Consider the following 45,237-nt stretch of genomic DNA (forward strand, 5'->3'; position numbering starts at 1 on the left):
GTCCTCGGACCGGCGGTCGCCTTAGGTCAAGAGGTGCTGCGTGTTGACGCCGGCCACTGCGGGCGGACACCCCCCGGCACGTCCCCTTCCCGCCGGGGGCGACTGCGGGCCCACGGGGCTTCGCTTCTCGACGCCGGTCCAGGCATTCCAGCCCGTCCGGCGTTTGAGGACGAGGCCCGTTCAGGGCCGAAGCGGGGGTCTGGGGGCCGCAGGCCCCCAGGGACGGGAAGGGTAGGGGCGGCGGGGGCGAGGAGATGCGGCCCCTGCGTCACGCCGTGGCCGCTCCCGCTGCCGGTGGTGTGGGGGCCAGCTGGTGGGCCAGCCAGGTCGGTACGCCGCCCAGGAGGCGGAACAGCCGGCGGGCCTCCTCGCGGAGCCGCGAGGCCTCCGGCTCGGTCTCCGCATCGGCGAGGGACGCCAGCGCGGGCGCCGTGCCCACCAGGTAGCCCAACTCCTCGCGGATGCGGAGGGATTCGGCGAAGCCGTGCCGGGCCTCCGCCAACTCGCCGTCCCGGAGGGCGAGTCCGGCCAAGTGACGCCACGTGAAGGAGAGGAGGAGGGGATCGGGGTGCGCCGTCGCCCCCGCGTGTGCCCGGCGGTAAGCCGCCCGCGCCGCCTGGGGCGAGCGCGCGAGGTTCTCCGCCAGGAGCCCTCGGCGAAAGTCGAGCAAGGCCCTGCCCGCCGCCCCCGGAGGGATCAGTGCCGCTGCCCGGCCGAGGGCGGCCCGCGCCTCGTCGGCCCGGTCGCGCACTCCGTGCAGTGTCGACGCGTAGGCAAGTTGCCCGCGTTCACAAGCGGCCGCGCCCCGTTCGTCGTCACCGTGCGCGAGCGCCTCGGCCGTGCGCAGCGCGTCCTCGGCCTCTTCCCAGCCCTGCTCGGTGTAGAGACAGCGCTCCACCAGCAGCGACGCCCGCTGGAGCGCGGTCTGAGCGGTCACCGGCTGTAGCAGGGCCGCCGCGTCCGCCCAGCAAGCGCGTGAGCGCAGCCGCCATACCGCGGTCTGGAGTGGATCGTCACCGGCAGTCGTTCCGTTACCAGACATGGCGGTATGCGCCACCTCGCCCTCCCCGAGCACGCCATCGAGCTGTTGAGTGGTGGCGGCATCTCAGCACGAATTCGCGCGCTCGGCCAAGAGGGTGGGTGAAGGATTTCACAAAGTCGTGGGACAGCGGCGGCACTTGGTGCCATCCGTGCGGCGGCTCGCGTGGGCCCGCGCGAGGTCAACTCATCCGCAATGCCAAGAAGAAATCCAGCTTGTCCTCCAGGCGGGAGAGGTCCCGGCTCGTCAACTGCTCGATCCGCCCCACTCGGTAGCGCAGTGTGTTGACGTGCAGGTGGAGGCGGGTCGCGCAGCGCGTCCAGGAGCCGTCGCAGTCGAGGAACGCTTCCAGGGTGGGGATCAGTTCGGCGCGGTGGCGGCGGTCGTAGTCGCGCAGGGGGTCCAGCAGGCGGGCCGTGAAGGCTCGGCGTACGTCGTCCGGCACGAAGGGGAGCAGGAGGACGTGGGAGGCCAGTTCCTGGTGGCCTGCCGCGCAGACCCGGCCCGTGCGGGCCGCCGCCACCCGGCGGGCGTGCCGGGCCTCCTCCAGGGCGCCGCGCAGGCCCTCCGCCGAGTGCACCGCCGCGCTCACGCCGAGGGTGACCCGGCCGTCGCCGTCCAGGCCCGCCGACAGCGCGTCCCGGATCGAGTCGAGGAGGGCGTCCGCGTGTATCCCCGCCTCGGACCCGTCGTGCTCCGAGGAGACCGCGGGGAGGGGGACGAGCGCGATGGCCTCGTCGCCGGTGTGGGCCACGGCGATGCGGTCGGAGGGTTCCGGGCCGGTCGCGAGCGGGTCGACCAGGATCTCCTCCAGGAGGGACTGGGCGATCGGGCCGGGCTCGGTGTCCTGGCCCTCCCACTCGACGCGGGCCACCACCACCTGCCAGTGCGGGGCCGCGCCCAGGCCGGGCAGGAGGACCGGTGCCGCCACCCGCAGGCGCGCGGCGATCTCGGCGGGCGCCGCGCCCGTCTGGACCAGCTCCAGGACCTCCTGGGCGAGGCGGCGGCGGACCGTGCGGGCCGCGTCCCTGCGGTCCCGTTCCACCGCGATCAGCTGTGTGACGCCCTGGAGCAGGTCGAGCCGCTCCTCGGGCCAGTCGCTAGCGTCCGCCTCCACGGCCAGCAGCCAGTCCGACAGCACCGTCTCGCGCACGTCCCGCGAGGCCCGCGGGGAGCGGCCGCTGCTGCGGATCGGGAAGAGGGAGTACGGCGTGCTGCCTATGGCCATGCGGTGGGGGCCGCGACGGCCGGTGCGGGCGGCCGACAGGTGCTCCGCCGCCAGCTTCGCGCACATGTCCGCGGGCAGCGCCGGGCCGCCCACCTTCGAGCCCGCGATGAGCCGCCCCGTCGGTGACAGCACCCACGCCCGCAGGTCCAGGTCCGAGCCGAGGAGGTCGAGGACGACGTCCGGGCCGCCGCCCGCCGGGCCCGACGTCATCATCCGGCGGTGGCGGTCGACGACGGCCGCGAGGTCCCCGGCCCGCTCGCCGCTGACCTGCCGTACGACATGCTCGGTGATCGTCGCGAACGCCACCGACTCGTGCACCGCGAAGAGGGGCAGACGGTGCCGGGTGCAGGCCAGCACCAGGTCGTCGGGGATGTCGCCCAGCTCGGCCTCGCCGGCCGCCAGGGCCGCCACACCGGCCTGCGCCAGGATGCGCACGAAAGGCTCGGAGTCCGCGGCGTCCCTGCGCCAGGCCAGCCCCGTGAGGACCAGCTCACCGCCCGAGAGATAGCGGCTGGGGTCCCTGAGGTCGGTGGTCATCACACCGCGCACGGTGCGATCCAGCTCTTCCTCGCCGCCGAGCAGCTTGAGGCCCAGCGCGTCGGTGTCCAGCAGTGCGCGCAGCCGCATTCTCGTCGCCGCCGTTCTTTGTCTCGAAATCTACGATGGATCCAGAAGGGTCGTGTGGTGAGCGGCCCGTCCGGCGGGCCGGTGCGTGATGACCGACATCCGCCGAGCTGTGTTCCGGCTGTGTCCCTGGTCACAAGGGCTGTGTCTCACGTTTCCACGGAAAAACCAGGAGGTTACTGGTGACCTCCGTTCATACGAATCTACAAGATGCCCGCCCTGGCCAGCCAACTCCTTCATGGTTTCCGTGACTGACCCCGGTGGAGCACGGCGCTGTGTACTGACGTCAATGCGCGTTAACAGCACATGAACGAGCCGGGACTGCCGCACCTGATCTGGCTCAAACCGTACGACCCACGAGACGAAGAAGAGAGCCGGTCATGGACTTCCTTCGCCCCGCCAGCTGGGAGGAGGCGCTCGCCGCAAAGGCCGAGCACCCCACCGCTGTGCCGATTGCGGGTGGCACCGATGTGATGGTCGAGATCAACTTCGACCACCGCCGGCCCGAGTACCTCCTCGACCTGAACCGCATCGGCGACCTCTACGAGTGGGAGGTCGGCGAGGACAGCGTGCGGCTCGGCGCCTCCGTCCCGTACACCCACATCATGGAGAACCTGCGCGCCGAGCTGCCGGGCCTCGCCCTCGCCTCGCACACGGTCGCCTCCCCGCAGATCCGCAACCGCGGTGGCGTCGGCGGCAACCTCGGCACCGCCTCCCCGGCCGGCGACGCCCACCCCGCCCTGCTCGCGGCAGGCGCCGAGGTCGAGGTCGAGTCGGTGCGCGGCAGCCGCCGTATCCCGATCGACGAGTTCTACACCGGCGTGAAGCGCAACGCGCTCGCCGCCGACGAGCTCATCAGGGCCGTACACATCAAGAAGGCCGACGGACCGCAGCAGTACTCGAAGGTCGGCACGCGCAACGCCATGGTCATCGCCGTGTGCGCGTTCGGGCTCGCGCTGCACCCGGAGACGCGGACCGTGCGGACCGGGATCGGCTCGGCCGCGCCCACGCCCGTGCGGGCCAAGGCCGCCGAGGAGTTCCTGAACGCGGCGCTCGAAGAGGGCGGCTTCTGGGACAACGGCAAGATCATCACCCCGTCGGTCGCCAAGCAGTTCGCGGAGCTGTGCTCCGGCGCCTGCAACCCGATCGACGACGTCCGGGGCACCGCGAGCTACCGCCGCCACGCGGTCGGCATCATGGCCCGCCGCACGCTGACCTGGACCTGGGAGTCGTATCGCGGCACCGCCGCCCACACGGAGGGAGTCGCCTGATGCGCGTCAACTTCACTGTCAATGGACGTCCGCAGGAAGCCGACGACGTGTGGGAGGGCGAGTCCCTGCTGTACGTGCTGCGCGAGCGGCTCGGTCTGCCGGGGTCGAAGAACGCCTGTGAGCAGGGGGAGTGCGGGTCCTGCACGGTCCGGCTGGATGGTGTGCCGGTGTGTTCGTGCCTGGTCGCCGCCGGGCAGGTCGAGGGCCGTGAGGTCGTGACCGTCGAAGGGCTGGCCGACTTCGCCAAGCAGCGTGCCGAGCACGGTGGTTGCGCGACCGGTGCCTGTGGTGCGGACGGGAAGGCCGGTACGTCGCTGCAGGACTCTCAGCAGTGGGCCGCCAAGGGGCAGGACTCGCAGACCGGCGAGGGCACCGAACTCTCCCCGATCCAGCAGGCGTTCATCGACGCCGGCGCCGTCCAGTGCGGCTTCTGCACACCGGGTCTGCTGGTCGCCGCCGACGAGATGCTCGAGCGCAACCCGAACCCGACCGACGCGGACATCCGCGAGGCCCTGTCGGGCAACCTGTGCCGCTGCACCGGTTACGAGAAGATCATGGACGCGGTCCGCCTCGCGGCCGCCCGGCAGGGAGAGGCGGTCTGAGCGACATGCCAACGAATGGCGCTCCCACGAAGATCACCCAGGGGTCCCAGACCAAGGGCGGCATCGGTGAGTCCACGCTCCGCCCGGACGGCACCCTCAAGGTCACCGGCGAGTTCGCGTACTCGTCCGACATGTGGCACGAGGACATGCTCTGGGGGCAGATCCTGCGCTCCACCGTCGCGCACGCCGAGATCGTGTCCATCGACACGAGCGAGGCCCTCGCCATGGCCGGCGTCTACGCCGTCATGACGTACGACGACCTGCCGACCGACGTGAAGAACTACGGCCTGGAGATCCAGGACACCCCGGTCCTCGCGCACGGCAAGGTACGCCACCACGGTGAGCCGGTGGCGATCGTCGCCGCCGACCACCCGGAGACCGCGCGTCGTGCCGCGGCGAAGATCAAGGTCGAGTACCGCGAGCTGCCCGTCATCACCGACGAGGCCTCCGCGACCGCCCCTGACGCGATCCTCGTCCACGAGGGCCGCGACGACCACCACAGCGGCCATGTCCCGCACCCGAACATCGTCCACCGCCAGCCGATCTTCCGCGGTGACGCGGCCGAGGCGGCGAAGCGGGCCGACGTCATCGTCAAGGGCGAGTACACCTTCGGCATGCAGGACCAGGCCTTCCTCGGCCCGGAGTCCGGCCTCGCCGTGCCGGACGAGGACGGCGGCGTCCACCTCTACATCGCCACCCAGTGGCTGCACAGCGACCTGAAGCAGATCGCCCCGGTGCTCGGCCTGCCCGAGAGCAAGGTCCGGATGACGCTGTCCGGCGTCGGCGGTGCCTTCGGTGGCCGCGAGGACCTGTCGATGCAGATCCACGCCTGCCTGCTGGCGATGCGGACGGGCAAGCCGGTCAAGATCGTTTACAACCGGTTCGAGTCCTTCTTCGGGCACGTCCACCGTCACCCCGCCAAGCTCCACTACGAGCACGGCGCCACGAAGGACGGCAAGCTCACCCACGTCAAGTGCCGGATCGTGCTGGACGGCGGCGCGTACGCCTCCGCGTCCCCCGCGGTCGTCGGCAACGCCTCCTCGCTCAGCATCGGCCCGTACGTCGTCGAGGACGTCGACATCGAGGCCATCGCCCTCTACACCAACAACCCGCCCTGCGGCGCCATGCGCGGCTTCGGCGCGGTCCAGGCGTGCTTCGCCTACGAGGCGCAGATGGACAAGGTGGCCAAGCAGCTCGGCATGGACCCGATCGAGTTCCGGCAGCTGAACGCCATGGAGCAGGGGACCATCATGCCGACCGGGCAGCCGGTCGACTCCCCGGCTCCCGTCGCCGAACTCCTGCGCCGCGTCAAGGCGATGCCGATGCCGCCGGAGCGCCAGTGGGAGTCCAGCGAGGGCGCGGACGTACGGCAGCTGCCCGGCGGTCTGTCCAACACCACGCACGGTGAAGGCGTCGTACGCGGTGTCGGCTACGCGGTCGGCATCAAGAACGTCGGCTTCTCCGAGGGCTTCGACGACTACTCCACCGCCAAGGTGCGCATGGAGGTCGTCGGCGGCGAGCCCGTCGCGACCGTGCACACCGCGATGGCGGAGGTCGGCCAGGGCGGTGTCACCGTCCACGCGCAGATCGCCCGTACCGAGCTGGGCGTCGCGCAGGTGACGATCCACCCGGCGGACACGCAGGTGGGCAGCGCCGGTTCGACGTCCGCGTCGCGGCAGACGTACGTCACCGGCGGCGCCGTCAAGAACTCCTGCGAGCTGGTCCGCGAGAAGGTCCTGGAGATCGGGCGCCGCAAGTTCGGCTCCTACCACCCGGCTTGGGCGACGGCGGAGCTGCTGCTGGAAGGCGGCAAGGTCGTCACCGACGGCGGCGAAGTGCTCGCCGACCTCACGGACGTCCTGGAAGGCGAGGTCGTCGAGGTCGAGGAGGAGTGGCGGCACCGGCCGACCGAGGCCTTCGACCTGCGCACCGGCCAGGGCAATGGCCACGTCCAGTACTCCTTCGCCGCGCACCGCGCCGTCGTCGAGGTCGACACCGAGCTCGGCCTGGTGAAGGTCATCGAGCTGGCCTGCGCCCAGGACGTCGGCAAGGCGCTCAACCCGCTGTCCGTCCTCGGCCAGATCCAGGGCGGAACCCTCCAGGGCATGGGCATCGCGGTGATGGAGGAGATCATCGTCGATCCCAAGACCGCGAAGGTCAGGAACCCGTCCTTCACGGACTACCTGCTCCCGACCATCCTCGACACGCCGACCATCCCCGTCGACGTGCTCGAACTCGCCGACGACCACGCCCCGTACGGGCTGCGGGGCATCGGCGAGGCTCCCACCCTGTCGTCGACCCCGGCCGTCCTCGCGGCGATCCGGAATGCGACGGGCCTGGAGTTGAACCGGACGCCGGTACGGCCCGAACACCTCACGGGCACCGCGTAGGGCAAGTCTCTCCGGGCGGCGCAGGGAACGTCACACACTCCGCCGCGCCGCCCGGAGTACCCGGACCGCCGCACCGCTCGCGGCAGTTCGGAAAGCAGCAGCACCAGCAAGTAGAGATCCTGTTCGTTCGTCTCGGGCCGTCCCCCGGGTCGTGCGGCCGAAGCACCTTCCCAAATCCCGCAATCCCCAGAAGCAACACGCGGGTGCCCCTTTGAACCTTGGGAGTAGGCCCACATGACCCAGCAGTCACTGGAGCCGGCGACCGCAGCCGAAGACGCGGGAGAAGGCACCCGCGTCCCGGCCGGCAGGTCCTGGCTCGACCGGTACTTTCACATAACGAAGAGAGAATCCACGATCGCGCGCGAGGTGCGCGGCGGCGTCACCACCTTCATGGCGATGGCGTACATCCTCCTGCTCAACCCGCTGATCCTGTCCGGCAAGGACGCGGCGGGGGACACCCTCGCGCAGAAGGCCCTGATCACCGCGACCGCGTTCGCGGCGGCCTTCACCACGCTGCTGATGGGCTTCTTCGGCAAGGTGCCGCTGGCCCTCGCCGCCGGCCTCTCCGTCTCCGGCGTCCTCGCCTCACAGGTCGCCCCGCAGATGACCTGGCCGCAGGCCATGGGCATGTGCGTGATGTACGGCGTGGTCATCATGCTGCTGGTCGTCACCGGCCTGCGCGAGATGATCATGAACGCGATCCCGCTCGCGCTGAAGCACGCGATCACCATGGGCATCGGCCTGTTCGTCGCCCTGATCGGCTTCTACAAGGCCGGTTTCGTGCACCAGGGCGAGGCGACCCCGGTCACCCTCGGCCCGGCCGGTGAACTGGCCGGCTGGCCCGTCCTGCTCTTCGCCGTCACGCTGCTCGCGATCTTCATGCTCCAGGCGCGCGGCGTCCCCGGCGCCATTCTGATCGGCATCGTCGGCGGCACCGTACTCGCCGTCGCCCTCAACGCGCTCGACGTCATCGACCCCAAGCAGTGGGCCAGCGGCGCTCCCGAACTGCACGGCAGCGCGGTGTCCATGCCCGACTTCTCGATCTTCGGCAACGTCGAGTTCGGCGGCTGGGGCGAGGTCGGCGCGATGACGGTCGGCATGATCGTGTTCACCCTGGTGCTCGCCGGGTTCTTCGACGCGATGGCGACGATCATCGGCGTCGGCACCGAAGCCAAACTGGCCGACGACAAGGGCCGGATGCCGGGCCTGTCCAAGGCGCTGTTCATCGACGGCGCGGGCGGCGCGATCGGCGGCGTGTCCGGGGCGTCGGGCCAGACGGTGTTCGTCGAGTCGGCGACGGGCGTGGGCGAGGGTGCCCGTACGGGCCTGTCCTCGGTCGTCACCGGTCTGTTCTTCGCGGCCTGTCTCTTCTTCACCCCGCTGACGGCGATCGTGCCGGGCGAGGTCGCGGCTGCGGCCCTGGTGGTCATCGGCGCCATGATGATGATGAACGCGCGGCACGTGGACTGGTCCGACCGGGCCACCGCGATCCCGGTGTTCCTCACGGTCGTGATCATGCCGTTCACGTACTCGATCACGGCCGGTGTCGCCGCCGGTGTCATCTCGTACGTCGCCATCAAGGTCGCGCAGGGCAAGGCTCGGGAGATCGGGGCGTTCATGTGGGCCCTGACAGGCATCTTCCTGGTCTATTTCGCCCTCAATCCCATTGAGAGCTGGATGGGCGTGCACTAGCCGGCTCCGGCTCCCGCCTTTCGGGAAACGCCCTTCACACAACCGCTGTTAAGGAGACCGACAGATGCTGGACATCGCCGAAGAGCTGCACCGGTGGGTCGAGCAGGGACGTGACTTCGCCGTGGCCACCGTGGTGGCGGTCGGCGGCAGCGCACCCCGGCAACCCGGTGCCGCGCTCGCGGTGGACGCCGACGGCACGGCCATCGGCTCGGTCTCCGGCGGCTGTGTGGAGGGCGCGGTGTACGAGCTGTGCCAACAGGCGCTGGAGGACGGCGAGACCGTCCTGGAACGCTTCGGCTACAGCGACGAGGACGCCTTCGCCGTCGGCCTGACCTGCGGAGGCATCATCGACATCCTCGTCACGCCGGTTCGGGCCGGTGATCCGGCCCGCCCGGTCCTCGCGGCCGCGCTGCGGGCGGCCGCGGGCGGCGAGGCGGCGGCGGTGGCACGGATCGTGTCGGGGCCGAGCGAGCTTGCGGGCCGGGCGCTGCTGGTCCGCCCCGACAGCTCCTGCGAGGGCGGCTTCGGCGCCCACCCCGAACTGGACCGCACGGTCGCGGCGGAGGCGGCCGCGTTCCTGGACGCGGGCCGCACCGGCACCCTGGAGATCGGCGAGCAGGGCTCGCGCTGCGGAGCCCCGCTGACGGTGCTGGTCGAGTCCTCGGTGCCGCCGCCCCGGATGATCGTCTTCGGCGCGATCGACTTCGCGTCGGCGCTGGTGCGGATCGGCAAGTTCCTGAACTACCACGTGACGGTGTGCGACGCCCGACCCGTGTTCGCGACGAAGGCCCGCTTCCCGGAGGCCGACGAGATCGTCGTGGAGTGGCCGCACAAGTACCTGGAGCGGACGTCCGTGGACGCCCGTACCGTCCTGTGCGTCCTGACCCACGACGCCAAGTTCGACGTACCGCTGCTGCAGCTGGCGTTGCGCCTCCCGGTGGCGTACGTCGGCGCGATGGGCTCCCGCCGCACCCACCTGGACCGCAATGAGCGGCTGCGCGAAGTCGGCGTCACCGAGCTGGAGTTGGCGCGGCTGCGGTCTCCCATCGGGCTGGACCTCGGCGCCCGCACCCCCGAGGAGACGGCCCTGTCGATCGCCTCGGAGATCGTCGCGAGCCGGCGTGGGGGGAGCGGGGTCTCACTGACCGGCGCGCACACGCCGATCCATCACGACGCGGCGTCCCCGTCCACGCCGGCCGCGCGGATCGGGTCGGTGGCCTGAGCCCGGGGTACCGGCTGGTCGGGCCAGGTGAACGCGTAGGCCGGGTCGCCGCCCCGGCCGATCCTGACGTGGCGCAGGAGCTCGCGGACGATCCCCGCGTTGCCCTGGGCCCACCCGGGCTCCGGTTCGAGATCGCTCGGGGTGTTGCGGTACTCGACGTTGGACCAGCGCGCGCCGTCGGCGTCCCGGACGGAGTGGGCGGCGATGTCCGCGACGAGCACCCGGGCGAAGTCGGGGGAGTCGCCCTGCTCGGCGATCCGGTCGCAGGCCAGCGCCAGCACACCCGCTGTGCCGCAGCAGCGGGCGTTGTTGTCCCAGAAGCCGGGGCGCAGCCGCTCGGGCAGCCCGGAGTGGGTCACGGTGTGCCAGCAGCGCTCGGCCAGGGCGGCCCAGGCGGGGTCGGCGGTGAGGTCCCGCAGCAGCCGGAAGACATGGGCGTCGCCGGCCGGTCCGTGGCACCAGCCGTAGCTGTGGCGCTCGATCAGGTCGGGGCGGCGCTGCGGATCGGAGTGCGGCGCGAGGAAACCGTCCGGACCGTCCTCGTCGCGGGCCACGACGTCCGCGACTGCGGCCTGCCCCAGCTCGACGAAGTCCGTGCGGCCGGTCGCCGACCCCACGGCGGCCAACGCGTACGCGATCCCGAGCGTGCCGTGCGACATGTGATGCAGCCGCTCCGCCACACCCAGCCGCCACTCCCAGGTGACGCCGGACGCGGTCGTCTCCGCCGTCCGCGCGTACGGCTCCAGCGCGAGTACGGCCAGATCGGCGTCCCCGGCTGCCAGCGCGCCCAGCCCGATGCCCGCGTTGCCGCCCATCAGCTCGAACAGGTCACCCCAGCGCGTCCCGTCGAACCGTGACCGCACGCCGTCCAGAGCCCGACCTGCGGCCGAGTCGGCGTCTGCGTAACCGAGTTCACGATGGACGGTCCGCAGTACCAGCGCGATCCCGGTGCGACCGAAGTAGAGCGAGTCGTCCGGGTACTCGTCGACCACGTCCACGAGCGAGCGGGCCGCCCGCAGCGCCCGGTCGGCATACGTGTCGTCCCCGAAGTGCCGCCACGCCTCCAGCAGCACCGGCACGACTCCGGCCGTACCGTTGTAGAACATCGGGTCGACATCGTCGTCCGAGTCCCTGACGGGCCACCCGAGCCCCCCGCCGCCCGTGTCCCGCGCACCCGAGAGCATCCACCGCAGCCCGTCCACCGCCAGTTCCTCAACCTCGTCCGGTGTCATGCCGGTTGCCCCTGTCTGCGTCATGCGGCCCACTGCGGCACGGTCGCTGTGCAGGGCTCAGGAGCGCAGCACGAAACACCGCACCCCGCCCGCATCGAGGTCGTACCACTCACCCCGACCCCACCCCTCCGTCACCGCCGCAACGTCCTGCGCCGTCACCCCGATGTACTGCCGCTCCAGCGGCAGCCGGCCCGCCAGCGGCGTCGTCACCACCCACGTCCCGCCCGGTGCCAGCAGCCCCCGCACCCGTTGTGCGATCGCCCTCTTGTCCGTCATGAAGGCGAGGACCAGCCGCATCGTCACGAGGTCGAAGCCGGCCCGGGGCAGACGCGCCGCGACCTCGGTGGCGTCCTCGAAGTCGAGGCGGCGCACGCGCAGGCGGGGCTCCAGATCCGCGTACCGGTCGCGGGCCGCCGCCACCGCCGCGTCCGCCCAGTCGACGGCGAGCGTGTCGTAGCCGAGGCCCGCGAGTGCGGCGGCATAGGTGCCGAGCCCGCAGCCGACGTCCAGGGCCCGGGCGCCGGTGCGTGGCCGTACCGCCTCGCCGAGCAGCCGCAGTTCCCGCTCCTTGACGCCCCGAAAGCCACGTCCCCGCGCGAAGTGCTCCTCCCAGCGGGCCCGCGCGACCCGGGTCATGCCCGCCTCAGCAGCCGGTTCACCGCACGCCCGAACACATACCGCGCCGCCCGCTCCAGTACGCCGTCGAACATCCCCGGCAGCAGGCGCACCCGCAGCTCCTCGCGCCACACCACCCGGGCCCGTCCGCCCGGCCCCGGCCGTACCTCGATCTCGGCCCATCCCGTCACCACCCTGCCCCGCTTCTCCAGCCGGCACAGACCAGGGGTGTCCGCATCCGGCGGCTCCCACACCGTGACCTCCATCGGATCGTCGAAGGCGAGCGGGCCGATTCCCGAGCGGGCCACGAAACGGGAACCCACGTGGGTCGGCGGGGGCGTGGTGACCGTGACGCGGGTCAGCGGGACCACTTCGCCGTGCCGGGGCCACTCCGTCAGGCGGCGCCACGCCTCGTCGTGAGGGAGCGGAACCGTGCGTTCGAGGAGGAAGGTGACCACGGAGCGATCTTAGGGAATCGGAGCTGGTCGTCGGCGTGCTCGTACACGGGTCATGCAGTTGGCCCAGCGGGCTGTCGGCGAGCAGACGTACGCAGGGTCAAGTCGCCTTCCGGCGCGGTGCTCGCGCCCTACCCTTCCTGCCAAGGGCGGGCAGCCCGCCCGCCTCCCGGGGGAGTTGGTCGTCATGCCGCTGAAGACCTACGGCGTACTGATCGCACGAGCCGTCGACACCCGGCGCGAGGGCGCCGACGACACACCGCACTACCAGATCCACCTCACCGACGAGCACGGCACGAACTATCGCGCCGCCGTCAACGTCCTGTCCCAGCAGCGGCCCTCCGAGCTGCTGTACTTCGTCAGCGAGGACTTCCGGCACCCGGTCACGGCCCGCCTGGAGGGGCTCGGGAGCGGCTGGAACACCCTGCCGCCCGGGCCCGGCGGCCCGAACCTCGACTACGTGCGCGGCAACCTCTTCGACCCGGCCCGGATGCGGAAGCTGCCCGCGGACCTCGAAGGCCCCGACAACGACCTCGCCGACCTCCTCGACCACTCGGTCCGCCGCGCGGTCGCCGACCCGGAGGCCCGCGTGTACCTCTTCGGCGAGCGCTGGGGGCCCGAACCGAGGGCCAAGGACAAGATCTTCGGCTTCCTGCCGGGCAACGGCGTCCACGACATCCATATGAACCAGGGCAACAGCCGCCGCTTCCGCGACGACGACGGCGTCTGGCAGGACGGCGGGATGCTGATCCACTTCCCGGCGCAGTCCCGCTGGGTCGGCGTCTTCCTCGCGTTCCAGAGCCAGTCCTGGGAGACGGACGACGTCACCGGCCACGCCATCGGGGACGTCGACGGAACGCGCCCCGTGCCCGGCACCCGGCCCGTCCGCATCGTCGCGGCGCTGGTCAACCCGCGCGGCGGGGACCCCGAGGCCGAGACCGTGACCCCGAGGCCGAGACCGTGACCCTCCTCAACGCCTCGCCCGACCCCGTCGACCTGACCGGCTGGCACCTCCAGGACCGGCTGGGCAAGAGGTCGGCCGTGCCGCCCCGCCTGCTGCCCGCCGGTGCCTGCCTCATCGTCCGTCTCGGCGGCGGCGCCCAACTCGGCAACCACGGCGGGGAGATCAGCCTCCTCGACGCCGAGCACCTGAAGGTGGACGGCGTTTCGTACACCGCCGAGCAGGCGGGACGGGAGGGCTGGTCCGTCGTCTTCTGAGTACGGCACCATGAGCGCGACCCGGACCACTGTCGGGAGGGGACCTCATGGACCGTGAACCGCACGACTTACTCGACGAGTTGCAGCGCGACCCGTACCCGCACTACGACCGGGCCCGCCGTGCTCAGGGGCTGATGTATGTCCCCGAGCTCGACGCCTGGCTGGTCGCCCGCGACACCGACGTACGCGAAGTCCTGCGCCGTCCCGGGGACTTCTCCTCGGCGAACAGCCTGCGGCCGGACGTGCTGCCGTCGCCCGCCGCGCTCGCCGTCCTCGGCGGCGGGTTCGGCGGGCGCCCCGTCGTCGTGACCACCGACGGCACCCGGCATCAGCAACTGCGCGCGCCCCTCGTGCGCGGCCTGTCCCCGGCCCGGGTCGCCGCCGTCCTGCCGTACGCCGCCGAGCGCGCCGCCGCCCTGGTGGACACCTTCGCGGACGATGGTGGGGTCGAGCTGATGTCGGCGTACGCCCAGCGCCTGCCCGGCGATGTCATCGGCAGGATCGTCGGTCTCGACCCCGTCGATGTGCCCGCCGTCGTGCACGGCGGGCATCGCGCGGAGGAGCTGCTGTTCCGTCCTCTGGAGGAGAGCGAGCAGATCGCCGCCGCCGAGGACGTGGTCGCGATGCAGCACATCCTCGACCGGTACATACGGGCGCGGCACGCGCAGCCCCGTCAGGACCTGGCCACGGACATCGTGGCATCGGTCACCGAGGGCGAACTCACCCTGGAGCAGCGGCACGAGGCCGTCGCCCACCTCCAGAACCTGCTGATCGCCGGCCATCTGACCACCACCGCCCTGATCGGCACGACCGTCCTGCATCTGCTGCGGCATCGCGCCCAATGGGAGTTGCTGTGCGCCGAGCCCGACCGGATCCCGGCGGCGGTCGAGGAGGGCGCCCGCTACGACAGCGCCCTCCAGGGCTTCTACCGGGTCACCACCCGCCCGGTCACCCTGGCCGGCACCGAACTCCCCGCCGGGGCAACGGTGTTCGTGGCTTTCGCCGGTGCCAACCGCGACCCCGCCCGGCATCCGCGCCCCGACGAGTTCGACATCACCCGCGCCCCGGAGCGCCACCTCGCCTTCGGGCTCGGCGTGCACGGCTGCCCCGGCGCGCAGCTCGCCCGCGAGCAACTCCGGCTCACGCTGGAGGAGTTGACCCGTCGGCTGCCGGGACTGGGGTTGGCGGCGGACCAGCCGGTCATCATGCGACCGACGATGATCCACCGCTCCCCGTACCGTCTGTACCTCACCTGGTGAGACGCGTGAGCCCGGTGAGACGCCTCACTGGGCGTAGAACGTGGCGTCCGCCCTGTCCGTCGCCGTGCTCGGGGTCTGGACGTACAGCAGGTACTCGTAGTGCCTGATGTAGCGCCCGGCGTAGTTGTACGACTCGTAGGAGACCCCGGCGGAGTCGGCGAGTCCGGCCCGCTTGTAGAAGCTGGCGTCGGACGCGAACGACGCCGTGCCGTCGTTCTTCTCCACCCACACCTCGAAGTTCTTGTGCCGCAGGTAGTAGCCGGGGAAGTTGGCCGACTCCAGCGAGACCGTCCCGCTGCCGGCCAGGCCGGTCACGACGCGGAACTGCGAGTCCGCGAGCGGGGAGACGTTGGCCTCGATCTTGGCGCGGTACTCCCAATGCCGGATGAACCGGTCCGCGAAGTTGTACGACGAGAAGCGCTGCGGCGTGACTCCGTCGGCCACCGGGATGCCGAAGTCGGGGGTGCCGTCGGCCTTCCAGTACACCTTCTGCACGCGGGTGCGGCGGTTGGGGTCGTTGAGCGGGTCGCCGGTGATGTTCTTGTAGCTGCGGTCGTGGTAGACGAGGATGTCGGACTTGCCGTCCTCGGAGACGGTGAAGGAGTTGTGGCCCGGGCCGTACTGCGAGGTCGTGTCGCTGGACTTGAAGACCGGCTGCGTACCCTTCGTCCAGGACGCCGGGTTGGTCAGATCGGCGCTCGCCGACGCGGTCAGCATGCCCAGGCAGTAGTTGGCGTCGGTCGCGCTCGCCGAGTAGGTCATGAAGACCTTGCCGCCGTGCTGGATCACCGCCGGGCCCTCGTTGACCTTGTAGCCGACCGTCTCCCAGGACAGCGTGGGCTGCGAGATCTCCGCCGGGGTACCGGTGATCGTCCAGGGGTTGGCCATCTTGGCGATGAACAGGCTGGTGTTGTTGTTCTCGGACGGGTTGCGCTGGGCCCAGGCCAGGTAGCGGACACCGTTCACGACGAAGGTCGTGGCGTCGAGCGAGAAGCTCTCCCAGGTCGTCTTGATCTGGCCCTTCTCGGCCCAGGTGGCGGTCAGCGGGTTGGCGCCCGTGCCCTCCAGGACGTACATCCGGATGGCCCACACGTCACTGGTGGAGCCGGCGGCGAAGTACACGTACCACTTGCCGTCGATGAAGTGGATCTCCGGCGCCCAGATGTGCGCGCCCATCACGCCGCTGGCGTGCTTGGTCCAGATCGTGGTCTCGGGCGCGGTCGACAGACCCTGGATGGTGGTCGCCCGGCGCAGCACGATGCGGTCGTACTCGGGGACGGTCGCGGTGAAGTAGTAGTAGCCGTCGGTGTGTTTGAAGATGTGCGGGTCGGCCCGCTTCTCTGCGATCGGGTTGGTGTAGGTCACGGCGGGGGAGTCGGGGACGGCGGCCTGGGCGGCGGGGGCCGGCCCGGCGAGGCAGGCCGCCAGGGCGACGAGGACGGCCATGAGCAGCCGTACGGCTATGCGTCTCAAGGGAGTTCTCCGGATCAGAGAGGTGATCAGAGGTTGATCAGTGGGGGATCAGAGGGGGGTGATCAGGTGGTGGGGACGAGCTTCCACTGCTGGCAGTTGTTGTTCAGCCACGTCCACTGCCGTACGTCGGTGCCGTTCGCGGTGCCGCAGTCGGCGACGTCGGCGACCTTGCCGGTGGACTCGTTGACGATCCGCACGTAGTCGCCGCTCGCGGTGAAGACCAGTCGGTAGCGCTGGCACTTGTTGTTCAGCCAGGACCACTGCCGGATGTCCGCGCCGTCGGTGGCGGAGCACTCCGCGGTGTCCATCACCTTGCCGGTGGCGACGTTGACCAGCCGGTTGGTGTCGTCACCGAGGTCCTCCAGCTTCCACTTCTGGTTGGCGCCGCCGGTGCAGCTCCACTGGAAGATGTTGGTGCCGTCGGCCGTGTTGCCGCCGTTGACGTCGAGGCACTTGCCGCTGTTGCGGTTGACGAGGGTGTACGACGTCGGCGTCGCCGCCGTCTCGCCGGACGGGCCGGGGAGCGTGGTGCCGAGGGCGACGGGGGTGCCGAAGTTCGGGGTGCCGTCGGCGTTCCAGGTGAACTCCTGGGCGCGGGTGGTGCGTCCGTTGCCGCAGCCGCCGTTGGACGCGGAGTTGGCGTGGTAGACGATCCAGTTCTCGGTGCCGTCGGGCGAGGTGAAGAAGCCGTTGTGACCGGGGCCGTAGACGCTGTTGGCATCACTGCGCTGGAAGACGGGGGTCTGCTTCTTCGTCCAGGACGCCGGGTTCAGCGGGTCGGAGCCGGTCAGCTCCAGCTGGCCGAGCTTGTAGTCGGCGGTCTGGCAGGAGCTCGCGGAGTACGTCAGGAAGGTGCGGCCGTTGTGGTAGAGCGGCTCGGGGCCCTCGTTGACGGGGTTGCCGGAGCGCTCCCAGTCCAGGGTCGGGCTGGAGATGATGGTGAAGGTGTTGCCGGCCAGGGTGTACGGATTGCTCAGCGGCGCGATGACCAGGCTCTGCGTACTGCCGTTGATGAACCCGCTGCCGACGAGGTACAGCTTGTTGTTGGCCTGCAGCACACTCGCGTCGATCAGCCAGCCGCCCGGGGTGAGGTTCGACCCGGTGAGCGAACCCTTGTAGGTGTACGGCCCCATGGGATCGGTGCCGGCGCTCTCCAGTACGTGCGTGCGCTGCGAGTCGCAGCAGGCGACGCCGCTCTGTCCGGCCGAGTAGTACACGTACCAGTGGCCGTTGAACAGGTGCATCTCCGGCGCCCAGATGTTGGTGTTGCGCGTGGACGTGGTGTCCGAATACACCTGCACGTTGGGCGCGGTGGCGAGGCCCGCCAGAGTCGGTGACTTGCGGATGCCGAGGATGCCGGTGAACGTCGTGGTGATCAGGTAGTAGTTGCCGTCGTGGTACTGCAGCCACGGGTCGGCGCCCTTGAACGACTTCAGCGGGTTCGTGTACGGGCGGCCGTCCGCCGCGGACGCCGGCTGCGTGGTCGCCACCAGGGCGAGGAGCGCCGCGAGTACGCAGAGGATCAGTGATCTGCGGCGCTTCCTGAGCGGCGGGTGAGACATCCGGGGCATTCGAGACCGTCCCTGTCCGTAATTTCGAACGGAGTTCGTGATTCCGATCGTGATTGGGACAGAACATAAAAGTGGGCCATGCCCCCGTCAACGGTTTCGTCATATGCGCTTTACAAACCCGCGTGCGGACGCACGTCCGGCGCGGGTGCGCGATGATGCGCTTGCCCGTTCAGGTGATGAACTGGCCGATGGGCCACCTACCCCCCAACTCCCCCCGTATCCAGGGCACATGGACAATCACCGCGCCCCTGTCGGCCCGACTTCCCTCTCCCGACGGCAGTTCACCACCAGGACCGCCACGACGGCCGCCCTGGCCGCGTTGACTCCCACCGCGGCCGTCGCCGCACCCGCCGTACCTCCGCAGGCGTCCCCGCGTACCACCGCCGACTGGGACACCTGCCTGGCGGTCGCCCGCGCTCTGCTGGTGGTCGACGACCGCGACCGGCCGCTCGTGCCGACGTACCGGACGATCCTGGACTCCGGGCTGCCGCGCGCGAAGACGAAGACCGCGAGGAGAATCCTCGTCGTCGGCGCCGGTCCCGCCGGTCTGGTGGCCGCCTGGCTGCTGAAGCGGGCCGGGCACCATGTCACGCTCGTCGAGGCCAACGGCAACCGGGTCGGCGGCCGGATCAAGACCTTCCGCACCGGCGGGCACGAGCAGGCGGCGCAGGCCTTCGCCGATCCGGTCCAGTACGCGGAGGCCGGTGCCATGCGCATCCCCGGCAGCCATCCGCTGGTGATGAGCCTGCTCGACCAGCTGGGCGTCAAGCGACGCCGGTTCCATCTCGTCGACGTCGACGGCGAGGGCAAACCCGTCAACAACGCCTGGCTGCACGTCAACGGCGTCCGCGTGCGCCGCTCCGAGTACGCAAAGGCGCCCCGCAGGATCAACCGCTCCTTCGGCGTCCCCCGCGAGTACTGGGACACGCCCTCCTCGACCATCCTGCGCCGCGCCCTGGATCCCGTACGCGACGAGTTCAGCACGGTCGGGGCGGACGGCAAGCGCGTCGACAAGCCGATGCCGGAGCGGGTCAAGGGCTGGGCGCGGGTCGTGCAGAAGTACGGCGACTGGTCGATGTACCGGTTCCTCACCGAGGAGGCCGGCTTCGACGAGCGGACCATCGACCTGATCGGCACCCTGGAGAACCTCACCTCGCGGCTGCCGCTGTCCTTCATCCACAGCTTCATCAGCCAGTCCCTGATCAGCCCCGACACCGAGTTCTGGGAGCTGGTCGGCGGCACGGCGACCCTGCCGGACGCGCTGCTGAAGGAGGTCGCCGACGTCCTGCGCCTGGACCGGCGCGCGACCCACATCGAGTACTGGGCCCCCGGCCGGCCCGGCGCCGACGACACCTCCCACGTCGACGCCAAGGGCCCGCACGTGTGGATCGACACCGTCTCCGAGGGCCGCGACGGCAAGGTCGTGCGCGAGCAGTTCACCGCCGACCTCGCGATCGTCACCGTGCCCTTCTCGGGGCTGCGGCAGGTGCAGGTCAGCCCGCTGATGTCGTACAAGAAGCGGCGCGCGGTGGCCGAGCTGCACTACGACAGCGCCACCAAGGTGCTGCTCGAATTCGGCCTGCGCTGGTGGGAGTTCACCGAGGACGACTGGAAGCGCGAACTCGACGCCGTACGGCCCGGGCTCTACGACGACTACCGCAAGGGCAAGGCCCCCGCCGACGGCAGCCTGCTCGGCGCCCACCCCTCCGTCCCGGACGGCCACATCAGCGACGCGCAGCGCGCCCACTACGCCGCCAACCGCTGGGCCACCCGCGACCAGCCCGAGGCGGCGCACATCATCGGCGGCGGGTCCGTCTCCGACAACTCCAACCGCTTCATGATCAACCCCTCCCACCCGATCGACGGCAGCAAGGGCGGCGTCGTCCTCGCCTCCTACAGCTGGGCCGACGACGCCTCCCGCTGGGACTCCCTCGACGAGGACGCCCGCTACCCGCACGCACTGAGGGGGCTGCAACAGGTCTACGGCCAGCGCGTCGAGGTCTTCTACACGGGGGCCGGGCGCACGCAGAGCTGGCTGCGCGATCCATACGCGTACGGGGAGGCGTCCGTGCTCCTCCCCGGTCAGCACACCGAGCTGCTGGAAGCCATCCGCACGCCCGAAGGGCCGCTGTACTTCGCCGGGGACCACACCTCCGTCAAGCCGTCGTGGATCGAGGGGGCCCTCGAATCAGGGGTGCGGGCGGCGCTGGAGGCGCACCAGGACTGAGCGCCCGCGAGTCGTCCTGGGGCAGTCGGGTGCCGGCTCCCGCGTCAGGCGGGTGCCGGTCCCTGCGGCAGTGGCTGTTCCGTCCAGATCACCTTGCCGTCCGCGGTGTACCGCGTGCCCCACCGCTCGGCAAACTGCGCCACCAGGAACAGGCCCCGTCCGCCCTCGTCCGTCGTGGCCGCGCTGCGCAGATGCGGGGCGGTGCTGCTGCCGTCGGCGACCTCGCAGATCAGGGCGCGGTCGCGGATCAGACGCACGTGGATGGGGCCGGTGGCATGGCGGAGGGCGTTCGTGACCAGCTCGCTGAGGATCAGCTCGGTCGTGAACGCCTCCTCCGCCAGGCCCCAGTCGTCCAGGGTCCGGGTGGCCGCCGCCCGGACCCGGGCCACGGCCGAGGGGTCGCCCGGCACGTCCCAGGACGCCGTGCGATCGGCGGGGAGCATCCGCGTCCGCGCGACGACGAGGGCGACGTCGTCGCGCGGACGCTCGGGCAGCAGGGCCTCCAGCACCGCCTTGCACGTCTCCTCCGGCGTCCGGGAGTGCGTCGGCGGCGCCGCGGCGAGCGCCCCGCGCAGCAGCTCCAGACCCTCGTCGATGTCCCGCCTCTGGTCCTCGACCAGCCCGTCCGTGTACAGCACGAGACCGCTGCCCTCGGGCAGCCGCAGCCCGGTCGCCTCGAAGGGCAGGCTGCCGCCCAGGCCCAGCGGGGGCCCGCCGGGGACGGCAGGGAACTCGACGCGGCCGTCGGGGTGCACGAGGGCCGGTTCGAGGTGGCCCGCACGGGCGAGGGAGCACAGCCCGGAGGACGGGTCGTACACGGCGTACAGGCAGGTCGCCCCGGTGACCGGCGCGGCCTCGCCGTCGCCTTCGTCCTGATCGATACGGACCACCAACTCGTCCAGATGGCCGAGGAGTTCGTCGGGCGGCAGATCCAGGGTGGAGAAGTTGTGGACCGCCGTACGGAGCCGTCCCATCGTGGCCGCCGCGTGCAGCCCGTGTCCCACCACGTCCCCGACGACCAGCGCCACCCGCGCGCCCGGCAACGGGATGACGTCGAACCAGTCCCCGCCGACCCCGCCCTGCGCCGCCTGCGCGGGCAGATAGCGGTAGGCGACGTCGAGGGCGTTCTGGGCGGGCAGGGCCCGGGGCAGCAGGCTGCGCTGGAGCGTGACCGACAGGGTGTGCTCGCGGGTGTAGCGGCGGGCATTGTCGATGCTGACGGCGGCGCGGGCCACCAGCTCCTCGGCCAGGGAGACGTCGTCCTGCTCGAAGGGTTCGGGCCGGTCGGCGCGCCAGAAGGTGGCCATGCCCATGATGACGCCACGGGCGAGCAGCGGAACCGTGAGCATCGTGTGGATCCCGAAGTCGACCAGTCTGCGGGCGTTCTCGGGATCCTGGTCCTGCCAGCCGGAAAACGCGGGCATGTCCGCCTCCAGCACGGTCTGGCCCGTGCCGAAGCCGAAGGCCTGAGGGGTGGCCGGGGCGAAGTGGATCAGCTTCCCGATCGGATAGAGCGGGCTGCCCTCCCGCACCCCCCGGAACGCGACCCGGCGCATGTCCGTGCGGCCCAGCTTCGGCTCCCCGCCGCGCAGCACCGGATCCGCCAGGTCGATGCTGACGAAGTCGGCGAACCGCGGTACCGCGAAGTCGGCCAGCTCCTGCGAGGTACGCGTGACATCGAGGGTGGTGCCGATCTCCAGCCCCGCGTCGTACAGCAGCTTCAGCCGCTCCTGCGCCACATCCGCCCGGCCGGTCATCGTCCGCAGCTCGGTGGTGTCCCGCAGCGTGGCCACGCTGCCGGGCGGCCCGCCGGCCCGGTCGGTCGACCGCTGGCTGACGGCCAGCAGCCGGCCCCGCGCCAGGTGCACCTCGTCGGTGGCGTCCCGCCCGGAGGCGAACAGCCCGGCCAGGTCACGCCCGATGCCGAGGTCGAGACAGGTCCGCCCCTCCGCGTCCGCGGCCAGCCCCAGCAGCCGGCGCGCCTCGTCGTTCGCGAGCGCCAGCCGCCGCCGGTCGTCCAGGATCAGCACACCCTCCCGTACGGAGTGCAGGACGGCGTCGTGATGCTCGTACATCCGCGTCATCTCTTCCGGCCCCAGCCCGTGCGTCTGCCGCAGCAGCCGTCGGCTGACCAGCGCGGTCCCGCCGGTGGCGAGGGCGAATGCGGCCGCCGCCGAGATGAGCAGCACCGGCAGCTGGTGGTCCACGATCCCGCCCACGCTGGCCAGCGTCACCCCGGCCGCCACCAGGCCGACGACCTCGCCGTCGCCGTCGGTCACGGGGACCACGGCCCGCACGGACGGGCCCAGGGTTCCGGTGTACGTCTCCCGTACGACCCCGCCCGCCGCGGCCGGTGCGATGGTGCCGACGAAGTGCTTGCCGATCTGGTCGGGGTTGGGGTGCGTGTAGCGGATCCCGTCCCTGGTCATCACGACGACGAAGTCCACGTCGGTGGCTTCGCGCGCCGCCTCGGCGCGCGGCTGGAGCAGCGCGGTCGGGTCCGGATCGGCCAGGGCCTCGGCGACGCCCGGCGCGTTCGCGAAGGACTCGGCCACGGCGAGGGACCTGTTGCGGGCCTCCCGCTGGGTGTCGTTGCGGACCTGCAGCACCAGGGCCGCCACCGCGGCGGCGACGAGGAGCAGGACGATCGCCGCCTGCAGCACGAAGACCTGCCGGGCGACGGTGCGCGCGCTCAACAGGGAGCGCAGGCGGCCGAGGACTGCGGCCATGCCTCTTTTCTAGCACGGGGCGCTCCGCAGGGAGAGCCGTGAGGGGGTGCCGGGCTGTGCCGTCGTTCGTCTGCCGACCCGTCGTGGCTGGTCGCGCCCGCGCGGCGGAGCCGCACACTCAGTGCAGCCCCGCGCCCCTAAGGACGATGCCGAACCGCATCTACGGGGGAGCAGGACGTAATGCCCCCGGTTACCGGCGTTTCCGCGGCGACCGGGATGCGGAGCAGCAGCAGGGCCGCGTCGTCGTGCAGTCGGCCGCCCACGTGGGCCAGCAGTTCGTCGTGGAGTGCGGTGACCGTGCGGGCCGGCTCCTCGGACGCGTGCCGCGCCAGCCCCTCGGCGAGCGGGTAGAACTCACGGCCGTGGTTGCGGGCCTCGGTGACGCCGTCGGTGTAGAGCAGCAACTGGTCCCCGTCGGCGAAGGGCAGCACCTGCAGTGCGGGGGACTCGCCCGAGAGGGTGCGCAGCCCGAGGGGCGGTGCCGGGAGGTCCGGATCGACCGGTACGACGACGGAGTCACGCACCAGCAGCGGCGGCGCGTGACCGCAGTTGACCACCTCCAGCTGACCCGCCCGCGGATACCCGGCGACCACGGCGGTGACGAAGTCGTCGCTGCCCAGGTTGCGGGCCAGGCTCCGCTCGATCCGCGCGACGACGGCGAGGAGGTCGGGCTCGTCGTAGGCGGCCTCGCGGAAGACACCGAGCACCAGAGCGGCCGTCCCCACGGCCGGCAGCCCCTTGCCGCGCACATCGCCGACGATCAGCCTGACCCCGTACGGCGTGGACACGAGCGCGTAGAGGTCACCGCCGATCCGGGCCTCCGCCGCGGCCGCGCTGTAGCGGACGGCCACCTGGAACGGCCCCACCGTCGCCGGTACGGGCTGCAGCAGGGCGTGCTGAGCGGCCTCGGCGACGGAGCGGACGGCCGCCAGCACCCGCTCGCGCCGCCCGCGCAGCGAGCTGGCCAGGACACTCGCCAGGGTGACGGCCATCAGGGCGGCCAGCACGACCGCCAGCTCGCGGTCCTCTCCGCCGTCCCGGACCCCGAGGGTCGCGCCCAGGGCCGCGGCGAGCAGCCCCACACAGAGCACTCCGCGCGGCCCGTTCGTGGTCGCGGCGAGCGCGGGACCCACGGCGAGCAGCGGCACCGAGGTCATCCCCGACCCGCAGATGAGGTCGACGAGCACGATGACGAAGACGATCAGGATGGGCAGTACGGGCGCAGTGGCTACCAGTTGCCTCGGCCAGTGGCCACGACCGTGGTGCGGGGCCTTGCTCATGTCTTGTCGGCTGTCCTCACCTGTGTCCGCGGGCATACACCCGAGAAATGTCCGTTTCGTCTAGGAAATAGGTTCGACGCGGGCGGGACAAGGACTGCATTTTCAGATAGTGAGCGAGAGGCCTCTCGTCACGCGGCTCGCGGCCGGGAGCAGCCGCGTAGTGATCTCCTCCAGCCGGGAGCGCCGGTCGGCCCGCAGCGAGACGCCGAGCGAGCCGAGGGTGTCCCCGCTGTACACGGGCACCGCGACGCAGACCGTGCCGAGGGAGTACTCCTCCAGGTCCGTGACCGCCGGGGTCGGCGAGGAGTCGAGCCGCCGGAGCAGCTCCGGCGTATCGGTGATCGTCTTGGGCGTGAGGTCGGCGAGCGAATGCCGGGACAGGTAGTCCTTGCGCGCGTCGTCGCCCAGTTCACGCAGTACAGACTTGCCCAGCGCCGTGGCGTGCCCGGCGTCCTCGAACCCCACCCACAGATCGACGCGCGGAGCGCGCGGCCCGTCGACGATCTCGGCGACCCGGATCTCCCCCTCCTCGTAGAAGGTGAGGTAGGCGGCGGTCGACAGCTCGTCCCGCAGCGCGGCGAGCGTGGGGCGGATCCGGCTGAGCAGCGCCTGCGCCCGGCCCGTCGTGTGCAGCGTCTGGAGCCGCTCGCCCAGGATGAACCCGCCGTCGTCGAGCTTGCGTACGTACCCGTCGTGGACCAGCGTCCGCAGCAGGTGGTACGCCGTGGCCAGGGGCAGGCCCGTCTCGCGGGCCAGCTGCTTCGCCGGCGCGCCGTTCTCGTGCGCGCTGACCGCCTCCAGCAGGCGGAAGGCTCGCTGGACAGAACTGATCAGCGTCGGGCCCTCACGTGCACCCATACGAACAGCGTGCGCCGGGCGTGCGGCGCGGGCAAGGTGGGCGGGACCGGCGTGACCGGGGGACAAGCCGGGCTGCGTCTACAGCACCCGCGCGACGAGAAGGGCGACGTCGTCGTGGTCGTCGGGATGGCGCAGGCCGTACAGCAGCAGGTCGCAGGTCTCCTCGAGGGGCCGTTGCGGTTCGTCGAGGAAGCCGAGCAGGACGTTCAGGCGGTCGTCGATGGGGTGGAGGCGGGTCTCGACGAGGCCGTCGGTGTACAGGACCAGCAGATCGCCGGGACCGAGCTCGACCGTGGTGGTCCCGAAGGGGATGCCGCCGACGCCGAGTGGGGCTCCCGCGGGCAGTTCGAGCAGTTCGGGCGCCTGGCCGGGGCGGGCCAGCGCGGGCGGCATGTGTCCCGCGTTGGCGATGTGGCACTGCCTCGTGCGGGGGTCGTACACCGCGTAGAGGCAGGTGACGATGTAGTGCTCCAGATCGCAGGTGATCTTGTCCAGGTGCTGGAGCACGGCCCCGGGATCGAGGTCGAGGTCCGCGTAGGCGCAGGTGGCGGTGCGCAGCCGGCCCATGGTGGCGGCGGCGTCGATGCCGTTGCCCATGACGTCGCCGACGACCAGGGCGGTCTTGTCGTCGTCCAGCGGGATGACGTCGTACCAGTCGCCGCCGACCTCGCTGGTGGCCTGGGCGGGCTGGTAGCGGGAGGCGAGCTCCAGGCCGGTCTGGTGCGGCGCATGGTCGGGCAGCAGGCTGCGCTGGAGGGTGAGGGCGGTGTTGCGCACGCTCTGGAACCAGCGGGCGTTGTCGATGGCCACGGCGGCACGGCTGGCCAGCTCGCTCGCCAGGACCACGTCGTCCTGGTCGAACGGCACCGGGTTGCGGGTGCGCTTGAGGTCGAGGGCGCCCAGCACCTCGCCGTGCGCGATCAACGGCACGGCGAGATAGGAGTGGACGCCGGCGCGGGCGAGCAGGGCGGTGGCCTCGTCGTCCCGGGCGATGCGCCGCAGATCGTGTTCGCCGACATGGCGCACCAGCACCGGCCGGGCGGTGTGGACGCACAGGGTGACCAGGCGGTCGCCGTCGTAGGCGGCGAGGTCACCGGGCGGGTCGGCGGCACGCAGGGCCACGCTGGGGTAGGCCGCCTTCAGGGCGAGGGCGCGGAAGAGCTCGGGACCGTTGTCCGGTTTGCGCATCCGGCGGCAGGCCAGCGCGGAGTCCAGGACGTCCACGGCGACCACGTCGGCCAGCTCGGGGGCGGCGATCTCGGCCAGTTCGCGGGCGGTCCGCTCCACCTCCAGCGTGGTGCCGACCCGGGTGGAGGCGTCCGCGACCAGGGCCAGGCGCCGCCGGGCACGGTCGGCCTCGGCGGCCGCGCGATGCCGCTCGGTGACGTCGACGAACGAGATGGCCGCGCCCAGGACCCGCCCGCTGGAGTCGTCCAGCCGGTAGAAGGACAGGGACCAGGCGTGCTCGTGGTCGGGGTCGGCCGGCGGTCGGCCCACGTGGTACTGGTCGAGCAGCGGGGTGCCCGTGGTGAGCACCTGACGCAGGGCGGACTCGATGGTGTCGATGTCGGGCAGGGGCAGGGTCTCCCGCAGCCGACGGCCGATGTGGTCCTCGGCCGGTGTGGCGTCGATGCGCTCCAGTGCCGGGTTGACCAGCAGATAGTGCAGGTCGGGGTCGAGGAGGGCGATCCCGATCGGGGACTGGTTGATCAGCCGCTCGCACAGCGCCAGGTCGGTCTCGACGCGCTGGAGCAGCGAGTGGTCGGCCGCGATGCCCAGGGCGTACACGTCCCCGAGATCGTCCAGCAGCCGCATGTTGCGGAACTCCGTGAGGACGGTGCTGCCGTCCTTGTGCCGCACGGGGAAGGCGCCGGCCCAGCTCCGGCCGGTCTCCAGCACCTCGGCGAACAGCTTCGCCACGGCCGGCAGGTGCTCGGGGTGGATGAACAGCCGTGCCGCGTGCGTGCCCAGGGCCTCCTCGGAGGTGTAGCCGAAGAGGTCCTCGGCCTGCGGGGTCCAGAACACGATGCGGCCGTCGGCGTCGACGACCACCGCGGCCACGCTCAGGACGTCCAGCAGGCCGGTCGGCCGGGGCGGCTCGGGGTCGTACCCGCCACCGTCGGACTCGAAGGATTCGGCTCTCATCCCAGCTCCTCCGCCACCGGCCGGCAGAGACTGCCGGCCTCCGTCACAGCCGGGTACCACGGCTGAGACGACCGGCACCTCCATGCTCCCTCCCACCCCGCCGCCTTGCCCACTCCGAGCGCGCCGGCAGGCCCTCAGGACGGGACCGGGCGCCGTCGGCCCCGTGCACATCGGCCGGACAAGCAGGAACATGGTCGTGTCAGGACGGGACCCATGGACGCTGCGTGAGGACCCATGGATGCTCCGCGAGAAGACCCGGACGCGCGCACGTCCACACGAGCGCGCGCCCTGCTGGACGCCTCCTCCGACGCGGCGGCGGTGGTCTCCGGACGCGGTGTCGTGCTCGGCTGGACCCGGGCCGCGCAGGACCTGCTCGGCCACCCGGCGGCGGAGATCGTCGGCGGCCCGGCCGCACGGCTGCTGGCGATGCCCGGCGATCCGGTGCGAGTGGCCGGTGTCGTGGCGCGCTGCCGGGCCGGCATGGGATGGAGCGGCCTCATCCCCGTACGGCATCGCGACGGCCGCAGTATCGACGTGGACCTGCGGGTCTCCGCGGCCTTCCGGATCGGCGCGGACGAGTGCTTTCTGCTCTCGGGGCGTGAGCGGCGGCAGCAGTGGGAGGTGGGCCAGTCCGTCCTCGACGGCTTCCTGACCCGCTCGCCGGTCGGCATGGCCGTGATGGACACACAGCTGCGCTACGTCTGGCTGAACGACACCCTGGAACGCTTCGGCGGTGTGCCCCGTGAGCAGCGGCTCGGCCGCCGGCTGAGCGAACTGCTGCCCGGGCTGCAGGCGGAGACCATCGAGGGCCTGATGCGCAAGGTCCTCGACACCGGCGTCCCGGTGACCGACTACGAGTACGTGGGCTGGAGCTGGGCCGACCCGCACCGCCGGCGCGCCTACTCCACCTCCTTCTTCCCCCTCGTGGACGCCGACGACTCGATCACCGGGGTCTGCTACATGGTCTCGGACGTCACCGAGCGGTGGAACGCCCGCCAGCTGCTGGCGCTGGTCAACGAGGCCGGCACCCGCATCGGCACGACGCTGGACGTGCTGCGCACGGCGCAGGAGCTCGCCGACTTCGCCGTTCCCCGCTTCGCGGACTTCGTCGTCGTGGACCTGCTGGAGCCCGTCCTGAGCACCGAGGGCCACGGGGCGTGGCTCACCGACGCGGGCCCGGCCCCCGCCAAGCCGGTCATGCGCCGGGCCGGAATGAACTCGGTGCGCGAGGGCTGCCCGGAGGCGGTGGCGCAGATCGGTGACCGGGTCGACTTCGTGCCGCCGCCGCACGACGCGCATCTGATCGTCGACGGTGAGCCGATCCTCATCCCGGTCCTCGACCCGTCCGACGAGCTGTGGGCCACCGAACAGCCCGAACGGGCGGCCAGCATGCGCGAGTTCGGCCTGCACTCCCTCATCTCCGTGCCGATGCGGGCACGGAACACCGCCCTGGGCCTCACCACGTTCATACGGTCGCTCAACCCCGTCTCGTTCCAGCCCGACGACGTCCTCGTCGCCCGGGAGCTGGTGGCCCGAGCGGCGCTGTGCGTCGACAACGCCCGCCGCTACACCCGGGAACACGCGGCGGCGGTCACCCTGCAGCGCAGTCTGCTGCCGCAGGCCTTGTCGGGCGGTACGGCGCTGGAGGTGGCGTCCTCCTATCTGCCGGCGGACCCGTCGGGCGGGGTCGGCGGCGACTGGTTCGACGTGATCCCGCTGTCCGGCGCCCGGGTGGGCCTCGTCGTCGGCGACGTGGTCGGCCACGGCATCACCGCCGCGGCGACCATGGGCCGGCTGCGCACCGCCGTGCAGACCCTCGCCGACATGGAGATGCCGCCCGACGAACTGCTGGCCCACCTCGACGACCTCGTGCTGCGCCTGAGCGAGGAGCAGCCCGGCGACGGTGCGGCCGAGACGGCCGGGGCGGCCCACCAGAGCACGACGGCCTTCCTCGGCGCGACCTGCCTGTACGCCGTGTACGACCCGGTCACCAGGCGCTGCACCATGGCCCGGGCCGGGCACCCGCCACCGGTCGTCGTCGCACCCGACGGGCAGGTCTCCTTCCCCGAGCCTCCCGCCGGGCCGCCGCTCGGGCTGGGCGGGATCGCGTTCGAGTCCTGCGAGATCGAGCTCGCCGAGAACAGCCTGCTCGGCCTCTACACCGACGGCCTCGTGCACGCGGCCGACCATGACATGGAACGGGGCATGTCCCGGCTCGGCGACCTGCTCTCGCGGCACGACCTCGACCTCGGCACCCTGTGCTCGTCCGTGGTGGGCCGGCTCGTGCCCGCACCGCAGCCCGACGACATCGCCCTTCTCCTGGCGCGCACCCACGCCCTGGGCGCCGACCACGTCGTCTCCTGGGACGTGCCCGTGGACCCGGCCGCCGTCGCCGACATCCGGGCCCGGGCGACCCGCCAGGTGGAGGCATGGGGCCTCGACGAACTGGCCATGACGACCGAGCTGATCGTGAGCGAGCTGGTCACCAACGCGATCCGCTACGCCGAACCCCCCATCCGCCTACGACTGCTCCGCGACTCCCGCCTGACCTGCGAGGTCTCCGACGCGAGCAGCACCGCCCCGCGGCTGCGGCACGCCCGGAGCATGGACGAGGGCGGGCGAGGCCTGTTCCTGGTGGCCCAGCTCGCCCATCGCTGGGGCGCCCGCTACACGGCCGACGGAAAGATCATCTGGGCCGAACAGGAGATCCCCTGAGCGCACCGGTCCTCAGTGGCGGGCCGCCGCGGGGGTCCTCCGTACGCCGACCACGGACACCACGGCGCCGATCACGCACAGCACACCGATCCGACCCGCCGCCAGCAGCACGCCCAGACCCCGGCCGAAGCCGCCGACGGCCGGCGACGCGCCGTCGGGGATGTCGGCGACCGCCTCGGCGGCGCTCTCACAGACCTTGTTCACACAGGTGCCTTTCCGGGGTGACGGCTGGTGGCGACTCATGAACGCAGCGCGTCCGAGAGGGACTTGACGCCGCCGTGCGCGGTGAGACCCCCGTCCACGGGGATCTCCGCGCCCGTGATGAAGGAGGCGTCGTCGGAGAGCAGGAACACCACGAGCGGGGTGATCTCGTCCACGGTGCCGGTGCGGCCGAGCGGCGTCTCGCGGATGTTCGCCGCGCGGAAGGCGGGGGCCGCGGAGGCGGTCATCTCGGTCTCGATGTAGCCGGGGTGGATGGTGTTGACGCGGATGCCGCGCGGGCCGAGTTCGGTCGCCGCCGCCTTCGACAGGCCCCGCAGCGCCCACTTGCTGGCCGTGTAGGCGACCGGGTAGTGGCCGGTGAGCGCGGCCGTCGAGCCGACGTTGACGATGGACGCGCCCGGCGCCATCAACGGGGCGAGGTGCTGGATGCCGAGCAGCGGCCCGGTGACGTTGACGGCGTGGACACGGTCGAAGTCCTCCGGGCGTACGTCGCCGAGTCGGGCGCGCCAGGTGATGCCCGCGTTGTTGACCAGGCCGTGCACACCGCCGTACGACTCCCGTAGCTCGGCGGTGAGTTCGGACCACTCCTTGTCGCTGGTGACGTCGAGGCGGCGGCAGCCGGGTGCGTCCGTCACGTCGGTGGCGATCACCTGGGCGCCCTCGCGGGTCAGTGCCTCGGCCTCGGCGGCGCCCTGGCCGCGTGCCGCACCCGTGACCACGACGACCTTGCCGAGGAGCCTCTTGGGACGCAGGTCGCTCACGGCCGCTCCCGGGGCCGACGTCGAGCGACCGGCACCGGCACCGGATCAGGGCCCGCCACCACGGTGTTGGACACCGAACCGATGCCCTCCACGGTGAGCGTGACGGTGTCGCCGGGCTTCAGCGGCGCCGGATCCTGCCGGCCGCGCACGCCCCACAACTCCGCCAGGCAGCCGCCGTTGCCGCAGGTCCCCGAGCCGAGCACGTCTCCGGGACGTACCCATGTGCCGCGCGAGGCGTAGGCGACCATCTCCTCGAAGGTCCAGCTCATGTTGGACAGCAGGTCCTTGCCGACCACCTCGCCGTTGACCTCTGCGGTCAGCGCCAGCCGCAGGAAACCGTCGGTGTCCCGGTACGGCTCCAGCTCGTCGGCGGTGACGAGGTGCGGGCCGAGGGTGGTGGCGGTGTCCTTGCCCTTGCAGGGGCCCAGGCCCACCTTCATCTCCGCCGACTGCAGGTCGCGGGCGGACCAGTCGTTGAAGACCGTGTAGCCGACGATGTGGTCGCGGGCCTGCTCCGGGGTGAGGTCGCGGCCCTCTCGGCCGATCACGGCGGCCACCTCCAGCTCGAAGTCGAGCACGGCCGACCCCGGCGGCACCGGGATGTCGTCGTGCGGGCCGTACACCGCGTAAGGGTTGGTGAAGTAGAAGGTCGGGGCCGCGTACCACCGCTCGGGCACCCCGGCGGCCCCGTCCACGGAGCGCCGTATGCCCTCCACGTGCTCCTCGAAAGTGACGAAGTCCCGGACGGTCGGCGGCTCCAGCGGCGGCAGCAGGCGTACGTCGGACAGCGGGACCGCGTCGCCCACAGGGCTGGTGCCGGCGGCGTTCAGGGGTGAGGTGCCGTCCGGCAGAGCCCGAACGACGCTGCCCTCCACGACTCCGCACCGACGGCGTCCCCCGTACAGGTAAGTGGCGATGCGCAATGGTCGGCGCCCCTTACACCGGCGGGGCGACGAAGACGCCGCGGTCGGGGTCGTTGAAGGACTCCTTGGTGACCAGTTCGTTCATGGGGTTGGCGGTGCCCCACTGGTCGGTGACCTCGGGCTTGGAGAAGTCGTAGACGTGGGGGTGCCAGGTGTCCTCGTCGAGGAGTTCCAGCTCGGTGGTGTATTCGACGGTGTTGCCGTGCGGGTCGAGGAAGTAGGTGAAGGTGTTGTCGCCCGCCATGTGCCGGCCCGGGCCCCAGATCTTCTTGAAGCCGGCGCGCATCACACGGCCGGAGCCGCGCATGTACTCGTCGATCCCGCGCATCTCGAAGGAGATGTGATGCAGGGAGGTGTGCGGGCCCTTGGCGATGGCCATGGAGTGGTGCTGGTTGCTGATCCGCATGAAGTGCATGACGTCGCCGATGTGCGGATGGCCGAGCGTGTCGGAGAGGCGGAAGCCGAGGTGGCGCTCGTACCACTCGCGGGTCTTGTCCAGGTCCGGCGAGTTGAGGACGACGTGCGACAGCTTGACCGGGATCGACTCCTTCTCCTCGATCTTGCGGTGCCGGCGCACCTCGACGTCCGCCGAGACCTCGATGGTGCGGCCGTCGACGTCGAAGAAGCGGAAGCCGTAGCCGCCGCCGGGGGTGTCGACCTTGCCCGGCTGGGAGATCAACTGCACGCCCTGGGCGAGGAGTTGCTCCGCGAGGGCGTCCACGTCGGCCGGGCTGCCCGCGCCGTAGGAGACCAGGTCGAGGCGCTTCTCGTCGGCCTTGCGCAGCCGTACGACGTACTGCTCGGGGCTGCCCTCGGCGGCCAGGAAGGAGATGCCGGAGTCCTCGGCGACCTTGGTCAGGCCCCAGACGCCGGAGTAGAAGTCGAGCTGCTTGTCGTAGTCGGGTACGGCGAGGTCGACGTGGCGCAGGTGGGTGAGCAGGCGGTTGCTCATGGGGGTTCCTCCTCAGGCGAGGTTCAGCAGGGCGGCGGCGTTGCCGCCCCGCACCGCGTGGAAGTCGTGGTCGGGCAGGCCCGCTGAGCGCAGGGCGGCCAGCGGGTCGTCGGTGCCCATGTCGAAGGGGAAGTCGGAGCCGAGCAGGACGCGGTCGGCGCCGGCGACGCGGATCAACTCCCGCAGGACGTGCGGATCGTGGACGAGGGAGTCGAAGTACAGCTGCTTCAGATAGCTGCTCGGCTCCCGGGAGCAGGCCCGGGCGTCGGGGCGGGCCCGCCAGGCGTGGTCGGAGCGGCCGATGTGGGTGGTGAGGTAGCCGCCGCCGTGCGCGGCGAGCAGCTTCAGGCCCGGATGGCGGTCCAGGGCTCCGGAGAAGATGAGGTGGGAGAGGGCGACGGCGTTCTCGGTGGGCTGGCCGACGGTGTTGGACAGGTACCACTGGTCCAGGCGCTCGTCGAGCGTGCAGCCGAAGGGGTGCAGGAAGACGACGGCGCCGGTCTCCTCCGCGCGTGTCCAGAAGGGCGCGAGCCGCGGATCGGACAGCTCCACTTCCCGTGCCCCGCCCGGACCCGGGGCGTGCGAGGAGATCTCCACGCCCCTCAGCCCCTGGTCCAGCGCGTGGTCGAGCAGCGTGACGGCGAGGTCGGGGTGCTGGAGGGGGACGAGGCCGAGGCCGCGCAGCCGGTCGGGGGCCTTGGCGCAGTGCGCGGCGGTGCCTTCGTTGGCCAACCGGCAGATCCTGTCGGCCAGTTGGGCGTCGGCCCAGTAGTGGTAGTGGTTCGGCGAGGGGCTCACCAGCTGCACGTCGACATCGGCCTCGTCCATCGCCGCCAGGCGCACGTCGACGTCCGTCAGCTTCGGCACCCGTGCGCCCACCATGGGCCCGTTCACCGCGAGGGCCGCCGATCCGTTGCGGCGGGCGTCGAGGTGGCGGGCCTCGGCGAGGCCGGGGTGACCGGCGACGGTCTCCTCGATCTCCGGGAGCAGGAGGTGGGCGTGGACGTCGACGGTCGGCGCGGAGGATGCGGTGGCGGTCACGGGCGCTCCTTGAGGAGGTTCATGGTGCGGCCGACCAGCCCGGCGATGTCGGCGTCGCGCACGCCGTCCAGCTGCCACCGGCCGATCTGCACGGACGCCTCCACGACGGTGCGCACCCGGGGGATGCGGCGGTCGTGGTAGGCCTGCAACAGCTCGTCGTCCCAGTCCCGTCCGCCGGTCAGCAGCTCGGCGAGCACGGAGGCGTCCTCCAGGGACATGGCCGCACCCTGGGCCACGGTGGGCGGGCAGCAGTGGGCGGCGTCGCCGACGAGCACGACCCGGCCCCGGTGCCAGGAGCCCTCGACCAGCAGACGGTCGAACCAGGTGTAGTTGACCTTCTTCGGGTCGGTGATGTGCTCGGTGATCTCCGGCCAGACCCCGCCGTAGCCCTGTGCCATGCGGCGCATCTCGTCGGCGTAGGCGGCCGGGTCGATGGAGGCGCGGTCGCGGCACGCTTCGACGACGTAGGCGTAGATGGTGTTCTCGCTGGTGGGGCAGTAGCCGGCGATGTAGGCGGTGCCGCCGTAGGCGAGGTCGGTGCGGGTGACGCTCGCGGGCCGTGGGGCGGCGATGCGCCAGATGGCCATGCCGGTGGGCTCGGGTTTGTTGGTGATGCCGATCGCGGCGCGGGTGGCGGAGTTGAGGCCGTCGGCGCCGATCACCAGGTCGTAGCGGCCCTCGCTGCCGTCGCTGAAGCGCACCGAGACGCCGTCGGCGTCCTGCTCCAGGCTCTCGGCGGTGGTGCCGAGACGCACACCGGCACCGGAGGCGCGGACCGCGTCGATGAGGATCTGCTGGAGCCGGGGGCGCTGCATGCCGAGGGTGGCGGGCAGGTCCTCCCCACCGGTCTGGATGTCCTCGGCGACGAACAGGACGGTGCCGTCCGGGGCGGTCACACCCAGCGAGCCGAAGGCGTACCCGGAGCCCTCCACCTGTTCCCACACGCCCAGTTCGCGCAGGACTCGCAGGGCGTTGCCCTGGAGGGTGATGCCGGAGCCGGTGGTGGCGTTCCAGTCGGGCCTGGCCTCGATCAGGTCGACGGCGATGCCGGCGCGGCGCAGCAGGACGGTGACGGCGTTGCCGGATGCGCCCCCGCCTATGACGAGGACGGAACGGGTGGGGCGATCAGCCATGTCGGGGATACCTCCCGATTTCGGGCCGCGCGGCTTCGGGCGGCGGGGTGCGGCTCGCCCGCTGGGGGCGCGGACCAGGGGTGGGGACAGGGGTGGGGAGAGGGGGACGGGGGTGCGGGCCGGATGTGCCGCTGCTGTCGGCTGCTTTCTTTTTTTTGGGGGGGGGTCGGCGCGTCCGGCGGCCGGGCGGCTACTTGACGGCGACGGGGTTGACGGGGGAGCCGACGGCCCCGGTGATCGGCAGCGGCGCGGCGGTCAGCCAGAACTCGTACACGCCGTCCGCCGCGCAGTCCTCGGCGAGCGATTCCAGGTCCCACATCTCGCCGATCAGCAGCCCCATGTTGGGGATGACGACCTGGTGCAACGGCTGGAAGGCGTTCTCGAACTCGTTGGGCCGTACCTCGAACCCCCACGTGTCGGTGGCGACCGCCGCGATCTCGGTACGGTGCAGCCAGCCCGCCGTGGTGAACGACAGCCCCGGCGCGGCCCCGCCGGCGTACTCGCCCCAGCCGTCACGGCGCACCCGGGCCAGCTGCCCGGTCCGTACGACGACGATGTCACCGCGTCCGACGGCCACCCCGTGGGCTTCGGTGGTCGCGGTCAGATGCTCCTCGGTGACGGCGAACCCGTCGGGCAACTCACCGCCCTCCCCGACGACCCGGCCCACGTCCAGCAGCACGCCACGCCCGGCGACGTACGGCGCCATGTGCTCGATGCCGGTGACGAGGTCGCCGTCGGAGGTGACGACCTTCTCGGCGGGCCGCCCGTTCCAGGCGTTGCCGTGGTCGAAGATGTGCCCGAGCCCGTCCCACTGCGTGGAGCACTGCAACGGCATCGCGATCACGTCGTCGGCGCCGCCGATGCCGTGCGGGAAGCCCTGGTTGCCGAGGGCCGCGTCGGTGCCGGTGTCGAGCATCGTGTGCACGGGGTTGGTGCGCCGGCGCCAGCCCTTCTGCGGCCCGTTCATGTCGAACCGCTGCGACAGCGAGAAGCTCACGCCCCGCCGTACGAGGGCGGCGCCCTCCCGGCGCTTGGCCTCGTCGAGGAAGTTGAGGGTGCCGAGCACGTCGTCCTCGCCCCAGCGCCCCCAGTTGGAGTACGCCTTGGCGGCCTCGGCGACGGCGCCCTCGGGATCGTGCCGGTCCAGGCTCATCGCTGCTTCTCCTCCACACAGCGCGTGCGCTGCACGCCCAGACCGGTGATCGACCCCTCCATCACGTCGCCGTCGCGCAGCAGCCGTCCCCAGTGGATGCCGTTGCCGGCCGGACTGCCGGTCAACACGCAGTCGCCGGGCAGGAGTTGGGCGGTCTGGGAGATGTACGACACCAGCCGCGCGATGCCGAAGAGCATGTCCTTGGTGGACTCGTCCTGCATGGTGTCGCCGTTGAGCTTGAGAGTGACCCGCAGATCATCGGGATCGGCGATCGACTCGGCCGGCACGAGCCACGGGCCGAGCGGGGTGAAGCCCGGGGCGTTCTTGCAGCGCAGCCAGTCGGTGCCGATGGCCTTCATGTCCCGGCGGAAGACGGTGGCCCGATCGGTGAGGTCGTTGGCGATCGTGTACCCGGCGACGTACTCCATCGCTTCCTCGACACCGACCCGGTAGGCGGGCTTGGCGATGACGGCCGCCAACTCCAATTCCCAGTCCGGCTGTTGCGCCCAGGAGGGCAGTACGACGTCGTCGTACGGTCCGGCGACGGTGGTGGGCAGACCGATGAAGACGTACGGCAGGTCCTCGGCGGCCCGCCGGTCCATGACGGCGGCGATCTCGGCCCGCGCCTCCTCGACCGTGCGCGGGTCGTCGGGGGAGCGGTGGGCGACCTCCAGGTCGATCACGTGCTGCCGGTAGTTGGCGCCGGACTGGAAGATCTGCCGGGGCTCGACCGGGGCGTGCACCCGCAGCCCCTCCAGCGGCTGCCACTCCCGGGCGTCGTCGCCGGCCAGGGCGCGCAGCATCGGGAGCGTGTCCTCCCACCGTTCCAGTACGGCCCGCACGTCGGACGGCGCCGAGTCCAGGGCGCTGCTCAGGTCGAGCACCCGGCCCCCGGCCAGGAGACCGGGGAACGGATCCCGATCCCCGTCCGGGGTGGAGAACGTGCCGAGCGCGAACGGGCCGGCAGGTTGCACGAGCGTTGCCATCAGATTTCCTCCTGCTGGGTTGCGGTCTACTCTGACCTCGATCGGCGGATCACGGAAATCAATCTTGTGGATGCGCCGAATCCACGACATGGATGGCTTTCGCTCGCTAGGTGGTGCCCGGTGAACCTGTCCCGACTCGACCTCAACCTGGTCGTAGCCCTGCGCGCGCTACTGGAGGAACGCAACGTCACCCGGGCCGGCGAGCGCATCGGACTGAGCCAGCCGGCGATGAGCGCGGCGCTGTCGCGGCTACGCCGCCATTTCGACGACGAGTTGCTCGCCCGGACCGGGAACTCCTACGAACTGACGCCGCTCGGCGTCGCGTTGCGGGACCGCAGCGCCACCGCATGCGACCTGCTGGAGCGCGTCTTCGCCAGCCAGGCCGACTTCGATCCGACCGCCGAGGCCCGCGAGTTCACGCTGCTCGCCTCGGACTACGGCGCTGCCGCGTTCGGCGCCGCGCTCGCCCGCGCCGTACACCACGAGGCGCCCGGCATCCGGCTCACCTTCCAGCACCCGGCGCCCTCGGTCGTGGAGAACACCGCGACCGTACTGAGCACGGTGGACGGACTGCTGATGCCGCACGGCGTCATCGACGGTTTCCCGGCCGTCGACCTCTTCCAGGACCGCTGGCTGTGCCTGGTCGCCGACGACCACCCCGACATCGGCCACGAACTCACCCTCGAGCACCTGGCCCGGCTGCCGTGGGCCGTCTATCAGCGCCCCTACGACGCCCCGGCCGCCCGCCAGTTGAGCATGCTCGGCATCAGCCCCCAGGTGGAGGTCTCCGTCCAGACCTTCCAACTGCTGCCGTACATGGTGGAGGGCACCCGCCGGGTCGCGATGATCCAGGAACGCCTGGCCCGCAGAGCGGTCCGCTCCGCCGCGGTACGGGTCCTGCCCTGCCCCTTCGAGGCCGTACCGGTGCAGGAGGCGCTGTGGTGGCATCCGGTGCATGCGCAGGATGCGGCGCACATTTGGCTGCGGCAGAAGGCGGCGGAGGTGGGGGCGACGTTGATGGAGGAGAGCTGATGAGGGAGGACTGATGGGGGAGGACTGGTGAGGGAGACTGATGGAGGAGGACTGATGGGGAGCTGAGGTGATCTGAGGTGACTTACTGCGGGCTCCGTCACGGCTTGTCGCGCAGTTGCCCGTGCCCCATGGGGCGTCGCCGAGCGGCCGCCGACAGCCCCGCCGCCACCAGTGCCGCAGCCACCCCCAGCACCCCAACCGCCCCCGCGAGGCTCCCGACCCCCGACGCCACGGCGAGCAGCACCAGCGGGCAGACGAACTCACCCCCGAAGAAGGCCGCCATCCACAGCCCCGTCCCACGGCCACGGTCCTCGAACGCCAGACGGGACATGGCACTCGTCAGCAACGCGGGCAGCAGCATCCCCGTACCCAGGCAGTTGATCACCGCTCCGACGACCAGCAGCGGCGGGTTGCCCGCCAGGAACATCACCCCGAAACCGGCCGCGCAGACTGCGAGGACGGCGGGCAGCATCGGGTCCGGGGCCCGCTTCAGCCGGGCGAAGGTGATCGCGCCGCCGACGGTGGCGGCACTCGCGATCGCGGTGGCCAGACCGATGGCGCCGGAGTTCTCCACGCCGAGGTCGTCGAGCAGGTACGCCATCTCGACCGGGACGGTGTAGAAGACCATCGCCCCGAAGAAGGTGAGGGCACAGATGCCCGCCAACTGCCGCCAGGGGAAGGACCGGTGGCCCCTGGGGCCCGCCGCCTGGGCCGGGGTCCCGTCGGCGGCCGAGTGGGTCGACTGGGTCGAGTGGCCCGTGCGGGCCGCCGGGCTGGGCAGGGCGGAGGCCATCAGGGGAGCGAGGACCAGGCTCACGGCGTAGACCCAGAAGGGCATCTTCCAGCCCGCCGCGCCCACGGCGCCGCCGAGCGCGAAGAAGACGGTGGCCGACGCGGAGGCGCACATGGTCTGCAGCGCGAGGTACTTCACCCGCTGGTGGCCGCTGTAGTAGTCGCCGATCAGGGTGGTGCAGCAGGTCATGATCGCGGCCTCGGCGACCCCGACCAGGGCGCGGCTCGCGATGATGGCGCCCAGCGAGTCCAGCCAGAGCGGTGCCGTGCCGAACACGGCGTACAGCACGGTCGTCACGATCAGCAGGCGCTTGCGGCCCAGCCGGTCCACGATCACCCCGGCGAACGGCGCCAGCAGCGCCAGCGACAGCGCCGGAACGGTCAGCGCGAGCGGGACGAGCGCCTTGGCGCCCGGGGTCGAGGCGAAGTGGTCCTGCATCTTCGGCAGCACCGGGGCGATCAGCACGGCACCCAGGATGGGCAGACAGCTGCCCGCCATCAGCAGCGTCACCCGCAACAGATGGGCCGCACCGGAGACAGGCACGGGCGACGCGACGACGTCATCGACGTCATCGACGTCGACCGCGTGAGGAGGCAGGGCGGAACCGGGCATGGCGACTCCAGAGGGGACGGGTAGAGGAGCGGGCATGCCTGTCATGGGCGCCTATGGCGCACGGCATGCTGCGGAGTGCCGCACGTGGCGGCTGGTCCGGACGGCGGGCGGCGGACAGCGGCGTGCGGGTAGGACGACTATGAGCGGTCCGGCTTCCCAGCCGCCATCCTCCGAGCGATCCGAATCCCGTATCCGGCACATCCACGCGGTGGATGGGGCTGCCCGCTCGACACCCGCCGCGTATCAGCGGGAGGCGGTCGCCAGGGCGATACCGAAGCCGATCAGTACGACGCCCGTGGTCCGCCCGAGCCGCACAGTGGGCCCGTGGCTTGTGGAGGACGGGGCCGTCTGTCCAAGGCAGGTCCGCCATGGGCTTCCGCCGCTGGAGGGACCGGTGTCGGTAGGAGCGTCGGTGTCGGTCCGGTGCGTGAGTGCGGCGGGGTGGTTCTGCCACAGTGCCTGCCTGCGCTCCGAGGAGCACGAGACAGTCGGCGCCCAGGAGCTTGAGCGCCAGGTACGCCTTCGGTGAGGCTGTCGGCACGGCCGTGAGTCCGGCCACGGTCGTCGCGCCCCAGACGATCAGCCCGGTCGCGATCCTGCCCACGGTATGGAATGCGTCCCGGGCCCCGGCCGAGCACACCGATCGCGACTGCGAGATGGTTCAGCATGAGGTCGAGTGCGTGTCGGGGGTTGCGCCCTCGGTGCTCAGCGGGGTGACCACCGAGGTCGCGTGGAGCCCCAGTGCCGCACGGCGCTCGTCGGAGCCCGGGCCGCTCAGCACCGCGCGCAGACCGACGAGTGCCGCGGCCCCGCACGGACCCGGGGAAACCCCGAGCTCCGCGAGGCGGGCGGCCGCACGGGTGCTGTCGCCGTCCGTGACGGCAACGGCCGCATCCAGGCCGCCGAGCAGATAGGGCCAGGCGATGCTGGAGGGGGCGCCGCAGTTCAGGCCGGCCACGCTGGTCTCGCCGGTGGTGACACTGACGCGCTCGCCACGGGTGAGGCCATCTCCGCCTCGTCGAGCAGAAACAAGCCGCCGCGTTCCTCCCCGACCTCGTCTGGAAGGGGGAGCCCCCGACGGTCCCTCTGCGACAGCATCCGCGCGGCGAGTGCACACGCCGCGTCTTTACGGTCGTACGCCGCAGCCGAGGTGGGCATCCTGCCGTCCCGGCCTGCCGGGACGCCCTCCACCAGGCGCTCCGCGGCTGACCACACGGGTATGCCGGGCCCGGCTGCTTCCGGGCCCGGCATTGTGGCTGCCCCTAGGGGTCAGCTTCTCCTTGTCCCTGTCACCCGTGGTGCTTCTTCGAGTGCGAGTGCTTGGGGTGGTCGGGCTTCTTGGGGTGGCTGGGGTAGTCGGGCTTGCTCGGGAGCTTGGGCTTGGTCGGGTAGGACGGCTTGGAGGGGATGGACGGCTTGGAGGGGATGGACGGCTTGGAGGGGATGGCCGGCTTGGAGGGGATGGCGGGCTTGCTCGGGAGCTTGGGCTTGGCCGGGAGGTCTGGCTTCGCGGGGAGGGCAGGCTTTGCGGGGATGGCGGGTTTTGCCGGGATGGCGGGCTTGCTCGGGAGCTGGGGCTTTGCCGGGAGAGCTGGCTTTGCGGGGATGGCGGGCTTGGCCGGAAGCGCGGGCTTGGCCGGAAGCGCGGGCTTGTTCGGAAGCTTCGGCTTGGCCGGCAAGGCGGGCTTTGCAGGGAGGGCCGGCTTGGCCGGGAGCGCTGGCTTCGCGGGGAGTGCGGGCTTCGCGGGGAGTGCGGGCTTTGCCGGCAGGTCGGGCTTGGCTGGAAGCTTCGGCTTGGCCGGAAGGGCTGGCTTCGCAGGGATGGCGGGCTTTGCCGGGAGTGCGGGCTTCGCGGGGAGTACGGGCTTGGCCGGCAGGTCGGGCTTGGCTGGAAGCTTGGGCTTCGCCGGCAAGGCGGGCTTCGCGGGGATGGCGGGCTTGGCCGGGAGTGCAGGCTTCGCGGGGAGTACGGGCTTGGCCGGGAGCGCGGGCTTGTTCGGAAGCTTCGGCTTGACCGGGTGCACCGGGTGGGCGGGCTTCTCCGGCAGTGCCGGCTTCGCGGGGAGCGCCGGTTTGGTCGGAAGCTTGGGCTTGACCGGGTGTACCGGGTGCACGGGCTTGACGGGGTGTACCGGCTTGGCTGGGAGTTGGGGCTTGGCCGGGTGTACCGGGTGCACGGGCTTGACGGGGTGTACCGGCTTGGCTGGGAGTTGGGGCTTGACGGGGTGCACCGGATGGACGGGCTTGACGGGGTGGACCGGTTTGACCGGGTGTACCGGCTTGACTGGCTGTACCGGGTGCACGGGCTTGACCGGGTGGACGGGTTTGACCGGGTGCACGGGCTGTACCGGGTGCACGGGCTTGACCGGGTGGACCGGCTTGACCGGGTGCACGGGCTTCACCGGATGCACCGGATGTACGGGCTTGACCGGGTGGACCGGGTGAGCAGGCTTCTCCGGCTTGGCCGGGTGGGCGGGCTTCTCCGGCCCGGCGGGGTGGACCGGGTGTGTGGGCTTCTCGGGCTTGACCGGGTGGGCCGGGTGCACCGGGTGGACGTGCTTCGCCGGGTACGGCGGATGCGGGGTCTTGTGGTCGTCGTGGGCGTAGGCGGTTCCCGCGCTCGTCAGCGCGGCTGCGGCGAGCGCGGCAGCCATGGCGGCCGACGCCAGAACGGATCGCCATCGCGGCGATGTCGTCATCTTCTCCACTCTCCTCGACTTGGTTCAGGGCCTCGTGACGGCTGGTCAGCACCAAGAGCCGAACAGTGGATTGATAGGAAATCGGTAGATATGAATAACGCTGGAACGGCCATTAGCCACCGGATGGTGTAGCGCCGCACGCCAGTTGGCCCGTGCAGTGGGCCAACTGCCGTGAGACGGCAGCTGCTGCCCGAAACGGCCCACCGGGCGCCCCATGGGCCGTCGAAATCTGGCACCTGGAGCCTGAAATGGAGCCAGGACCTCGCGCCTCACATGTGTACGACGGGTGCCGGGTCGGGGTCGGTGGTCGGTAGGCCAGGGCGGTAGAGGAGGGCGCTCGCGACGAGCCCGGCGACGAAGAACGCGGCCGACCACCAGTACGCGGTGGAGTAGGCCTCCAGGCCGGCCTGGGCGGTGGTGACGGCGGCGGAGGCGACGCCGGAGTCCTCGGCCCGCACGTCGGCCGTGGCCAGGCTCATGCCAGTGGCACCACCGGCTTGGGGCCGAGGCGGGGGACGAGTGCTGTGGAGGTGAGCGTGGAGGCGAGCATGAGCCCCGCGACCATGGGCAGGAAGGCCGGTCCGGTCTTGATGGGCGTGTAGCCGAAGCTCTGCTGCAGGGAGGAGAGCCTCCTGCTGCGCGGGCTGGATGCCTTCGCGGATCTGGGCTACGACCGTGCTTCCGCGCACGAGCCGGCCCGGCGACTGGGCGTCAGCCACAACTTCATCAACGACCGGTACGGGTCCATGGCGGCGTTCTGGCGTGCGGTGATCCACTGCGCCCTGGGAGCGCAGCTGTCGCGCCTGCCGCAGGGCGATCCGGATCCGGATCCCTCGGTCGACGACGCCGAGTGTCTGCGGCGAATCATCGCCGGCTTCTACCGATCCGCCGTGGACACGCCGCCGGCCCGGCGCCCGGGTAGGGGTGAGGTCGCCTCACCGGATCAACTCACCGCCACGGCGGAACAGTTGGCGGTGCTGGTGGTCAACGGGCTGCTCGCGACAGGGTCCGGGAGCGACTCCCGGGGCTGAGGGGCGGCATGTCTCAGGCGGCCGGCCGTACCAGACCGGACTCGTAGGCATAGGTCACCGCCTGGACGCGGGCGCGGGCGCCGATCTTGGCGAGCATGTTGCTGACGTGCGTCTTGACGGTGGTCGGGGCGATGGACAACCGCTCGGCGATCTCGGCGTTGGACCAGCCGGAGGCGACGGCGACCAGGACATCGCGTTCGCGTCCGGTGAGAGTGTCGAGGCCGTGTGTGTGAGGGCGGAGCCGGGGGCTGCGCTGCTGCCGGACGGCGTCGATCAGTTCGCGGGTCAGGCCCGGGGTGATGACGGCATCGCCGGCGGCCACGATACGGACGGCCGCTGTCACTTCGTCCGGGGCGGAGTCATTGAGGAGGAATCCACCGGCTCCGGCGCGCAGGGCGGCGTACGCGTATCTCTCCTGGCCGGCCGGGGTCAGGACCAGTACACGGGGAGCCCGTCCCGCCGCACGGCCGGGGTCGGCGGTGTCGGGGACGCGTGAGGGCTGCGCGATGCGTCGGATCGTGTCGACGCTGTCCGTCCCGGACAGGTCGCTGTCCATCAGGACGATGTCGGGGCGGAGTGCGGTACTCGCCCGGACCGCCCCCTCCGCGTCCGTCGCTTCGCCTACGACCGTCAGGTCTGGCTCGGCCGCCAGGAGCATACGCAGGGCGAGCCGGTGGAGGTATTGGTCGTTGACGACGAGTACGGAGACCATGCCTGTCTTCTCCCTGCTGGAGTCGGCGCCAACCGCACTGAACGAAACGGTTTCGTACACCAGCTTACCGCTGCCCTTGTAAAGCCGGAGTACATGAATGGTCACGACCTCGGCCCTCGCGGTCGCAGGCCGTCGGGCGCGCACTCCGGCTCGTGCGCCCGCGGCCTCCCCATGGCCCCAGGGCTGTGACCTCGGAGATCTCGGTGGCGGTACAGTCTGCGCAGGCCCGCCCGTCGTATCTGACCCCTGATGTTCGAGGTTTCCGTGACCAAGCCCATGGCCCGCGTGCCCCAACGACGCAACGCGCGCTCCAACCGGGCGCGCATCCTGGCCACGGCGCGCCAGGAGCTGGGCCGCAACCCGGACATCACGCTGGAGGAGCTGGCGCGGGCCTCCGGTGTCGTGCGGCGCACCCTCTTCGGGCACTTCCCCGGGCGCGCGGCGCTGCTGGAGGCGCTCGCCGAGGAGGCTTCCGAATCCCTGCGGAGCATGCTGGCGGCGGGGGCCGCGCACTTCGGGCCGGACGAGCCGGCCGAGCGGGCGCTCGCGTACTTCGTGTTCTCGTTCTGGCCTGTGGGGGACCGCTACCGGCTCCTGCTGGCGCTGGCCCGCCGTGACCTGGGCGCCGAACGCGTGGCCGAGGTCCTGGCGCCGGCCCGCGCCGAGGGCACGGCCATCCTCGAGCGAGGCCAGCGGGACGGCGTCTTCCACTCGCACCTGCCGCCGGCCGTGCTGAGCGCCGGTCTGGAGGCGATGACGGTGGCCCTCCTGGAGGAGGTCAACACCGGGGCGCTGGAGGACGACGGCACCCACACCGCCGTCGCCACGCTCATCGCGGCCGGTGTGCCGGAGCAGAAGGCGCGCGCCGCAGTCGACGCCGTTGCCTCGACGCTGACCACGGAGGCCACGGATGCTGCGGAGGTTGCAGCCGACGACTGAGCGGCCTGCATGCTCCCCCTACTAGTACTCCAGCAGCGTTTCGGTATCTGTGGTGGTCAGGGTGCTGTTTCTGAGGCTACCTGACTGGCGATGCGTCATGTGATGGCGGTTCGTGACTTGTCGTCGCAGTGCGCCGTTTGTAGTGGCACATGCGGGCGGTCGCCTGGTGCCGCCGTCGCCAGCGGGACCAGGTCAGCGCGTGTTCGAGGCAGTGCCGCTGGTGGCCGGTGCGGGCAGCGTCCATCAGTCGCCGCACCTCTGCCACGGTGAGGGGAGCAAGGTGAGGGCCACCGTTTCTTCGGCCCCCCTTTCGATCTCCGCTGCGGCCATGGAGGCGAGGAAGGCGTGGGCGAGCATGGCCAGCGTGATGTGCCGGTACCAGCCCGGGTAGCGGCGGACTTCG

The 45,237-nt window shown here is 71.4% G+C and carries 35 protein-coding genes and 3 pseudogenes; 13 read left to right on the top strand and 25 right to left on the bottom strand.

Features of this window, described 5'->3' with window-relative positions; translation table 11 throughout:
* Positions 1-268: 268 nt before the first annotated feature.
* Together EHO50_RS43230 and EHO50_RS43235 are read right to left on the bottom strand one after the other, a co-directional pair.
* The gene (locus EHO50_RS43230; protein WP_128437378.1) at positions 269-1,057 is read right to left on the bottom strand and encodes a hypothetical protein; all 789 of its coding nucleotides are present in this window, start codon (positions 1,055-1,057) and stop codon (positions 269-271) included.
* A 163-nt stretch (positions 1,058-1,220) separates the two neighbouring features.
* A complete protein-coding gene (locus EHO50_RS43235; protein ID WP_128437379.1) occupies positions 1,221-2,894 on the bottom strand; it encodes a PucR family transcriptional regulator in 1,674 nt (557 codons plus the stop codon).
* A 377-nt stretch (positions 2,895-3,271) separates the two neighbouring features.
* On the opposite strand from EHO50_RS43235, the gene EHO50_RS43245 reads away from it, so the two are divergent.
* The 5 genes from EHO50_RS43245 to EHO50_RS43265 all read left to right on the top strand — a co-directional run bounded on the left by EHO50_RS43245 (position 3,272) and on the right by EHO50_RS43265 (position 10,068).
* A complete protein-coding gene (locus EHO50_RS43245; protein ID WP_128437381.1) occupies positions 3,272-4,162 on the top strand; it encodes an FAD binding domain-containing protein in 891 nt (296 codons plus the stop codon).
* The gene (locus tag EHO50_RS43250; protein WP_128437382.1) at positions 4,162-4,764 is read left to right on the top strand and encodes a (2Fe-2S)-binding protein; all 603 of its coding nucleotides are present in this window, start codon (positions 4,162-4,164) and stop codon (positions 4,762-4,764) included. The genes EHO50_RS43245 and EHO50_RS43250 overlap by 1 nt, the downstream gene beginning before the upstream one ends.
* A gap of 5 nt (positions 4,765-4,769) precedes the next feature.
* Positions 4,770-7,154 (top strand): xanthine dehydrogenase family protein molybdopterin-binding subunit, encoded by a 2,385-nt coding sequence (locus EHO50_RS43255; RefSeq protein ID WP_128437383.1) that lies wholly within the window; start codon positions 4,770-4,772, stop codon positions 7,152-7,154.
* A gap of 234 nt (positions 7,155-7,388) precedes the next feature.
* On the top strand, positions 7,389-8,846 hold the full coding sequence (locus tag EHO50_RS43260; RefSeq protein WP_128437384.1) for an NCS2 family permease: 1,458 nt from the start codon (positions 7,389-7,391) through the stop codon (positions 8,844-8,846).
* Positions 8,847-8,910: 64 nt separating this feature from the next.
* Entirely contained in the window at positions 8,911-10,068 is a 1,158-nt protein-coding gene (locus tag EHO50_RS43265) for an XdhC family protein (RefSeq protein WP_128437385.1), read from the top strand.
* Here EHO50_RS43265 and EHO50_RS43270 read toward each other — a convergent pair.
* Genes EHO50_RS43270 through EHO50_RS43280 form a run of 3 tightly spaced genes read right to left on the bottom strand, consistent with a single transcriptional unit; the run spans position 10,014 to position 12,373 of the window.
* A complete protein-coding gene (locus tag EHO50_RS43270; protein WP_128437386.1) occupies positions 10,014-11,324 on the bottom strand; it encodes a lanthionine synthetase LanC family protein in 1,311 nt (436 codons plus the stop codon). The genes EHO50_RS43265 and EHO50_RS43270 overlap by 55 nt on opposite strands.
* Before the next feature lie 33 nt (positions 11,325-11,357).
* The gene (locus EHO50_RS43275; protein ID WP_128437387.1) at positions 11,358-11,936 is read right to left on the bottom strand and encodes a class I SAM-dependent methyltransferase; all 579 of its coding nucleotides are present in this window, start codon (positions 11,934-11,936) and stop codon (positions 11,358-11,360) included.
* Complete coding sequence (locus EHO50_RS43280; RefSeq protein WP_128437388.1) at positions 11,933-12,373, bottom strand: SRPBCC family protein; 441 nt, start codon at positions 12,371-12,373, stop codon at positions 11,933-11,935. Before EHO50_RS43280 ends, EHO50_RS43275 begins: the two co-directional genes overlap by 4 nt.
* 184 nt (positions 12,374-12,557) lie before the next feature.
* Here EHO50_RS43280 and EHO50_RS43285 point away from each other — a divergent pair, with 184 nt between their 5' ends.
* Genes EHO50_RS43285 through EHO50_RS43290 form a run of 3 tightly spaced genes read left to right on the top strand, consistent with a single transcriptional unit; the run spans position 12,558 to position 14,847 of the window.
* Positions 12,558-13,334, top strand: coding sequence for a DUF2278 family protein (locus EHO50_RS43285; RefSeq protein ID WP_246101841.1), 777 nt, complete (start codon positions 12,558-12,560; stop codon positions 13,332-13,334).
* Complete coding sequence (locus EHO50_RS46230) at positions 13,331-13,588, top strand: lamin tail domain-containing protein (RefSeq protein ID WP_246101842.1); 258 nt, start codon at positions 13,331-13,333, stop codon at positions 13,586-13,588. Before EHO50_RS43285 ends, EHO50_RS46230 begins: the two co-directional genes overlap by 4 nt.
* Positions 13,589-13,635: 47 nt before the next feature.
* Positions 13,636-14,847 carry a cytochrome P450 gene (locus tag EHO50_RS43290; RefSeq protein ID WP_128437389.1) on the top strand — a complete coding sequence of 404 codons (1,212 nt, stop codon included), beginning with the start codon at positions 13,636-13,638 and terminating at the stop codon, positions 14,845-14,847.
* A 24-nt stretch (positions 14,848-14,871) separates the two neighbouring features.
* Here EHO50_RS43290 and EHO50_RS43295 read toward each other — a convergent pair whose 3' ends face one another.
* Together EHO50_RS43295 and EHO50_RS43300 are read right to left on the bottom strand one after the other, a co-directional pair.
* Positions 14,872-16,293, bottom strand: coding sequence for a family 43 glycosylhydrolase (locus EHO50_RS43295; protein WP_128437410.1), 1,422 nt, complete (start codon positions 16,291-16,293; stop codon positions 14,872-14,874).
* Between the two features lie 89 nt (positions 16,294-16,382).
* Positions 16,383-17,882: a family 43 glycosylhydrolase gene (locus EHO50_RS43300; RefSeq protein ID WP_128437390.1), complete on the bottom strand. Its 1,500-nt coding sequence runs from the start codon at positions 17,880-17,882 to the stop codon at positions 16,383-16,385.
* Positions 17,883-18,120: 238 nt separating this feature from the next.
* On the opposite strand from EHO50_RS43300, the gene EHO50_RS43305 reads away from it, so the two are divergent.
* Positions 18,121-20,118, top strand: coding sequence for a flavin monoamine oxidase family protein (locus tag EHO50_RS43305; protein WP_128437391.1), 1,998 nt, complete (start codon positions 18,121-18,123; stop codon positions 20,116-20,118).
* 44 nt (positions 20,119-20,162) lie between these two features.
* Here EHO50_RS43305 and EHO50_RS43310 read toward each other — a convergent pair whose 3' ends face one another.
* The 4 genes from EHO50_RS43310 to EHO50_RS43325 all read right to left on the bottom strand — a co-directional run bounded on the left by EHO50_RS43310 (position 20,163) and on the right by EHO50_RS43325 (position 27,130).
* Positions 20,163-22,847 (bottom strand): SpoIIE family protein phosphatase/ATP-binding protein, encoded by a 2,685-nt coding sequence (locus tag EHO50_RS43310; RefSeq protein WP_128437392.1) that lies wholly within the window; start codon positions 22,845-22,847, stop codon positions 20,163-20,165.
* A gap of 137 nt (positions 22,848-22,984) precedes the next feature.
* Positions 22,985-24,127, bottom strand: coding sequence for a PP2C family protein-serine/threonine phosphatase (locus EHO50_RS43315; RefSeq protein ID WP_181449806.1), 1,143 nt, complete (start codon positions 24,125-24,127; stop codon positions 22,985-22,987).
* Positions 24,128-24,229: 102 nt separating this feature from the next.
* The gene (locus EHO50_RS43320) at positions 24,230-24,985 is read right to left on the bottom strand and encodes an IclR family transcriptional regulator (protein ID WP_128437393.1); all 756 of its coding nucleotides are present in this window, start codon (positions 24,983-24,985) and stop codon (positions 24,230-24,232) included.
* Positions 24,986-25,063: 78 nt separating this feature from the next.
* Positions 25,064-27,130 carry a SpoIIE family protein phosphatase gene (locus tag EHO50_RS43325; RefSeq protein WP_128437394.1) on the bottom strand — a complete coding sequence of 689 codons (2,067 nt, stop codon included), beginning with the start codon at positions 27,128-27,130 and terminating at the stop codon, positions 25,064-25,066.
* Between the two features lie 234 nt (positions 27,131-27,364).
* Here EHO50_RS43325 and EHO50_RS43330 point away from each other — a divergent pair, with 234 nt between their 5' ends.
* Entirely contained in the window at positions 27,365-29,845 is a 2,481-nt protein-coding gene (locus tag EHO50_RS43330; protein WP_128437395.1) for a SpoIIE family protein phosphatase, read from the top strand.
* Between the two features lie 87 nt (positions 29,846-29,932).
* On the opposite strand, the pseudogene EHO50_RS44755 reads toward EHO50_RS43330, so the two are convergent.
* From EHO50_RS44755 to EHO50_RS43370, 8 genes and pseudogenes are all read right to left on the bottom strand, one after another.
* Positions 29,933-30,049, bottom strand: a pseudogene (locus EHO50_RS44755) (succinyl-CoA--3-ketoacid-CoA transferase); the annotation flags it as partial.
* 35 nt (positions 30,050-30,084) lie between these two features.
* Positions 30,085-30,828: an SDR family NAD(P)-dependent oxidoreductase gene (locus EHO50_RS43340; RefSeq protein ID WP_128437396.1), complete on the bottom strand. Its 744-nt coding sequence runs from the start codon at positions 30,826-30,828 to the stop codon at positions 30,085-30,087.
* On the bottom strand, positions 30,825-31,751 hold the full coding sequence (locus EHO50_RS43345) for a fumarylacetoacetate hydrolase family protein (RefSeq protein WP_128437397.1): 927 nt from the start codon (positions 31,749-31,751) through the stop codon (positions 30,825-30,827). The genes EHO50_RS43340 and EHO50_RS43345 overlap by 4 nt, the downstream gene beginning before the upstream one ends.
* A gap of 13 nt (positions 31,752-31,764) precedes the next feature.
* Positions 31,765-32,703, bottom strand: coding sequence for a VOC family protein (locus tag EHO50_RS43350; RefSeq protein ID WP_128437398.1), 939 nt, complete (start codon positions 32,701-32,703; stop codon positions 31,765-31,767).
* A gap of 12 nt (positions 32,704-32,715) precedes the next feature.
* Entirely contained in the window at positions 32,716-33,744 is a 1,029-nt protein-coding gene (locus tag EHO50_RS43355) for an amidohydrolase family protein (protein WP_128437399.1), read from the bottom strand.
* A complete protein-coding gene (locus tag EHO50_RS43360; protein WP_128437400.1) occupies positions 33,741-34,877 on the bottom strand; it encodes an FAD-dependent oxidoreductase in 1,137 nt (378 codons plus the stop codon). Before EHO50_RS43360 ends, EHO50_RS43355 begins: the two co-directional genes overlap by 4 nt.
* A 190-nt stretch (positions 34,878-35,067) precedes the next feature.
* The gene (locus EHO50_RS43365) at positions 35,068-36,030 is read right to left on the bottom strand and encodes a cyclase family protein (RefSeq protein WP_128437401.1); all 963 of its coding nucleotides are present in this window, start codon (positions 36,028-36,030) and stop codon (positions 35,068-35,070) included.
* Positions 36,027-37,016 (bottom strand): fumarylacetoacetate hydrolase family protein, encoded by a 990-nt coding sequence (locus EHO50_RS43370; protein ID WP_128437402.1) that lies wholly within the window; start codon positions 37,014-37,016, stop codon positions 36,027-36,029. Before EHO50_RS43370 ends, EHO50_RS43365 begins: the two co-directional genes overlap by 4 nt.
* A gap of 120 nt (positions 37,017-37,136) precedes the next feature.
* On the opposite strand from EHO50_RS43370, the gene EHO50_RS43375 reads away from it, so the two are divergent.
* Complete coding sequence (locus tag EHO50_RS43375) at positions 37,137-38,048, top strand: LysR family transcriptional regulator (protein WP_128437403.1); 912 nt, start codon at positions 37,137-37,139, stop codon at positions 38,046-38,048.
* 97 nt (positions 38,049-38,145) lie between these two features.
* Here the strand turns inward: EHO50_RS43375 and EHO50_RS43380 are convergent, their stop codons facing one another.
* From EHO50_RS43380 to EHO50_RS43395, 4 genes and pseudogenes are all read right to left on the bottom strand, one after another.
* Positions 38,146-39,453 (bottom strand): MFS transporter, encoded by a 1,308-nt coding sequence (locus EHO50_RS43380; protein ID WP_128437404.1) that lies wholly within the window; start codon positions 39,451-39,453, stop codon positions 38,146-38,148.
* Between the two features lie 661 nt (positions 39,454-40,114).
* The gene (locus EHO50_RS43385; protein WP_342787059.1) at positions 40,115-40,411 is read right to left on the bottom strand and encodes a PALP domain-containing protein; all 297 of its coding nucleotides are present in this window, start codon (positions 40,409-40,411) and stop codon (positions 40,115-40,117) included.
* A 331-nt stretch (positions 40,412-40,742) separates the two neighbouring features.
* Positions 40,743-42,152 carry a DUF4573 domain-containing protein gene (locus EHO50_RS45540; protein ID WP_281288325.1) on the bottom strand — a complete coding sequence of 470 codons (1,410 nt, stop codon included), beginning with the start codon at positions 42,150-42,152 and terminating at the stop codon, positions 40,743-40,745.
* A gap of 269 nt (positions 42,153-42,421) precedes the next feature.
* A pseudogene (locus EHO50_RS43395) lies at positions 42,422-42,771 on the bottom strand (MFS transporter); the annotation flags it as partial.
* A 127-nt stretch (positions 42,772-42,898) separates the two neighbouring features.
* On the opposite strand from EHO50_RS43395, the gene EHO50_RS43400 reads away from it, so the two are divergent.
* Positions 42,899-43,183: a hypothetical protein gene (locus tag EHO50_RS43400; protein WP_246101843.1), complete on the top strand. Its 285-nt coding sequence runs from the start codon at positions 42,899-42,901 to the stop codon at positions 43,181-43,183.
* A 13-nt stretch (positions 43,184-43,196) separates the two neighbouring features.
* Here EHO50_RS43400 and EHO50_RS43405 read toward each other — a convergent pair whose 3' ends face one another.
* Positions 43,197-43,895, bottom strand: coding sequence for a LuxR C-terminal-related transcriptional regulator (locus EHO50_RS43405; protein WP_128437408.1), 699 nt, complete (start codon positions 43,893-43,895; stop codon positions 43,197-43,199).
* A 264-nt stretch (positions 43,896-44,159) separates the two neighbouring features.
* Between EHO50_RS43405 and EHO50_RS43410 the strand changes: the two genes are divergently transcribed.
* Positions 44,160-44,834 carry a TetR family transcriptional regulator gene (locus tag EHO50_RS43410; protein WP_164905123.1) on the top strand — a complete coding sequence of 225 codons (675 nt, stop codon included), beginning with the start codon at positions 44,160-44,162 and terminating at the stop codon, positions 44,832-44,834.
* Between the two features lie 243 nt (positions 44,835-45,077).
* On the opposite strand, the pseudogene EHO50_RS45545 reads toward EHO50_RS43410, so the two are convergent.
* Positions 45,078-45,237, bottom strand: a pseudogene (locus tag EHO50_RS45545) (IS701 family transposase); the annotation flags it as partial.

The organism is Streptomyces cyaneus, assembly GCF_004028635.1.
GTDB lineage: Bacteria > Actinomycetota > Actinomycetes > Streptomycetales > Streptomycetaceae > Streptomyces > Streptomyces cyaneus.

Bases quoted from the DNA above. Each gene is read 5' to 3' on its own strand.
- EHO50_RS43235 (WP_128437379.1), bottom strand. From the start codon at position 2,894: ATGCGGCTGCGCGCACTGCTGGACACCGACGCGCTGGGCCTCAAGCTG.
- EHO50_RS43245 (WP_128437381.1), top strand. From the start codon at position 3,272: ATGGACTTCCTTCGCCCCGCCAGCTGGGAGGAGGCGCTCGCCGCAAAG.
- EHO50_RS43250 (WP_128437382.1), top strand. From the start codon at position 4,162: ATGCGCGTCAACTTCACTGTCAATGGACGTCCGCAGGAAGCCGACGAC.
- EHO50_RS43255 (WP_128437383.1), top strand. From the start codon at position 4,770: ATGCCAACGAATGGCGCTCCCACGAAGATCACCCAGGGGTCCCAGACC.
- EHO50_RS43260 (WP_128437384.1), top strand. From the start codon at position 7,389: ATGACCCAGCAGTCACTGGAGCCGGCGACCGCAGCCGAAGACGCGGGA.
- EHO50_RS43265 (WP_128437385.1), top strand. From the start codon at position 8,911: ATGCTGGACATCGCCGAAGAGCTGCACCGGTGGGTCGAGCAGGGACGT.
- EHO50_RS43270 (WP_128437386.1), bottom strand. From the start codon at position 11,324: ATGACGCAGACAGGGGCAACCGGCATGACACCGGACGAGGTTGAGGAA.
- EHO50_RS43275 (WP_128437387.1), bottom strand. From the start codon at position 11,936: ATGACCCGGGTCGCGCGGGCCCGCTGGGAGGAGCACTTCGCGCGGGGA.
- EHO50_RS43285 (WP_246101841.1), top strand. From the start codon at position 12,558: ATGCCGCTGAAGACCTACGGCGTACTGATCGCACGAGCCGTCGACACC.
- EHO50_RS43290 (WP_128437389.1), top strand. From the start codon at position 13,636: ATGGACCGTGAACCGCACGACTTACTCGACGAGTTGCAGCGCGACCCG.
- EHO50_RS43295 (WP_128437410.1), bottom strand. From the start codon at position 16,293: ATGGCCGTCCTCGTCGCCCTGGCGGCCTGCCTCGCCGGGCCGGCCCCC.
- EHO50_RS43300 (WP_128437390.1), bottom strand. From the start codon at position 17,882: ATGTCTCACCCGCCGCTCAGGAAGCGCCGCAGATCACTGATCCTCTGC.
- EHO50_RS43305 (WP_128437391.1), top strand. From the start codon at position 18,121: ATGGACAATCACCGCGCCCCTGTCGGCCCGACTTCCCTCTCCCGACGG.
- EHO50_RS43310 (WP_128437392.1), bottom strand. From the start codon at position 22,847: ATGGCCGCAGTCCTCGGCCGCCTGCGCTCCCTGTTGAGCGCGCGCACC.
- EHO50_RS43315 (WP_181449806.1), bottom strand. From the start codon at position 24,127: ATGAGCAAGGCCCCGCACCACGGTCGTGGCCACTGGCCGAGGCAACTG.
- EHO50_RS43320 (WP_128437393.1), bottom strand. From the start codon at position 24,985: ATGGGTGCACGTGAGGGCCCGACGCTGATCAGTTCTGTCCAGCGAGCC.
- EHO50_RS43325 (WP_128437394.1), bottom strand. From the start codon at position 27,130: ATGAGAGCCGAATCCTTCGAGTCCGACGGTGGCGGGTACGACCCCGAG.
- EHO50_RS43330 (WP_128437395.1), top strand. From the start codon at position 27,365: ATGGATGCTCCGCGAGAAGACCCGGACGCGCGCACGTCCACACGAGCG.
- EHO50_RS43350 (WP_128437398.1), bottom strand. From the start codon at position 32,703: ATGAGCAACCGCCTGCTCACCCACCTGCGCCACGTCGACCTCGCCGTA.
- EHO50_RS43360 (WP_128437400.1), bottom strand. From the start codon at position 34,877: ATGGCTGATCGCCCCACCCGTTCCGTCCTCGTCATAGGCGGGGGCGCA.
- EHO50_RS43365 (WP_128437401.1), bottom strand. From the start codon at position 36,030: ATGAGCCTGGACCGGCACGATCCCGAGGGCGCCGTCGCCGAGGCCGCC.
- EHO50_RS43370 (WP_128437402.1), bottom strand. From the start codon at position 37,016: ATGGCAACGCTCGTGCAACCTGCCGGCCCGTTCGCGCTCGGCACGTTC.
- EHO50_RS43380 (WP_128437404.1), bottom strand. From the start codon at position 39,453: ATGCCCGGTTCCGCCCTGCCTCCTCACGCGGTCGACGTCGATGACGTC.
- EHO50_RS45540 (WP_281288325.1), bottom strand. From the start codon at position 42,152: ATGACGACATCGCCGCGATGGCGATCCGTTCTGGCGTCGGCCGCCATG.
- EHO50_RS43400 (WP_246101843.1), top strand. From the start codon at position 42,899: ATGGCGGCGTTCTGGCGTGCGGTGATCCACTGCGCCCTGGGAGCGCAG.
- EHO50_RS43405 (WP_128437408.1), bottom strand. From the start codon at position 43,895: ATGGTCTCCGTACTCGTCGTCAACGACCAATACCTCCACCGGCTCGCC.